This is a genomic window from Bdellovibrio sp. BCCA, from assembly GCF_037996825.1.
Classification (GTDB): domain Bacteria; phylum Bdellovibrionota; class Bdellovibrionia; order Bdellovibrionales; family Bdellovibrionaceae; genus Bdellovibrio.
Genome location: NZ_JBBNAC010000001.1, coordinates 1605185 through 1659296, shown reverse-complemented (window position 1 = coordinate 1659296; position 54112 = coordinate 1605185). Strand labels below are relative to the sequence as shown.

The following is a 54112-nucleotide window of genomic DNA, read 5'->3' as shown; positions in this document are numbered from 1 at the left end:
TTTTCTAAATCGTCGTACGTGACTCCCCAATCTTGAATGCGCAATTCCGGATCGATAAATTTTTTCCCGTATTTTTGTTCATGATAGGATCTAGAAATAAAATCGGCGACCTGAAAACGAAATGTTTGTCCATTCCAGTGAACGGAAGCTCCACCGACACCCGTTCCCGGGAGAAAACTATCCCAGCGGCGCATAGGAAGAGCCGTCTCGTTCACGTTGTTACGGGCTGTGATGGCTTCTTTTACATTGTCTTGCATAAGGCCTTTACGAACAGCAAAACGAAGTTCATCGTGCATATTCGGTGATTGAAAGTCGGGAACTGTGTCGCGCATAGAACCACGTTCGAGGCCTACGACTTTTAATCCTGAAGCTGCAAGTTCTTTTCCTAAGATGGAGCCCGCAAGACCGACTCCGATTGTAACGACATTGACTGATTTTAATTTCGTGGCCATAGGAACTCCTTATCTTGCCGGAATATTTGGATTGGCGTGCACATGCCCCATGGAGTCTTCTGCAAGACTGATTGGAGCACGAGAGATCTTAATGCCGTGTTTATCGACGATATCGTAGTAGCTTCCGTAAGCGCCAGGGAAACCAATCATGCGCCAGGAAATCATGTTTTGATTCCCTCCATAAACTGGGTCGCTGAAAAAGCCTTCCATCGTGATCTGCAAGAGGGAGGAGAAAAAAACTTTGGAAGGAACTCCATCAAGATCGCGGTCTTCACTCTCTAGTTTTTTTAAAAATTCGTCTTGTTGTTGCGCTGTCATTTTGGCGAACGGTGTTTTTTTAGAAAAATCTTTTTCAAGGGCTTTCAGAGCTGTTCTGAAAAGCTCTGCGGGAGTGTAAGGAAGTTGATAACCCTGGCTTTTCGTTCCTGGTAACCAGGGGCCACTGCGATAGAGGCGTTCTCCGGCACCCCAACTGCCGCCGAGTTGCTTATCAATGTAGTTTGAGACGCCAGCTTCCAAGGCTCCACCCCAGCTTTCATCTGCAGGGATAAGACGAGAGATAGCCGCTTCGATAAAGGCCGCTTCGTTGCGATTTAAAAATGTATAGGTGATTTTTGGTTTTTTAATTTTGGGAGGTGCTTTTGTTTTTTCAACAACGGCTTCAGCTTTTGCTACGGCTGTTGTTAGAGGGAGAGCTGCTAAAAATCCTGTCGCGGCGATTTTTATTGCGTCCCTTCTGGAAAATTCGGCGTCTTTGTCTTCAACATTGCTCACGGTCATCCTCCAATGAGGATCAGTACCGTTCATTCACATACGATTGTCTAACTTTGATCCTGAAGACTGCAAACAAACAAGAGAACTTTATTCGCGTGTGACTTCCTTGATAATTTCAAATGAACGCAGACGATCTTGATGATCGTAGGCATCGGAAACAATGATGAGTTCATCAGCCTCGGTTTTATTGATAAGTTTTTGCAAGCCTTCACGAACTTTTTGTGGGTTTCCGATCACGGAGGTGCGAAGACGCGAAAGCACGAGATCTTTTTCGGCAGGCCCCCATAAGCCATCCATACTTTTCACGGGAGGTTGCAAGGAGACTCTTTGATTGCGGATGATGCCTAAGAATCTTTGATAGACTGTGGTTGCTAACAAATTGGCTTTCTCATCCGTGTCAGCTGCCAAAACCTGAACGCCAACCATGACTTTGGGTTTTTCTAAAACACTGGAAGGTCTAAAGCCTACACGATAAATGTCTATTGCTTGCATCATCAGTTCCGGCGCGAAATGGCCTGCGAAAGCATAAGGTAAGCCGAGTTCCGCCGCCAATTGTGCACTATAAAGACTGGAACCTAAAAGCCACAAGGGCACAGCAATCCCGGCGCCTGGAATGGCGCGAACTTTTTGACCTTCGTGAACGGGCGCAAAATAATATTGAAGTTCTTTAACGAGATCTGAAAACTCTGCTTCCCTGCCCGTCATTTCTCTTCGCAAGGCGCGCATTGTGAGACCGTCTGTTCCTGGCGCTCTTCCTAAACCTAAATCAATGCGATCAGGATAAAGAGTTGCTAACGTTCCAAATTGTTCTGCGATAACTAAAGGCGCATGATTAGGAAGCATAATGCCACCTGAGCCCACGCGAATTTTTGAAGTTCCACCTGCGACGTAACCGATAAGAACCGATGTTGCGGCACTAGCGATTCCTTCTAAGTTGTGATGTTCAGCCAACCAAAAGCGATGATACCCCAAGCGCTCCACATATTGGGCTAAATTCAGAGTGTTTTTGAAGGAATCAGAAATGGTTTTGTCTTGAGCCACAGGAGCTAAATCTAGAACCGAAAGCTGAACGTCAGAGAGTTTTTTCATAAGATCACCTTTAAAACGATCTTATTGTAACAATTTTGGATACATTTATCCACGAAAATATATTATTGTCGCCAAACGAAAATTTTAGTTTGAATCATATTTAGGTTAAAGCCGTGCGAGCTTTTAAATCAAACACTTCAGGTTCAGATAAAACGTGCAGTTTTACGTCGTGAATAGACATGGTTTGATCTGCGGAGGCTTCAGAAATATTTGTATAAGTGACTTCCCGTCCATCTAGAACGTAGACGGCGTTGTCTCCTAAGATTTTAAATTTGTTTTCTTCGATCACGATCGCCGTGCCTTCATCGATGCCGATTCCCAGGATGCCCGGATTCAAGGCAACCGCTCCTAATAATCTTCCAATCCGTCCTCTTTGCGCGAAATGCTGATCGATGATCATGTTCTCCACAAAACGAAGACCGGGAGCCATCATCCAGTTTCCTACTTTATGAGACTCGCCATTTTCACCTCCGACAAGCATGGTTTCCCCCATGACTGCGGCCCCGGCAGAAGTTCCTGCCAACACTCCTCCGGCACGAAAAACTTCAATGATATAATCCATGACCACGGTGCCGCCAAGTTTGCTTGTGAGTTTCAGCTGATCTCCGCCGGTAAAGAAAATTCCCTTGGCATTATGAAAAACTTTTTCCAAATTCACCTTTTCGACGTCGTCAGGCTGATTGACGTGAAGATGTTCAAGGTTATGGACTTTTAACTTTTTAAAAACTTTTTCGTAGTCATTCCAGACTTCCGACGGAATTTCACTGGCGGCAGTGATAATCACAAGCTTTCCGTTTTCCAAACGGCGAGCAATTTCTTTGAGAATTTTCATCTCGCCGGATTTATCTTCTTTACCGCCGATAATGATCAAAGTTCCATGAGGATGAGCAACCTTGGCGTGAGTTCTAGCTGCTTTTTTTGTCGTTTTCTTCACCGATTCCATAAATGTCTAGACCTCTTCGTGAGAAATCCATCCTGTTACTGAATACAAATTTTCCGTCTTCGAGGAACACTTGTCCTCGAGAAATTACATGTTTAATTTCAAAATTTTTTGCATCAATCACTGTCAAATCAGCGTCGTGCTCGACCAGAATTCGCCCCTTTCGACTGAGTCCCAAAGCTCGCGCCGTATTCACGGTAAAGTGAGGAAGAAGTTCTTCCAAGGTATAGCCATGATTTAAAACGGCGTCTCGAAGTTCCCACCACAACTCTGACGGAGATCCAATACCGGCGTCTGATGACACAGTTAATTGATCCAAAGGACCGCCGAGGTCGCGGTACACTTTGTACCAATACACAAAGTCCCTGTCCCAAAGATCAAGGTCGACAAAACAACCACGCTTCGCCATCTCGATGGCTTCCTCCACCAGAGCCTTGCTTCTGCCAATATGTGTGATGTGAATTTTATGCGGAACAATAACATGAACTTCCATGAGATCACGCAAGGTTTGCAAACGACGGTCGCCCCCGCCGGCGTGGATATGTGAAATACCAGGTTTGTTGCTTAGCATTCCGCCGACATAAGCATCAACCATGGAGCGCGCAAGATCATGAAGTGTGGGCTCTGGAGCACGGCGATCTGCGATGGCGATTTCTCCAACGCCAATGATCTCCGGAATATAAATCACGTCGTGACGAACGGAATCTGTGATCGTTCGCGGGGGGCAGTCGTAGCCTCCGGTGTAGCAGTAAGCAGTCAGTCCTACATCGTTGAAGGCCCTCGCTCTGGCAACAAGCTCGGGCATTGTTTTTGTTGTGGTATCTACACCCAAAGTTCCAACAAGCGTTGTGACTCCGCCTCGAACACATTCGGCAATTGTGATGGCGGCACTTTGCGAGGAGAAGCCGCCTTTTTCTCCGCTTCCTCCGGCAAGATGCAAATGCGGATCCAGAATTCCTGGAATAACAAAACATCCCGTACAGTCATAAACTTTAACATCCAGATCCCGCAAAGTATGGTAATCGACCGCTTGAATTTTTTTAATTCTTTCCCCGGCCGTAAAAATATGAGCCTTTATAAAACGGCCTTCCTGGAATATTTCAGCGTTCTCCAAGTATATCATCTTAAACTCAACTCGTCGGAAGCTTGTGGCTTGTATCGGATCGTTTGCCCTTCGATTTTATCAACGGGTTTAGGGTCGAATTCTCTTAAAATTTGTAAAAGAGGTTTGAGATTTTCAAAAAAGATAACGAAGATGTCTCCTTTTTTGAGATTGCTTAAAATGTTGTGAAGCTCCGTTTTGTAATCTTGCACAACGTGATGTTTTAAATTTGGAAAACTAACGTTAAAAATATTTTGCAGATAATGAGGCACCTCTAAAGGCTGCCTTCCCCGAAGGTCTTCGTCGTCACGCACGTAGACTTCATCAAAGACCTTTCCCATCTGATGAGCTGTCAAAGAGAGCAAGTCATCCGAACGATCTCCTGGAAGACCAAACATCGCAATCTTATGAGCTTCGGGGTGCTTGTAAAGAATTTCACCAATATTTGAAATTGCATCCGCATTGTGGCCGTAATCAATAATGATATGAGCATCGTGAATTCGATAGATATTAAAGCGACCCTGGTTTTCTGCCGTCGGATTAAAGTTACGCAAAGCCTCCATGACGTGCACAGGTGATTCCCCGAGGGAAACTGCCGTAGCCATCGCAGCTAAAATATTTGAAACCTGAAACGACGCGCCCGAGACACAGGTCAGGGGATAATCAACACAATGACCTAAACTGATGCGGTGACCGTTCACAACTCCCAGGAACTCTTCGTTCTCGCACCAAAAAGCGTCGTGCCCCATGGAGAGATGGGCTGAAAGAATGGAGTTGTATTCGCGTGTTGAATATAAAACGATTTTGCGATCCACTTTTTGAACTCTCTCATTATTAATTAAAGACACTGAATTCATGTCGTCAGCATTTAAGACGAGAACACCGCCTTCTTTTACTCTTTCTGCCACTAAAGACTTAATCCAGATAAGATCATCAATGGTACGGATGCCATCTTGACCTAAATGGTCTGCGCGAATGTTTGTGATGACGGCCGCATCAGACCAATCATAAGGGAGTCCCCCGCGCAATAAACCGCCGCGTGCAATCTCCAAAACGGCGCACTCTACGGCCGGGTCCATTAAAATCATTTCTGCAGACTGGGGTCCGGAAGAGTCGCCATCGGCAATTTGCTTATTGCCAATAAAAATACCGTCCGTGCTTGTCATTCCGACAGTGATCTCACTATCTCGGGACATGATCTTATTTAAAAGACGAACCACCGTGGTTTTTCCGTTAGTTCCGGTGACACCGATGACAGGAATACGTCCATGTTCACCTTTAGGCATTAGCATTTCAACGATCTCATCGCCAACCGTGCGCTCGCCTTTTTCCACATGGCCCAAATGCATACGAAGCCCCGGACCGGCATTAACCTCGATCACCTTGAACGATTCGTCTAAAGGTTTTGTAAGATCTGCGGAAATGATATCGATGCCACAAATATCAAGCCCCACTAAACGCGCAATTCTTTCGCAAAGAGCTTTGGTTTCGTCAGGGACCTGCTTGGTGACATCCGTCGCCGTTCCTCCAGAAGAAAGATTGGCATTTCCACGCAAAGTCACGACCCGGTCTTTTTCCAAAACGGTTTCGAGGCGAAGAGAATTTTTGTTTAAATGCTGAATCATGATTTCATCGATCACAATGGTCGTAAGAAATCCGGCATGACCCGGTTTTCTTAAAGGATCCTTATTTAGCTCTGCAATAAGCTGTGTGATTGTTGAGACGCCGTCGCCTTTCACCTCAGGTGCTCGTCTTTCGGCCGCGGCGATGAATTTTCCGCCAATGACAAGAGTACGGTAGTCATTACCTGAGCACATTTCTTCAAGTAGAAAAGCATTCGATAAATGGCGGATATTCTTGAAAGCCTCTTTAATTTCATCAAGACTTTGTAAATTAAGAACGACTCCTTCTCCATGATGGCCGTCCACAGGTTTTAAAACGTATGGTGGATGAATTTGAGTTGTGGCGAATTCGATTTCCTCCTCGGAGTGAATAAGAACTCCGTCAGGCACGGGAATCAAAGACTGGCTTAGAAATTTTTTTGTCACTTCTTTGTCTTGAACGAGATCGGAGGCGATTAGATTAGTTTTGTCCGTGACTGCGGCTTGAACGCGGCGGATTTTCTTTCCCCAACCCAATTGCAAAAGACTTCCGTCACCTATTCTCTTTACGGGAATGTCTCTTCTTTTTGCTGCATCATAAATACACTGTCCGCTAGGGCCGAGAGCTTCATTTTCTACCTTTTTTATTTTTTCTATGATGGCTGGGAGATCGACTTCTTTGTCACTCAAAAGGTTGTTGACGATTTCGAGACTTTGTTCGCAACAGGCCTGCATTGTCGGCGCGTTTTTAAAGCGCGTGATAATATCGTATTGACCAGGAATTCCAGCAAAACGAGCTTTGCCGTAATTGACTTCGACTCCGGCAAGCTGACTGAGCTCGAGAGCTACGTGTTCAAGGAGATGCGCAAAGTAAGTTCCTTCATGAAGACGTTCGACAAAACCGCCTCTTTTTTCAGCCGAACAAGTGTGTTCATGTAAATTGGGCAATAAACTTAAAATCTTCTCGTTAAATCCGACAATGGATTTTGTTTCGATGTCGACGAGATCTTCAAGATCAACTCTCATGATGAAGACAGGTTTATAATGATAAACATTTGGACCTAAAACTTTCCGAAAGCTGATAATTTTCATAAAACCACCTTGGGGACATAAAAATCATATTGTCAGATAGAATCACGCACAAAAGACATTGTTTTGGGATTTTAATTTATTACGCTCGGGATGTACTTTTAAAACTCTGTCATTTTGTATTTCCTCTGCCACAGTGTACTTTCATACATCCGCACTCTTAAAATTTCATTTTTCTTAAAGGAGGACCTTATGGATATTTATCAAGCACTGAAGAAGGATCACGTCGTTGTACGAGAGCTTTTAAATGACTTAGTCAATTTACCTGAAGGAGATAAAGAAGGAAAATCGCAGCTTATTAACGAAATCAGAGATGAACTGATTCCTCATGCACGAGCTGAAGAATCTGTTTTTTACAATTCTTTGCGCTCCTTAAATCTGACAAAAGACATTGCAATGGAAGGTTACAAAGAGCACATGGAGGCAGAAACTCTTTTGCGCATGCTGCAGCTTCAAGACAAGACTAATATGGACTGGAAGAACACTGCGCAAAAATTGCGACAAGCTTTAGAGCACCATATCGCCGAAGAAGAGGGCCGTATGTTCGAGGCAGCCATGAATAACTTTACGGAAGAAGAAGCTCAGATGTTTGGCGAAGCTTTTGAAAAACTGAAGCCTCAAATCAAAGAACAAACTATCGTCGGCACAACTTTGGATATGGTCGCCAATTTGATGCCTCCGCGTTTTTCGGAACTTTTTAGAAATAGTCCAAATCCTTAGTGTGAAATCTCTGGAAGGGGGCGATGGCTGCCGTCGCTCCTAGTCACCTCACTCATTCTTAATGATGCTGATTTTGCCGTTCGTCTCTAGAACTCCAAGACGCACTTTACTGATGTCTTCGATGCCTTTTTCCCTGAGGGAACTTTGAATTTCTCCGAGGGTGATGTTTTCTTTTTCACAGAGTTTTTTATCGATTTCGCCTTGTTTGATAATAATCCGCGGCTGTCCCTCTAAAATGTCCTCTAATTTTTTTGATTTATAGAGAGCCACATCAAAAAAATAATTCATGAGAACAAAGGTTGAAACTGCAATAAGTCCGGCCGCCAATGAAGTGTCACCTCCCGTGATACCGGCACTGACGGATTCACTTATGATCAGCAAAAGGACAAAATCAAAAGGGCTCATTTCGCCAATCTGCTTTTTACCGACGATGCGCAAAAGTAGATAGACGACAGCGTAAACAACGGCCGAGCGAAGAATGTATTCCCACCAGGGATGCAGAAGATTCCACATATCCGTCCCTCCGTGAGATTTAAAAATGCCGAACTTTAGTTGAATTCGATAGAAGTATTCCGACAGATTCTTTCAACAAATCTGTCGGAATGAAGATGTAAATTTACATTGGATTTATATTAGCGAGCTTCGTCAAACTTGCGACGCAGTTCCGCCTTCACCTCGTCTACCCTTGCAGCCAAAGTGACTTCAAAAAGATCATCAGCAGAGATTTTGTAGAGCTGACCGAGTTTTTTGAGCGTATTAATCGGAGGCATTGATACGCCACGCTCCCAGTTTGAAATAAATTGCGGTGTTGAATAGCCCAGCTTGTCTGCGACGTCTCCTTGAGAGAGACCGGCCTTCATGCGTTTTTCTTTAAGAAATTCTCCAAGAATATTCTTTTTAAGCCTCACGCTGCCTCCAAATTTACAGGTTTCAAACAACATAACGCGAAAATTATTCGTTTATAAAGTTTTTTTTGTTTCCAACCCCAAAAAAGTATCTGGAAGGTTAAGTTTTGAATTTACACGGGTTGGCAAAATGACTCAAATGAAGTTCACACCAGCAGAAACAGTGTCTTTGAGTACTTTCTTTGCGGACTCTTCTCTTTCAGCATTGGTCTTATCGCTGTTCTTTATAAAGTTAAATAAGCTGCTTGCCCACGTCCAATTCCCGTTATCAATTTCGTAGATTTCAAGGGTTGGATTGTTGGGCCTTTTAATTCTTACTAAATAATGCTCACCGCTTGCCGCGCCCACCGGCAACATCCCCAAGGTCGCTAGCGATAAAAGCCCCCATGGCAGGTACCACATTGGAATATCGGCGGAAACATTGCGACGAATCTTAAAAAAAGAAATGTATAACAGCGAAGAGTTATAATCTTCTGGTTCAAATCTTGATTTGATTTCATCGTCATCAAAATCGCCCCTATATGTATGTCCGATGACCTGTTGAAACTCAATACTTTTGCAATTTTGTCTCTTTGAGAGACTGCGGGAGATTTGTTCAATGAGTTCATCCTTATAGTTCTCAACAGGATCATATCCACTAAAGGAGACCTCTCTACCTCGAACTATGACAGCTCCGACTTCCACCTTACAGCGGTCATATATTTTTTGAGCTGGCGCTAAATCCACTTTTGCATACTTGTGTTGAGTGGAAACAGTCGCGCAAGATATTTGAAGGGAAAGACAAACAACAAGACTCAGTCTTTTTAATCTCTTTAGCATTCAATAACTATGGCATTAAAACCCTGAAAAATAAAATATCAGAACGTCGTTTGCGGCGCCTTAACAAGAATTTGTTTTTGCGAATAAATCGCGGTCACAGGCCAATGATAAAATCATCCATGAGGTGAATCTGTTCTCGCGTATCGTGAATGGCCGCGAGGATGATATTCTTTAATGCCTTTGCTTCTGAAGCGTTTAGGACTGCTTGCTCGATGTTATCAAGATGTTCTTTGATGACGTCGTGCCGTTCTGGTGACTCTTGAAGGGTGTCCTTGAAAACTTGCTGGCGGATTTTTAGAACTTCAGCCCACAGGGGAGCAAGAGTTGAATTTTCTAATTTATTTCTTAAAGCTTTCCAGTCGCATCGAAAATACGATGGAAAGAGCGAGTGCCGTTCACACATCGCGCGTTTTCTTTCGTCTAAAAAAGAGGCTGCACAGATCTTTCCTTGAGGAGTTCTAATTTGTTGAAGATACCACTGAATGTTTTCTGTCATTGCAACAATGGATGCGGCTTCTTCTTTTTTAAATCCCATTTTTGCGAAGACTTGCCCTTCTCCCATGTACAAAATGGCGTGCTCCCAACGGTCGCCTCCTTTTGCAGGACTGCCTCCTAAAAGAACGAAATCGCCAGCAATAAGTTCAGTAGAAGTCTTGAGAGTCTGACAATAGGGTGTCTCTAGAGCGGCTTGAAAAAGGCCTGAGTCAACATAGGCAGCGTCGTCGATAAAGCCACTTGCATAGGCCACCGAGGCAAAGCAATTAGGACCGTCTTGCTTAAAAGAGCCTGAAAGATTTAGAAGATCTTCCACACGCCCCTGCTCTATCTGCCCGGTTTTTCCGGCAGCGCTCAAACTTATGAAAAATAAGAATAATAATAGAATTCGGCCCATCAGCCTTTTTTATGCAAGGAATGCCAATGAGTTTTGGGGTGATTTATTGACCAGAAATTCGGCAGTGATGACAGAATCTGTCGGTGGCGTTTCGGGAGATTTTTGGAACACTCCCGCTTATGCTAGAGGCCGACTTCTTCGTCTTTTTCGGGAGTCCACTCTAAAAGGGACATTTCAGAGGTCTTCGTCCAATCGACTTTCACTTTGCTGATAATGCGAATGGTGACTTCATTGCCGCTGATGGCCCAGAGAAGCGTATCCCCTTTGGAGATACCTAGGGCTCTTCGGACGCGAGCTGGAATTGTGGTCTGATTCTTCTTAGATGCTTTGGAAGTCGCAGATGATTTGCTCATGCTTAAAGAATAAAATGCTAAAGGCTTGTTGTCGAATCACTACTTTAAGGCCTTCCACAAACAAGGCTTTGTTCTAGGTGCTTTCTTATTAATTGAGCTTCAAATCGGGGCTATGCTTCTATTGAATTATGAAAGTAAAACGCATCGTCGCCAATATTCAAACGAAGAAAATTTCAGCAGCAAAAAGATTCTATGAACGCATTTTGGGCCTGGAACTTTTGATGGACCATGGCTGGCTTGCCACCTATGGAAATTCAGCGAAGATGATGGTGCAAATTAGTTTTGCGTCTCAGGGTGGATCTAATACTCCAGTCCCCGATCTTTCCATTGAAGTAGACGATGTTGATGAGGCCTATCGCCGCATGAAAAAAGGTCGCTTTAAAATTGAGTACGCACTCACCCAAGAGCCTTGGGGAGTGCGCCGCTTTTTCGTCCGCGATCCTTTTGGTAGAATTGTGAATATCTTAGAGCATCTATAAAAGGCTACATATTCGAATAATCAAGAACGCCTACTTGATGGATCATCTTCCAGCCTTCATTGGTCAGCGAATATGTTTTGCACGTTCGGCCTTTCCAATTCATCTCTTCACCCGTTTTTTTGTTTTTCCAGAGCGTATCAATATCTACAACTGCAAAAGCACCGTCTTGCTGGTCAGACACCTGGATTCGTTTGATGGTTCGATGATTGTGAATTAAATCGTGAGTGTCGAAAAGTTGCTGCCAACCTTGCTTCCATCTTTCAGCGTTGAATTTTCCCTGAACCAGACCCCAATCGATCGGATTATGGTGTTTTTCAGTCGGAGGCCAAGGCCAAACCATATCGTTATGAAAGATAGAAATCAGTTGATTGACGTTCTTGGAATTCCAAGCTTCAGTTTCTCTATTGACGATCTCTTTAATGTCATCCGTGACGGACATAGTGCCTCCTTATAACCTTCATACCACGAAAATCAGGGAAAGACGTGATTAAGAAGTTCCGTTAGCGCTTTTTCGTATCTTTGCGACTGACTTTGAATAAAAGCGCGGTTGGATTTTTTCTTTATATGATGTGTTGCGGTTGCAATCGAACTTCCGTGAGTGAAATCGACTAAGATTTCAAGCCAGAGTTTTCTTTTTGCCAGGGATAAACCTGCGTCCTTCAACAAGGCTTCTAGGTAATTCGTGATTCGTTCAGCCTCAACTGAAAATGCATCCGGTGTCTCGAAAATGCTCAGAGATAGGTTTGGATGCTTTAACACTGCTGCGTAGTAGCTTATCAGCAGAAACTCGGTACGTTTTCGCGGGCTTCCTGTGCTTTGTTCAAACTTTTGCGAGACATCTCGGTACACGTAATCAGAAAGAGCGCGCAATAATGAGACGCGATCTTCGACGTGATTATAGAGCGCCATTGGCGTAACACTTAAAACATCCGCAAGAGTTCTCATCGAAAGTCCTTTAGGACCCGATTCATCCAGAATTTGAAGAGCTGCGATACAAATGTCTTCTATCGTTAGAAGAACTTTTCCTTTAGGACGTCCTCGTTTTTTCATTTATTGACTCGATAGTGAGATTGAACCAAACCGGATGGAAACGCTTTTGTGCTTACATGACTCAAAGAAATATCGCCGTTTACTTCGCCAAAGAGAGAACGACCCGTTCCAATTAACACTGGCACTTGCGTGATCACCATGTCATCAATCAGTTGATCGCGAAGAAATGACTGAATCATTTGTCCGCCATCGACATAGACTCGCTTAATACCTTCTTTAGATAGCGAGGCCATGATCTCTTTAGGAGATTGAATCATGAAACGCACTCGGCCTTCTAATTCTTTTGGCACGGGTTTACCGGCAAGCGTTTTTGAGAGAACGATGACAGGCTTTGTGTAGCCCCAAGGTCCTAGCGTTAAAACTTTCTCATAGGAGTTTCTGCCCATAAGAATGACGTCGATGTCTTTGATAAAATCGTTGTAGCCGTGGTCTTCATTTGGATTGTCGCGACTTAAAAGCCAATCGATATCGCCGTCTTGTCGAGCAATGAATCCGTCGAGACTGGTGGCGATAAATACGTGAGCTGTGATCATGGCCGGTCCTTTTTTTAAATTAATATACACTGTATATTAATACGCCGGACGCAAAAGAGCAAGCTGTGCAAATGCACGAAGACTCGTCATGAGGTCACTTGTTTAAATTTTCAGGGGATTTATAAAAGAAAAAAAATGGGGTGAACTTCGGCATCACCCTGATTTCAGCTATTTAGATCTGATTTGCCTCTCTAGTTGCACCTATGATTTACGGAGTCATACCCAGCTTTTTTTGATACTCACCAAGCTCTGGCTCTTTTAAACGGGTTTGAAACTTCATTATCAGGTTCCGAAGCCGCTTTTCGAGAGCGTTCCGATAAGTCTCTGCCAACTCATCCTTAAATTTAAATTCTGCATCTTCCTCGCGTCCAAAACGCTCCGTATTAACAATGCATTCTAGGTATATATTGGTAACTGCAGAGGCCTTGACAGCGATAGTAATTTTCCCGGCGTTTCCAACTCTTGCAAGCTCAGGTGGCCCCATTGGAAAAGACGCCTGCACTAACTTTAAAAGCTTTTCTGAATCAAACATGTCGTCAGAAAACTCCTTATGTGCAAGCTTATTACGAACAGTATTTAACTCTTTCAATAGTTTGAATAATGGAATTTTATCGAAATCTGCAGTGACACTCTCTAGAAGTAACAGCTTTTCACTGAAGTTCATTTTGTTCTTTGATTCCATATAATGCTTTACTTGAGGGCATAAGCTTAGAATTAATCGCTCCATGAGAATTTCAATTCTATTTTGATAGAAAAGAAATTGACCCATCGCTCTACTTAGATCATCAGAGGGCCCCGGCCTTTCAACCACGTCCTTAAGCTGATCCCAGATCTTCTGCGACATCTCATTCTGATTGTCCATTTACCCCTCCGCTAATCGAAATCAGTTCGTTATATATTTACCCCTAAATAGATTCGAGCTTTTTTATTGGCAAAACCTTGGAATCAACTTCAATTGGGATTAAATCTAGTACGTCCGTCGCTCCACGAATATCAACCCCCGCCAGGCGAACATAGTGTTGAAAGCTTTTAACATTCTTCCAGCCCCCGAGTTTCATTGTAGTCACAATGTCTAACCCACCGACTAGACACTGAACTGCAAAACAAGCTCGGGTCGCATGAAATGTAATCTCTGGAAGCCCCAGAGCCTGACAAAAGTTCCTAGACACCTTAGACGCCTCTCCACGCCTCCATGATGTGATTCTGGGAAGAACGTAACCCGTCGATGCAGTCCTCAATTTTAACTCCTTTAAGAGCGTTTCGAGGGCTATATTGATAGGGATCTGCCGAGACTCTTTGGTTTTGGTAGATTTGTCGCATCCCAGCCTACTTGAGAATGACTTCGTGATGGAAATCATTCTCGTCTCGAATGAAACATCCGTCCATCTCAACGCCCACAACTCCCCGGATCGGCATCCTGTACTTACGGCCACAGCCCACAAATAATAATACTCGTGACCGATTTCTCGTGCCTTTCTTAAAAAGAGTTTAATTTCGTCCCGATTGAGAATAGGTTGTATTTTTGTTTCAACCTTGGGTATTGCGGCCCCTCGGCCGGGACTCTCGATATGGGCGGGAATAATACGTTCTAAACGGGCCCAGTCAAAAATGGTATTTACAGCACTTCGCACTGACTTCATGCGACCTTTCGATAATTCCTTTCTCTCCATTTCATTAAAGATCAATCTCATCGAAATTGGGCGCAGTTGCTCAACGGGCGTTAACATCCAAGCCTTTGTATGCATTTGAAGAGCGCTGTAATTGTCTCGCTTGCTCGTACTGTCTTCATAGGGCCCATTCAAGACGACATCTTTGTACCAACGCGACAAAAGATCGCGCCAGACAAACCCATTTCGTTCTTTTTCGATTCGCTTGATCTCAGCTTCCTTTTTTATCTTTTCATGTTCGCGCTTCGCTTCAGCATGAGTAACTACGCCAAGATCTCGTTGAATACGCACAATAATCCCCGCGATACGACTTCGAGATGTAAATTGGATCTTAAAGCAAGTATGCCCGTCTTTTTGATATGTTTTAATTGCCATATCTTCCTCCCATTTGAGGAAGACTGGGGTTCATCCAGCTTTTTGAATGTCAAAGAGCTGGACCGGACTTCCCATAGATTGCCGCAATTGGTAACTATTTTTTTTGGAAGTTACTTTTTTCTTTTTCTATAACTAGGCATTCTTTTGCTACTTGGTCGCGGAAAATTTGGTGACAATGGCTTAAAATCGACTTTACCGCCAAGATCTTCATAAGAATCACCGAAATGCTGGAATCTTCTCAATTCATTTATGGGCAAAGACTGCACAAGCACCGTCTTATTTTCCCCACCCTTCACTCTTAACATGTCTCTTTGAACTGATGGTAACGGGCCAGTTATGCGACTATCCCCAAACTTCGAATTATTAACCTGAACAACATAACAGTGGAGATCGCGAGCAGTTGATTCCACTATACTAGAAAAATAGCTTGTATCTGAGTTGTTCTCAATAGCTACTAAGCAATCAATCACACCTCTCATCCAAGATCGTTTTCGAATATCAGACAATTCAAGGCAATTTAACAGGCTAAGCTGTGCCCCATTCCATTCAAAAACAATTTTCTGATAGTTCACTTTACCTTGAACCATGCCAATATTTTTAATTAACTTTGACTCGTCCTTATTCAAATCAGCCTTTGGAATCAAACCCGTCATGACATTTCGGATACCATTCATACTAAATGGCATTATCACAACCATGTAGTTATAAACTTCCCCACCAGCTAGAACATGCTCGAGCCCAGCTACTACCGAAATGTTATTCACTTTGCAAAAGGATGCGACATAGTCAATCCACTCAAACGGAATAAAAACTTCAGGAAAAACTAACAAATCAACCTTTTCGCGTTCCCTCACCGCAATATTCAAAACCCTGTTCAACTCAATCAACCTCGAATGCGATAAGTCTGGTTTCATGGCAAATCGCTGTTCAATATAGGTCAGAGGTATATCTACATTAGCAACTCCCACTCGAAGTACATCGGAGTGCTTCTTATCAATACGAATTGTTATCTGAGAAAGGTCATCAACAGATGCTCCGTCTTCTTTGGATTCTCCATAAACCTTAGGAAGCCCTTCCAACAAATCAGCTTCGGGAATCAAATTGAATTCTCGATATGACACATTTACCTGATTAACTAAGTCCGGAAGTGCAATTGAATTTCCCGATTTTAAACTTTGTATTATATGAAGCTCAGAAATCTCACTATAATTTATAAATCTAGGAGATAACTTAATTTTCAAATTTGCTGTTTCCCATTGAAAGCTTCCTTCGAAACCTTTACCCAAGTTATCTCTCAAGGTATTAAAATCAAGATCATCATTGTCTTTACAAAAAGCAACCATTGGCACCGGACAAAAATTATGCCTAAACATCGCGGACTTTCTTAACTGCTTAATCTCAAGCTCCGCTTCTGCAAAATCACTGGATAGCCTAGTTCGATATGCTTTTCTTTCCGACTCAAAAACTGTCGCACGCGTAGACTCCAATACGCTGTGAAATCTCTTTAAATCCTTATATCCACCAGCTGCTGAAAAGGAGAGTATGATAACCCGCGCGAGGTATGAAAACCAAGATGATCGAATCTGCGAATCGCTCAATGATGGAATATGTACTGACTTTGGCGTAAAACTATTCACATCCGAGGAAATATCAAGCTTATGAATTCCTCCCATAATTTCGATTACAAACTCTTCGAGTTCTTTAATTCGATTGTGGGAAACATAAATGCTTACTAACTTTTCCCATAGTCGATAGGTCAAAATTGCATCTTGACCCGTAACTATCGATATTATCTGAGCATGAATATACTGAAAATCATCCTCTTGAATTTTGGTAGTCACTCTCGAAGTTTGAATCAAACTACTTAGAAACCTTGAAAACCCAAGTCTATTGAGATCAAATTTCTCTATAGATCTCAATTTAAAAATACTGTCAGAGTATGAAATTTTTCGAGATTCAGAATTAAATCTTTCAAGTACATCCATATCTTCAGCAAGCAACCGTCCCTCACTTGAGAATCTTTCAATCTCCCTTTCAAATTCTTCCAAAAGAGAAATCGGGGCATCCTTGTGAAAATCAAAAATCTTTAACTTATCCATCTGAGCACAATGAGCGCCATAAGAAGTTTTAAAGTTAATATTCGTTCGTTCCTTTATACATTTCGGATTCGATTCGTCAGTATACTTCTCCAGTTTTATACGCTTCGTCTTCTTAAATAGAGCATCAAGAACTTGAAAAAACTTATGGTCGTCAATCGCAAGATTTTGAACCACCATTATTATGTCATCAACATATCTTCCATAGTAAATTGGGTTAATACTCTCTTTGATGTCAGAATCAACTTCATGTAACGCGTAGTTACCCAATACACCTGAAGAGGGCAACCCAATAGGAAGTAATTTTTTTGAGGCCCCAATTTTCTTATGAAAGATCTCGTGCACCTGATGTAATGCGCGATTCAAGATCTTCTGCTGGTCAGTCTTGAGTTCGATATCTATTTTTATTGGATCATGAACGATCGCCTCTAAATCAAGATCTACATTGTAGTAGTAGTCTTTAATATCGAGCGAGATTATTGTCGCGTTATTTTTCAACTCATGTGCGGACTTAACTTGCTCTATTGAACCGTTTCTCCAACTCGCATAGTCCTTGTAGTATGGACGAAAGAGCCTGGTAGAATATTTTAACATATCCTTGTCTTCATCAGAATTAAGACGATTGCTGTACACACTGTCGCTCAATAACTCATCGAAGACCACTCCTACGAACATCGTCCATAGAATCGATACAAAATGTACTTCAACGCCAGCTTGAATCTGCAAAAGAGTACGACATAATTTAAAATCGCTACTTTTTTCCAGACTCTTTATAAAAGTCTGAACTTCAGGTTGACTGATCGGCTCAAGCTTCTTGGGAAATATCTGAAACGAGATTTGCTCCATCCATGATGGAACTAAGCCCTCACTCCAAAAAAGCTCTAAATCCCTCACAATTGACGCCAACTTAATATTAAGCGCGTCTTCATCCTTAAATTCGTATTCAAATTCCGCTATTTTTTTTCGAAGAAAAAGGTCTGCTCCGTCTCGATAGCAAAATGATTTCAATCTTTTATAGGCAACTAGAAGTTCTTTGCGATCAAACAATGATGGTTTACTCATTAATAAACTATGATGTGTTTTCTTGCAATCAATCAAGAAAGTAGAGTTCCAGATCCAAAGGACCCACACTTAGTCGAGTCCAGACTCTTATATGACCCACCGCCCCCTCGGGACTCAGCACGCTTATAAGACCAAATCAAATCTCATGAGTTGACAAAATGGCCGAGTACATCGTTTTGTTCCTAAAGAGGTTTTTCCATGCCCCCAGCTATAGAAACAGCATTAACAAAGATTTTTTCATACATCTTGATACGCGTGACCCACTTTTTTGATTACTTCTTCGGAAAAGTCAGCCTCCGGATTCAATTCACTCAGAGAGCTCCACATCAGTACACAAATTATAATATTACCGAAGTGACAGTCCTAGCTTCTAATAACACCAAACGACTTCAATCCGTCACGTCAGCCTGGCTCAAATTTCCTAACGAAGAAATAGAAGTGACTATGATGCACTCTATATTAGAATCTCATGACTTTCTTGGAGTAAAAATGTCGCTGCCGATTCCCATTGATCTTGCTCCCGGCCAAGCCAAACTTATCTCAATGCACTTTTCTGACTCTCTCCCCATTGCGACTACTCCGACCCTACTTGAGATCGAATTAACAGGCGTTCAACGAAAGAGTGTCAAGCTGGGAAGCCAACTATCGAACTTGAAGACAGTTGTCCGCGAAGTAGAGAACAAGGATAGACAAAATGTCTAATACCAAGAAAAAACATCATTACGTTCCCAGATTCCTACTTCGTCAATTTTCAGAGAATAAAACTCATCTATGGGCCTACGACAAAACAACGGGTAAATCTCATGGTTCGCCGATAATGGATCTTGGCTCAGAAAATCGATTTTATTCCATTCCAGATAAGTTTCTCACTAAACCAGGAAATAATGAGTTTGTAGAAGATATCTATGAAGATATAGACACTCGATCCAGTAAAAGCCTTTTTGAGTTTCTCCAAAATATCAAATCCGCAGCATTACTCTCTCCTTCTGGATTTCCCAAATATTTCATACCAGATCACTTAATGCATGAACTCGGGTGGTTAGCTGTAATTCAAACTGTTAGAACCAAAGAGTTTAGGGAGTTCAGTACTCAAACAAAAATGCTTTTTCAGAAAGCAATCTTCGACTGGTTTCTTGACTCAGATCAGATAAAGAAAATATCAGGAAAATCCAAACCCGAATTAAAAATTACCATTGAAGAAGGAGGAGAAGCTCTTGAGCATAGTCGCGCCGCCTTTGACGAACAATTACTAAACAAGCTCCATGATCATTGTTTAAACAAAATATGGACCATCGGAATTAATAATACAAATAAACCTCTTCTCATTTCAGACAACCCAGTAGTAATGACTTCACATCTAGGAAAACCTTTAGCTTGGGGCGCGAAGGGAACCGAAGTCGCTTTGCCGGTCAGTCCAAATCATTTATTGATCTGGACCTGTCCATTGGCTTTAACCCAAGAAGTTGCCGATAACTATGATAGACGCCCCTTTGAACTACATTCAGACCACATCGATTACTATAACTCGTTACAAACCTTGCAATCGACTCGATACATTTATTCCGCTAGAGATGACTTTTCCTTCTGTTCCGATCTATTGCATGACAACGAGAGTGCATTTCGCGACCCACTTCGATCCAGAGCTCAAATCAACATTGGCGGCGATGAATATACAGTCCCCCGCAATTACAAGAATGGAATATGATGGTTCTCATTAAATACGACCTGACAAAACTCCATCAACTTATAATCGGAAGAATATTAAAGTCGTCAGTAATACCCCTGATCTCAGTGCCAACCAATCGAGTATAATGCTGAACACTACTAAGACGGCTCCAGCCCCCTACAGCCATCAACTTCGTTAACGGCACCCCTCTATTCAAACATAAAGTAGCAAAGCACGCGCGTGTCCCGTGAAACGGAATTTCTGGCACTCCAATCTCTCGACAGAAATGCCTCAAAATCATCGCGGCTTTTCCATTCTTCAATGAGGAGATTCTGGGCAGAATATATCCTGATGATCCTGTAGTTTCTTTAAGATATGACAAGAAAACCTTAAACTCCCTACTCATCGGCACAACCCTTGTTTTATTATTTTTGGGAGGCTTAACGATGCCCGATCGAAAGTTGTGCGACTTTGAAATCGTAATTATATTTTGATCAAAATCCACGTCGTTCCACTTAAGAGCCCAGAGTTCACCAGCTCTACACCCCGTCTCAAAAGCAACTGCCCAAACAGGAAAATACTGATGTTTATCTTCCAAAGCTTTCGCAAGAAGATATTCGATCTCTTTACTGTTCAGCACAGGTTTCTCTTTTTTTACTGCTTTCGGCAAACGAGCCCCCTTTGTCGGACAAAGTGTTGTTGGCGGAATCAGTTTATTCAAAATAGCCCACTCGAAGACCACGCTGACCGCGCACTTCACTGCGCGAATCCGACCTCTGGATAAACCGACATTTTCCATTTCGTTAATCACCATTTGAAAAGACAGCGTTGTGATCTTATCGACCGGCACATTGAACCAATTTTTCGTATGCAGCCTCAAAGCTTGATAAGTATCTTGCTTTGAGAAAGTACCCCTCGGGGACGCCATAACAACGTCATGGCACCACGATTCAAGAATATGCCCCCAAGACACCTCCCCGCGCTCACGCATAAGCAGGGCCCTCCTAACCTCGCCATACAGCTGTCTATACTCGAGCTGCGCGTCCCTCTCAGAAACGCGCCCCAAATATCGTTGCTTTCGGATGACAACTTCCGGACGAATCATGCTTTTTGCAACACAGGTTATAAAATATCCAGGCTTTTGGCCTTCTTCAGAATAACGAACTCCCATTGCTACCCCCCCGCCATAATAAGCTGATCGATCTCTTCACGATTGAAGTACCAGCGCCCCATAAACTTCTTTGGAAATAACTTGAGGCGATACACCATATTTCGAATGTTGTTAGGCGATGTGCCCAAGTAGATGGCCACTTGATCTGTCTTCATCCAACCCTGCCCAGTCAGGCGTCCATCGAAGCCTCTGCTATTAAATTTCATACTGCCCCCAATACAACACCTGGAAAGTATCGTTCGATAACATTCAGAGATTCGTGATAAAGCAATGTCATCAATTGGATCTTCCCCCATAGCCTTTTTCTTTCCTGAGTGGATAGACGCCCAAAGTCTTCAGAAAGGTCATGCTTTCTCGGCAAGCCGACATTTCTAAAAACCTGCTCATTTGTAAATCGCCATAATTGAATATTCAGGTCAGAAAGACTTTTTTCTTTATGCGCATCTTTCTTCATTTTTAATTCAGAGTTATGAATTGCTCCATCAATCTCAATGGCCACACCCTTTTCAAGAAACCCTCTTCGGTAATCCGGAGGTCTGCGCCCCAAAGCAGGAGTAAAAAGATCTACGCATAAATTTCCAATCCACGCTTGAGGGTAAAGCTGAATTTTCCAATTACCCTTAAAGCGAGCGATAAACTTATCTTCTGCCGGAGTTCGACAGAATTCTGCTGACCGACTTCGATTGAGTCGCGTACAAAGATCTTCATACTGCCACGACAGTCCATTCCGATCTTTAATACGACGATAAAGCCTGCCTAAAGCCTCCCAGTCGTTTAGCTTCACCAATCCATACTCATACTTTAGTTGCTTCATACGGCGCATATATCTAGCTCTCGCGCTTTCCTCTTGTTTAACTTCAATCATTAAGTTACTCATACTAACTCCAGCGTTTGGACCATACGAAACCATTGGCTTAAAAGGTTTGCGACGCCTAAGCCTTGGTATTTGTTTGGTTTTATTTTTTGATTTTAAAGAATTATCTCACGATGCTTTTTCCAGCTTCAATTATAGCTGAGCTTCGGAAATCCAATTTTGAACATCACTTAAACGATATCGAACTACACGGGCCGATAACTTCAAAAATTTGGGTCCGCGTTCGGTCAGTCTCCATTGTTGGAGAGTGCGTTGCTTAATACCCAAGATTATCGACACTTCAGCTTCCGTTAGTAGCTTTTCATCTGTTTTGATCATTTATCCTCCTTTCTGTACGTCGTGGCCATTTTATTAGCCAAAAGGAGGAGTAAAGAAAATATCTATTGTCTCACGATTTTGATTATGTGAGATGCCTTGCGTTCAGAGTTTAACCTCTAAGGCATTTCATCTTCGAATTTATACCACGCAGAAGCTGTTCTGGCCCTGGAGATGATGTTCTTTAAGTTGCGCTCTTCAAAGACGCCTGTTGATCCCTTTGAATCTCTATAGAAAAGTATCTCAGAAGAACTCTTACCCCAATCAATCTCAAGCTCGATAGTACCTTCATTAAACTCACGCTGAAGATCTTCAAACAGACTTTCAGTTGTCATGATTCTATATAAGTCCCTATTCTCTGCGTCGGGACGAGTTTTAAAATATAGAATAGATAAGTTTCGCATAAACTGCGTAGCCGTATTCTTTTTGCCTAACCTCGGTGAAGCATGATGGGCCTTCGTCGATGGTGGGGTATGATGAAGATTTACGAGTGCTTCAATAAGGAGTTCCGTGACTTCCAATATCTGAGGAACATCGAATGTCTTGAAGTGCAAAGAATCTACTCCACCTCGAATACTAAGAAGAAAATCGAGCTTATCCCTCTCTGCTTTCGGAATATCTTTAGGTATTAAGCCGAAAATATTCTCTTCGGCGTATTGATCAACAGCCACTCCCAAAGGAAGACTCTCAGTTATACCCATTTTCTTTTGAATTTCCGAATAGTCGAAACCGTACTTATTTGCGTACATTTGAATATACCGATCAAAATAGTCGGCTATGTTATTCATTTTTTCGGAATAAGGTCTCTTCATTGATCAGACTCCCAATTGGAGAAGTCTTTATCAGTTAGGGTCGCTCAGAGCCATTGTTCATCAAGAATAAGTGCAAAAAAAGCATGGATCGACATCAAGAATGCACCATCCCAAAGGAGTAGCCAATCGCGGATCGAGGTCAAGAATGCAGAGCATCGAGCATTAGTCCTCGTCTAGATCCACAATTTGCCCCTCATCCTCCCACCAAAGAAGACTTAATACCTTATCTTCACCGCAGGCAAATGCGCTCTCTTTTATCGTATAGTCGGATGCATTTGAATGATCGATCCACATATCAGCAGAAACGTCCCGAGAATCGACGTCTTTTATCGCGCCGGAAAGAACACGATAAGTATTAGAAGACTTATCGAGCAACTTCACATACTGCAACTCGTATGGGACCAACTTATTACGCAGTCCCCATTTTACAACATTTCCTTCCGTCATGAGAACCATCGAAGGAAAACTTCCTTGTTCAATCAGACGTATTGCCGTTGCCGTAAGACTGGTCTCAAATGAAGTCGCCAACTTTCTAACTGTCGACAGAGTAATTGGTAGGTTCTTAGCATATTTTTGAAACATAGCTTTCGGCATCAAAAGATCAGCAGCATATCTATTAGCTCGATATTCCGGATCATTTAACGACCACTTTGAAGTCATATCACCAAGGGAGCACGTGAAGTTTGTCCCTCTGTCTCGCATCCAATGACCTATTTCATGAGCAGCTGAGAATCTCTGTCGAGCTTTGGGCGACGATGAATTAACAGTGATAATAGCTCGATCAGCATAGCCGATTATTCGACCTTCCGCTCCCGAAAGAGGTTCATACTCTATGGGTGCATGAAGATAAGCCGCAATCGCATCAATATCTATATCTCCAGGCTCTTCTATCCCCAACTCATACAAAAGCTTCTCAGCAGGCTTGTACGTCATTTGTCATTCCCATCTTCAAACTTCTTAAGAACACCCAATTGGTCAAGTTGGCGTAGGATCACATCGACATCACCTTCCGTAAGCTCTTTGAAATCTCTATTCTGAAAAGTAAGCCCCCCGATTGATATACCGGAGTTCATCAGGTCACTGAGAAGGCGTTTTTTCTCCTCAAACGTCTTTTTAATCTCCGCCGCTGCAGATACCCTTACCCTTTGCCCAACCATTCCTCTTGCCGTCACCAACCGTTGTTTTCTAACTCGGCGATCTGCCTCTGCAAATGATCTTGTGGTCATTTCCGCCAAAGCATCTATATTAAAACCCAGCTCGGCAATAAACGCCGAAAACTCAGCGCTATCCATTTTAAACAAGGACTCTTCAATATGACGCTCTAATCCCTTAACTGGCTTCTTATCATTCATAATTCAGTTTTCCTTGTTCTCTCAGCTTGATAATGCCCCTAGAAATTCTCTTTCGGACGGCCTCGAAGTCATTTTCTTGAATTTTTAATGTTCGGCAGATCTCTTCCTTAGAAAATCCCTCCCCCATCATTGTTATCACTCCTAAGACGTCTCCCTGGCCCACAAAGATCTCCTTTAAGGCCCTAAGGTCTTCTAGGATATACAATCGATCTTCAGGGCTGCCATTCGTAGGTTCAGACTCTTCAAAAACACTAAAATCAACTCGTTCCATTATGGCTTCAGCAGGTCCCGTGCCTTCCTTCAAAGCTCTTCGCCAATGCGAAGATATACTCCTCATGGTCTGAGTAAGGTGCATAAGCACGTCAACTGACTTTCTCCATTTCCTGGTTCCTTCTAGAGTTCTAACAACAGCCTCTGACATCAAACTCTCAGGACCCATGACATCTCCCGCTTTTTTCTCTAGTCCTCTTGTTCGATAACGCGCGTAAAGTGCCAGTTTTGCCAACTCCTCTTTATTAAGGCTCTTCAAAGCCAAAGAAAACTCCTCTGGGCTAGCGTATTCATCCAATTTGCCCATACCCCTCCATAAATAGACTTCTGTTTCTATTCGGCAAAGATGGCATTTTTTTTAGAAAAAACGCGAGGCAATGTCCGAACTGTCTCAAAGCGGGGCATTTATATGTTGAAGGGCAATTTCGCCCGCAAAATATGGAGTACGTATGGCTAGAAAGAAATGGAAGTCCGGATGGCGCAAGGTTCCCGGCAAAATCACAAACCGCATTGAGGAAATCCAAGAAAACGGACTTATCGTTGCGTGTACCCTTAAAATCACTGCTACGGAAGCAACAACTGGAAAGTTCGCACACGTAGGAATCGACTATCGTGGCGGCGACTTCAATATTCCTCAAAGTGTGATCCCTCCCGAAGAAAATGGAAGAGCTTCGAAGGTCAACCTTCACGGTAAAGAGATCATCCGAAAAGATCTTCCTAAAGAACTGAAGGAGTTTGGGTTTTATGCTCCGTCATGGGGGGACTGGAGCAAAGGTTCACATTGGGTTGGTCAAATGAGAGAGGTCTATCAAAGAGATCAAATTGCCCCTAAAGAAGCTGAAATTTCTTTCGAAATTTTACGAAACGGCACCGACACCGAACCTTTCGTAGTTGTTAAATGTGTAGTTGAATTCCTTCTCTTGAAAAACAGTCCCGTTTTTAAAAGAGATCTTCTTTTTTGCCTCAACTTGTTGCAAGAAAACGTCGGCCATGCGGATCTCTGGGCATCAACTACATCCAATGAGGAATTTGCAAATACACTCTATGTAGATTGGGAAATTTTGCCCCCAGGAAACAAAGAAGAAGTTTTGCAGAAACTTATGTCAGGAGCCCGCTCAAAACATCCGGATCTCCTTCAAAAGAAAATTGCTGACCGGTATGAAACACTAAGCAAGCTTCAACCAACCGCCTACCTAAGAGGTCGCAATGGGTTTCGCCACTATTTTGGAGCTAAGTTTTCAGATGATGTGGTTGTATTCGAAAATCTCGACTATGGAAACGCGGCCTATGTGATGGGCGAATCCTGGGAGACTCTTTCAAAAATGAGTCGTATCGATCTGATGAAGAGTGCCACTGAAGACTTTGAAAGAATTGTCCACAAAGAGGGATGGAAGGACAGCCTTCGTGAAGTTGTAAGAAAAAAGTTAAAAAAATAGCTACCGCGGGCGATTTAGACTATCTAAATCGCCCCATGAATTCATTTACATGAAGCTTCTTTAAATGCTTTTCCGGTTATCTTCCTAAGTTCAGCTATCAATTCCTTTCGCTGCTCTTCAAGATCAACAATCCTAGCACCGGCAAGGTTTAAAACACTCATATCAACCGTTCCCGAAACCTTACCGATCTTCCGCTGCCGGTCGATCTTAGCCTTAGCCTCAGCGATACTTTCATCAATCTCACAGATTTGCGCAGCAATGCCCTCGGGCGAGCCCAAATACTTATCTTCAGCTTCTTGCTTAGCGATGTTTTTCTTCGCAGCCTCGGCCCGAGTAGACACGTTAGAAGCCGTCTCATCGAACGCGGCACGAGCCAAACACTCTTTGGAAGTCTTCGTACGATCAGGACACTTTTCCATCACAAACTTTTCAAACGACATCTGAATCGGGTCCCACGTATCCAATGCATCTTCGGCGCCAACTAAGCCCTGCTCTTTATCGCGAATGACTTGCCCAACCTTCTTCCCATAAAACTTGAAAAAGTCCATTGCACTTTGAGCCGTCAACGCAGAGTCTTTCGTATCGATGAGATATTGAACGGATTTAGGACAACCACTTTCAGACGCCTTCTTGAACAACTCGTAAGTTTGCATGACGGCGCCGCTCTGAAGAAGTATCAGCGCGATCTCATCCTTACAGGGATGCGCGATGAACGCCTTATCCAAAAAGTATTCACTGCTATATTCAGCAAACACACCCGACTCGCCACCAAAAAGTCCACGAGCCTTTTTAAACGGATCTTTCAATCCAGCAAAGGCTTCACGCACCCATTCGACATTGCCTTGCTCAACGCCCTTCTGAAGCTTTTCAACGCGTTGATCATTCGTGATTTCCGCATGAGACGTTAATGCAAATCCCAAAACCAATGGAAAAATCCAATGCTTCATCTTCGGCCCTTTCGTTCAATACGATGCAAAGTCACACGCACATCACCAGAAAAGATCTCACGCAAGATTACTTCAGACGGCGCCTCAAACGGATCATTCTCCCCGTACAACAAATAATGAACGGAGACTTCGAGCACCTGCGACACTTTCTTCAGTTGATCAGGATTGATCGAACGACGTCCGATCGTCCAATTATGCAGAGTCTGTTTGGGAATAGCCGTGCGACGAGATAACTCAGCAAGAGTCAGCCCCTTTGATTTACAAAGTGATGTGAGAGTTTTGTTCAATTTCATCCAAACCCCATTCTTCAAGAAAAAGAGAGGTTCTTTGACAACAATCCCTAAACAGGGATCGAAGTCCCCAAAGCATGACGAAAACAGAGGCTTAAAGCCCTGTCGCGTCCGCGTTTAGGGACGATTCAAAAAAAGTTGGATGAATAAGCCCCAGCCTTCCGGGTTAAATTAGTTACACCTGGTTACACCTAAATTTGTACCTTAGTTGCACCAAGCGCTGTGTTTCATTGTGTTGTTTTGTGTTGCACGAATTTTTAAACGAAATTAAACGCGCAACGAGACTCGTTAATGATTTCGGTTACTTAGATTATTCAGGGATAAAAAGAGAAGAAAATTGGGGTGAGTAACGGGGCTTGAACCCGCGACACTCGGAATCACAATCCGATGCTCTACCAACTGAGCTATACCCACCACAAAGGAAGACCAGTTATAGGGCTTTGGGGATAAAAGTGCAAGAGGGAATTTAACCCAATTTATCGTAAAATTGAAAATTCTTAGTAATCACAGGGAGCTACGACGGGTTGCGCCTTACAAATACTGCTGGCTTTTTCAGCATCCAACAGCGTCTTTTCCGCCCAATCGCCATTCGCGTTACAGCGTTGACGCTCACAAGTCGCCCCCGCCGATACCAAACACGCCTTTTTCTCTTTTTTAGGATTATTCGTGCAGACCCATGAGCACTCGTTAAATTTACCCGGAGGATTTGTGCAAATCACACCGTCGCGCTTTAGCTGAGCCAAAGCAGCTTTGCTTTTTTCCTGCTGACGAGCCAAATCTTTCAGACGTCTTTTTTCTGCATCCGCAGCACGACTCATGTCCTTGGCATCAACCGCAGTGACCGCCGTCAGATGTCCTTTGGGGATTTTCTTACCTTTTAAAAGAACGTCGTAAGCAATCTCACCACCCTCAAGAACTCCTTGAAAAGCGACTTGCTGACCGGACTTTACGACCACGGATTCTTCGCCGTTAAGAGCAGAAAATTCCATAGAGCCATCGAGCATTTTCACGCTTGAAAAAGCTTTTCCGGGATTGATGGAAAGAATGTATTTTCCGGGAGGAGCGAGAAACTCAAAAAGATCCGAGCGTAAGGCCACGTTGAAAGGACCTTTTTCTTTCGGATTTTGCTCCCAATAAATATCGCCAGATTTTAAAATGACAACCGGAGCTTCTCCACTTTCCCAAGAAATCACGGGCATTGAAACTTCACCCGACCCCAACAAAGTAAAACTGCGCTTTTCATCCAATTGTATTTTTACAGAGCCCGAAGCTGATGTTTCTAGAAGAGCTTTTTCGCGCAAGACTTGTTTAGACTTTACTTGAAGTCTTTTGCCATCTTTCCCCGTCAACCACACCTGCCCTTGCCATTCACGCAAAGCAGGATACTTGGGAGCTTCAGCTGAAACTTTCACTGAGAGAATGAACGGAACAAATAAAAGAAATGCTTTAACCAGAGGACTTTTTCGCACGTTCGATCTCCCAAAGCTTGGCAAATTTAAGGAACAACGAATACGCCGCTCCCATAGAAATAATAAAACCGGGAAGGCCATCTAAAAATCCGCATTTTACAAAATACGTTTCAACGAATTTTCCAAACGGCTTAAAGATCATCTTGAAATAGGAAAACGTCTTTCCCTCTTCGGCCAACTGCTTAGCTCCCAAGGTGGAGTAACGGTCGTTTGTCACTACCTGATCGCTCAGATTATCAAACACCCAATGTAGGAGATCGCGCTTCATTTTAAGTGTTTTCTTTACTTCCACTTTTTCATGTAAAGCTGCGGAATTCCACTGCGATTTAGTTTTATTATAAAGTCTGAGTTGATAGTCAGGATACCATCCACCGTGCTCAATCCAACGACCTAAGTGATAGGACTTTCGCGGAAAAAGATAGCCCGCTTCGGGATCTAAATCGGAAAAGCTCTCAACTATTTCTGCGCAAAGCTCGGGACTTAAAGCCTCGTCGGCATCCAAAGCCAAAACCCAAGGATGTTTTGCTTGTTCGGTCGCGAAGGCTTTTTGCGGACCGAAACCTCTCCATTTTTCCTTAAAAACCCGAGCGCCGCAGCTTTCAGCGATTTCAACGGTGCGATCCGTCGAAAAGCTATCAACAACAACAACATCGTCAGCGAAGGCGGCCGAACGGATGCAACGCTCGATATGAGCTTCTTCATTAAGGGTGATGATCACAACGGATATTGGCAGTTTCGTCACACTTTCAAGATTCTCTTTGGATCAAGGTCTTGTCAAATGATTCGCGACTCGATACCATTTTTGAGTCGAAAGGTTTTTATTCATGAAATTTGCTAAATACTTCGTTTTAGGTCTTTTTTTAAGCTCCTCTGCCCATGCTTATTTGAGCATCGCTGAATCTGGCGAAATTGTTCCTGCAGGCATGTATCAAGTGGGAGTTGAACCGCAACTTTTGATGAACAAAGGTGGCGGCGCAAACTTTGACGTTTTCTTTGATACACACATCAATGATGCAACAAGTGCCCGCATCACGATGGGTGCCGGAGCTGTGGACTTCAACGCTTTTGTAAGTGCTAAGTGGATGCCGTTTCCAGATGTTGAGAACCAGCCCGCGATGGGTCTTCGTGTTGGTGCGGGACTTGCGCGCGATGAAGATGAAAACCTACTGCAATTGCAAGTGGCGCCGCTTGTAAGCAAAAAATTTGATACAGAGTACGGCTTGGCCGTTCCTTATTTGGCAGTGCCGTTTACATTCCTCAACACAAAAGAGGAAAATACCGTGGCGTCGAATTTGACTGTTGGCAGTGAGTTTCACTATGCCGACTGGAATCAAGTCACATTGGGCGGAGAAGTGGGACTTGATTTGAATAAGTCTTACTCTTACATCTCAATCTTTGCTACATTCCCTTTTGAAAGCCAAAAAGGATTTGGGAAATAATATGCTATCATGGTTCTTTAAGGACGACGCCGGAACAGCAGCGGATCTTTATGTGGATCTTGGCACTGCGAACACTTTGATTGCGGCTCGCGGAAAAGGGATTGTTCTCAACGAACCGTCTTTGATCGCCTACCAACAGACAAGTCCTGGCAAAAAAAGAGTGATTGCTGTCGGAAACGACGCCAAAGAAAAATTGGCAAACAATCCCGGGAGTATTTTTGCACAAAAGCCTATTCGTGATGGCGTGATTGCAGATTTTGAAACATCGGAAGTGATGCTTCAGCATTTCTTAAGTCAGCCGGGAGTGAAGTCTGCGTTTTCTCGCCCACGCGTTGTGGTCTCTTTGCCTTATGGCGTGACTGAAGTTGAGAAAAAAGCCGTTATTCAATCTTGTAAAGCTGCGGGCGCAAAAGAAGTTTTCTTAATTGATGAACCGATGGCAGCAGCTATTGGCTCGGGTCTAAATATTCGTTCAGCAGAAGGTAACATGATTATCGACATCGGTGGTGGCACAACAGAAGTCGCTGTGATCGCCTTAGCTGACATCGTATATTGTGAAGCAGCTCGAGTCGGTGGACACAAAATTGACGATGCGATTATTGATTACTTCCGTCGCTATAAAAAGCTCATTATTTCTGAAACGACGGCGGAGTATTTAAAAGTTTCCATTGGAACTGCAGTTCCCAAAAAAGATATTCGTACCGCAACGATCTCAGGACGTGATGCCGACACAGGAATGAATAAAACTATTGAAGCCAGTTCTGAAGATGTGGGACTTGCTATGAATGGTTGTATTCAAGAGGTTATCAATGCGATTCACAGAGCTTTGGAGCACACTCCACCAGAACTTGTTTCTGACATTATCGAAAGAGGAGTTGTTCTTGCCGGAGGTGGCGCTTTGATTCGCGATTTTGATTTGCGAATTCAAAATGAAGTGCGCTTGCCTGTGAGAATCGCGGAAAGCCCTCTCACAGCCATCGCCAAGGGTGGCGAAGCTGTGTTGAGCGATCCGGAGCTTTTGGATAAAATTCAGTTGGAAATTTAAACGTAGAGAGGGGTCGATTTCGGCCCCTTTTTAATATCTTCGCGAAGAAGTTTTAAAAGTTTTGCCGAAACTTCACCTTGCTTCCCCTCACCGATTTTTGTGCCTTCGTACTCAGTCACAGGCAATACATCCAGCGTCGTCCCGATCATCATCACTTCACGGGCTTCTAGAAGATCTTTTTCTGAAATGTCTTTTTCTTGAATAGAAGAAAGAAGGCCTTCATCTAAAAGAGCACCGGCTAGTTCAAAACTGCGCATCATCGTTGTGCCTTTAAGAATTTGACGCAGTTTCGGGCGAAGAAGATTTTTATTTTTATCTACCAGCACGATATTTTCAGTGCTGCCCTCAGTGAGGAATCCTTGAGGATCAATGCCGATGGTGAAGTCAATTTTGCGATCCACACTTTCTTTTTTCATCATCACGTTCGGAAGGTAATTGCAGCTTTTGATCGTTGCAAACCACGGCTCTTTCGGTGCAACCTTGCTTTTTCCGACTTTGACACCGTTTTGGTATTTTTCTTCTGAGATCGGCGCATAAGATGTCACAACCAAATAAAGTTGCGACGCGATGGAATCATAGGGATTCGTCGTGAAACCACCGGGACCACGGGAAATATACAGACGCAAGATGGCGTTTCTGGCCCCTGTGGCAATGGTTGTCTTTGCGATCACGTCTTTGATTTCACTAAGGGACATCGGAAGCGCGATTCCCAATTGCGACGCCGAACTTTGCAAGCGCTCAAGGTGTTCTTGCAAAAGAAAAGCACTGCCATCAACGACCTTAATTGCTTCAAAGACGCCGTCCCCGCGGTGCACAAGATGATCATCAATGGGAACCATCATGAACCCCGGGTCCGTTACAATTCCTCCCCACCAAGTGCTGTACATCGCTAAATAAGACTTTTGCGCCGGATACGAGCGCTCTTGAAGTTTGGCTTGGATTTCAGAGGGGGATAAAATTGAAACAGGCATTGGTAACTCCTCAATTGATTTTTCTATCTTAGTTGCACCCCAATAGGGGTAAAAGTTTTTTTGTTTTTAATTTGACGTCCCTCGATGGAGGTCCTGAGAATAAAGAACAGCATCAGGGAGGATCAAATGTTAAAACTTTTCACAATGTGTTTTGTTATCGTTTCACTGGCTGGCTGCTCGTCCATGCAAAGACACCGCACGCCAACTCAAGATGACACGAAAGTTCTTTTAAAGGATCAGCAAGGAAAATCGAAAGAAGCTCCTGGTCAGGCAACGACAAACGGTCCTAAAGAAATCACTCGCATCACCCCTGAGGATACTGAGGCCGAGGCACAAAGCCAAGCAACTGAAATGAAAGAAGCTGTGGCCGCTGCCGCTCAACATATTCAAACATCCCACGGTGCTGAAAAATCAGTTCGTGAAGCTGGCCCTGTTCCTGCAGAAAAAGCTCAAGGCTGGTTAAAAAACGGCAACACTCGTTATGTGAAAGGGTTCTTCCGTAATGATGGGGCTTCTTCCAAAGATCGTCTTCCTTTGGCAGCAGGACAAAAACCTCACTCTGTGATTTTGTCTTGCAGTGACTCTCGCGTTCCACCGGAAATCGTTTTTGACCAAAAATTGGGCGAAGTTTTTGTTATTAGAACTGCTGGTGAATCTTTGGATGACAATGTGATTGGCAGCATCGAATACGCAGTGGCTCACTTGGGTTCTAACTTGGTTGTTGTGATGGGCCATGAGTCTTGTGGCGCTGTAAATGCCGCCCTGGCGTCCTTAAAGGGATCTTCCTTGGGAAGTCCTGCGCTTGAAGGTCTTGTGAATGATATTAAACCTCGCGTGCAAAAATATGCGAACTCGACTCCGTCCCAAGGGCTTTTAGAGGAAACTTGGAGTAACGTAGATGGCGTGGCGAAAGATCTCCTAGAACGCTCTGCAATCCTGCGTGACGCTGTAGGTTCGGGTGATGTAAAGATAGTGAAGGCTATGTACCACTTTGACTCTGGTCTGGTGGAATGGCGCTAAACTGAAAGGTCCCGCAAAGATGAATCAAAACCGTAAAATCCTCATGACTTGTGCTCTCCCCTACGCCAATGGATACATCCATTTGGGTCACTTGGTGGAATATCTTCAAGCTGACTTTTGGGCACGCTTTCAACGCATGAGAGGCCATGAGTGCACATACATCTGTGCTGATGACACGCATGGAACACCGATCATGGTGAAAGCTCGTGAGATGGGTATTACTCCAGAAGCTTTGATCGCAAAAAGCTATGAGGAGCACACAAAGGATTTTGCGGATTTCCAAGTTGAGTTTTCTTTGTACGGCTCTACGAACTCGCAAGAGAACAAAGCTCTTTGTGAATTCTTCTATCAAAAAATGGTAGAAGGCGGCCATACACGCACACAAAAAATTCAGCAGCTTTACTGTAACCACGACAAAATGTTCCTTCCTGATCGTTTTGTGAAAGGCACGTGCCCTAAGTGTGGAGCGAAAGAACAGTATGGCGACTCTTGTGACGTGTGCGGTTCGACTTATTCACCCAGTGATATGAAAGACGTTCACTGTTCTTTGTGCGGAACAACTCCGGTTCTTAAAGACAGTGAGAGTATTTTCTTTAAACTGAATGACTTTAAAAAATATCTTGAAGAGTGGATTCCTCAGCATTGTTCTTCTGAAATTTCCAAGAAGATGCTGGAGTGGTTTAACGAAGATCTTCATGATTTGGATATCTCTCGTGATGAGCCTTACTTTGGCTTTGCGATTCCAGGCACAAACAATAAAAAATTCTTCTATGTTTGGGTGGATGCTCCGATGGGATATATGTCCACGACTGAACAGTGGGCAAAAAAGAATGGCAAGTCCTTGAAAGACGTATGGCAAGACCCTAGCCGTGAAGTTTATCACTTTATCGGTAAAGATATTGCGCGCTTCCATACGATCTTTTGGCCTGCTTTCTTAAAAGCGGCGGACTTCAGATCTCCGAATCAAGTGTTCGTTCACGGTCACTTGATGGTGAATGGCGAGAAGATGTCTAAGTCTAAAGGGACATTCATCGCGGCTCGTACTTATTTAAATCACCTCAATCCTGAATATCTGCGCTACTACTATTCAACGAAACTGAATAGCTCTGTGGATGATATCGATTTGAATCTTGAGGATTTCGTGAATCGCGTAAATTCCGAGCTTGTGGGTAAGATCACAAACTTGGGTTCTCGTGGCGGCCAAATGCTTAAGAAGAAAATGGACGGCATGATGAGTGAGCCTGATGCAGAAGGTGCAAAACTGATTGCTCACGGTCAGAAAACGGCGGAAAGCATTACTGCTCACTATGAAGCTCGTGATTTTGCGAAAGCGATCAATGAGATTCGCTCTTTGGCTGATGATGCAAATAAATACTTTGATGAAAAGGCTCCATGGAAAACATTGGAGTCTGATCCTGCAGGCACTAAGCAAGTTATCACAACGACTTTGAATATGTTTAGACTGCTTGCGATTTATTTGAAGCCAGTTCTGCCTTTCTATACAGAGAAAGTGTCAAAACTTTTGGGTGAAAAAGATTATCAGTGGTCTGATATTCAAACGGTTCTTAAGAATCGTCCTATCAACGACTACGAACATCTTGCCACTCGCGTAGAGGCTGACAAAGTCAAAGCGATGGTTGAAGAAAGTCGTAAGATCAACGAAGAGATTCAAGCAGCTAAGGCCGCACTTGCGGGCAGTGCCGGAGCGCCGAAGAGCGCGCAGGCTGGAGCAGCTCCAAAGACAGCAGCTACTTCCGATAAGCCTGCTGAAATTGAATTCCCTGATTTTGAAAAAGTCGATTTGCGTATTGGTCAAGTTGTCGAAGCTGAAGAAATCAAAGAAGCAGATAAACTTCTTCGTTTGAAAGTCGATATTGGCCAAGGCGAAATTCGTCAGATCATTTCTGGTATCAAGGCGGCTTATACGCCTGAACAGCTTTTAGGACGTAAAGTTTTGGTTTGCGTGAATTTAAAACCGCGCAAAATGAAATTCGGAATGTCTGAAGGTATGATCTTGGCAGCGGGCTCTGGCGGCAGTGATTTGTTTGTTCTTTCTGCAGACGAAGGGGCTCAAGTCGGCCAACGAGTGAAGTAATGAGTCTTTCACCGCAGGAGAAAAAATCGCTTGAAGAAATTCATAGGCTCTTTTTAGAGCTTGAAAAGTCGAGTGATTTTTCGTCTCCTGCCCTACAAAGTCTAAAAGATAAAATCAAAGATCTTAAAAATTTTGAAAATCCTGATGTGTCTCGTCTTGCGGAGTTGGAAAAACATCTGACTCCCGAGATGACGCTGAAACATTTTGTAAGCTTTGCGATTCCTTTTGAACGTCTTCTTCATAAAAATCTGCAAGATGATGATTTTCTGATTATTGAAAATGATAAAAACGAAACGGCGGAAGAGCGTCTTCCGTTGGTTTTTGTTTTAGATAATATCCGCTCCGCATTTAACGTTGGCTCTATTTTTAGAACAGCAGAATGCCTGGGTGCTGAGAAAATTTATCTTTGCGGTTACACTCCTAATCCCACTCAGTGGAAAGTTGAAAAGACCGCCATGGGAACACAGGAGTATCTTTCCTGGGAAGAAGCTCCGAAGCTTTTAGAATGTCTTGAAGAGCTTAAGGATGAAGGATACCGCATTGTTGCGCTTGAGACTGCGGCAAGTGCTGTGGATCTTTATGAGCCTTTTGAAACGGAAGCCACGGCTTTTGTTTTAGGCAATGAGCGCTTTGGCCTTGATCCTGAAATTTTAAAAGTGATTGATGAAGTTCGTATTGTGCCTTTGCGGGGGCGCAAGAACTCTTTGAATGTGGGTGTGACCGCCGCGATTGCTGGATTTGAATGGATGCGACAATGGCGCCAAAAGAAATAACTTTCGCACCTATTGGTTTTTTTCATAGCAATCAAGTGCAACCCTATGAAGCTGGAAGACAGCCTGACGAGTTTCATTCTGAAGGCCTTATTGAACTTGAAGCGGGTCACAACTTTGAACAGGCTCTTACGGGGCTTGATGGTTGCGAACGCATTTGGGTGATATTTAGTTTCCATCATAATCCGCATTGGAATCCTATGGTGCTGCCTCCGCGCGGACGTGACACCAAGATCGGTGTATTTGCGACTCGCTCCCCCTACCGTCCCAACTCTATTGGTATGAGTTGTGTGAAGGTTCTGCGTATTGAAAAATTAAAAATCCATGTGGCCGGAGCCGATCTTCTAGATGGCAGTCCGATTTTAGATATTAAGCCTTATGTGGCTTATGCGGATTCGTTTCCAGGTGTGGAACCTCTTTGGTTGCAAGACTCAACCAAGCACTCTGTGAGTTTTTCTGAAAAAGCTCTTGAGCAATTGGATTTCTTGGAATCTTTGGGCGTTTCTCAACTTAAAAGTTTTTTGCAGCATCAGTTAGAATATGAACCGAAAAATTCAAAGAAGAAACGCGTTAAGGCTGAGGGTGATGGTTTCGTCATTGCCTATCGCACTTGGCGAGCCGTGTTTTCTTTAAATGACACGCACGTTGCTGTAGAAAAGATTTTTTCTGGATACAGTGAAGAGGATCTGCAGAATCAAGACGATCCTTATTCAGATAAAGACATTCATCGAAAGTTTAAGACGCTTTTTCCGTCTCTTGCGTAGAAGTCTCCGAAAGAGTTCCCACGAGCTGTGTTTTTACGTAAAGATACAAAGGCAAGAACCCTGCAAATCTCGCAACTGATCCTAAGATAAAGACCATGTAGTAACTTGTGATTTTTTCTCCGAAGAACCACAAGAATTTACCGCCGATATAAGTTCCTAGAATGATCGCCAAAGAATTCAGAAGATTGTAAACCGTTAAAACAGGAACTTTTTCTTCTTGTTTTAAATCTTTAAAGAAGATCAAAGAAAGACCGACTTCCACAAACGCCCAGGCAAAACCACTTACGAACTGCAAAGCAAAAATAAAAACCGAATTGCTGCTAACAGCCCACATGGCCGGAAGTGGAACAATGGCGCCAGCACCCAGCACTAATAAACTAAATCCCGAAGCATTCCCGCGGAAGCGATCAATCAGACTTAGCGCTAAGATTTTTCCGACGAAAAGAATTCCAATTGCTGTCATGTAAGTGCCATAGTCCATCTTCACTTGCGCCAGCATATAAGGCGTCACAAAGGGAGAAGAAACAAACACGGCCGCCTGAAATGGCGCTAAGAAAAAGAAAAATTGGCGTTTTGAAGTATTCGCCCAAAACACTTTCCACGAAGCTCTGAAGCCAAGCTTCGGTTCACGAGTCCACTTGGGATCAAAATACTGCGACGATAAAATAAATGAAGAAATCAACCGGCAGCCGAAAGCAAAAATAAAAAGCATCGTGAAAACAGACGAGAAAGGTCCGATTTCCACTTTATTGTGAAGGGCCACACCTCCACCGATAAGACCGATTAAAATACCAAATTGCGAAACTCGCGAGCGCTTGGAAAAGTAACGGTTCCCCTCTTCGACTTGCACCAAGCGGCCCATCCAGTAATTCCATGCAGGACCTGCCGCAAACCCCGATCCCCAGTACAAAGTTAAAATAAAAAACAAAGTCCAAAAATTGGGAGCACGCGTAGCTGAAAAATAAATTAGCGGAATAAAGGTCAATGCTTGAAGAGTTGTCGAAGCGACAACCCAATGCTTGTGAGATTGCACTCTTTGTAAGCCGCGCGGAGTGAGAAGTTGTAAGAAGGCGCCGCTCACAATCGGAAGGGTCGATAGAACTCCTGCAAAGATCTCCCCCATGCCGATAGATAAAGAATAAGCCGGCAAGTAGGTCTCGCCGGCTCCAATCATGAGAGAGCAAAGAAAGGCGTCAAATAGACTTAAGCGTAAACTCTTTTCTCTCATGAAAACGATCAGTGTCCTTTTCTAGCTTTCTTGCGCATTTCTTTTGCGCTTGCCACTTCTTCTTTGCATGAAGCAGAAAGTTCTTCTTTATGTTCTTTCATGCATTTCATGATGCGACCTTTTCCTGGTTGCACTTCACCGCAGAATTTTTCTACGTCGTCATGACAAGCTTCTTTCATTTCCTTCATGTGCCCTTTCATTTTGTCCATGTGGGCTTTACATTCGCCAGACACTTTGTCTTTGTTTTCTTTCATGCATTTCGCAATGGCGCCACCGCCATGCTCAACACCGGCACACAATGTCTCACGATCTTTCGCGCATGGCCCCTCTTCGTGAGCCATCGACAAGGAACCAAAACCTAAAACCAACGCACAAACTACAATCAGTCTTCCCATGTTGTTTTCCTCCTAGGAGACTTTATTGTAGTCATAGATTTTTTTAAGAAACAAAGTCCTCGAGGTCCTGCTTCAGCTTACACGCCCTTCGGCGTTCCAGCTCTGCCGGCGTCCGCCGCCGGACCTAAGTTTATGTAAGGTGAATCGCTCCCATGGTTAAAGTTGCAAAGAAGGACGCAACTATAAGACACCAGAGGTAGCTAAAAAGGATAAAAACTCCGTCCTTTTCCATATAGCCAATAGCACTTAAAACTATAGCAATCACAGGAACAGTATTGGAAAAAGGTATAGGTAACGGCAACGCTAAAAGGAATGCATTCACCACGACCACGATCAGATTCAAAATACGAAAGAACCAATGGTCGTGCAGGAAAATCATGCGCTGTTTTATTATTTTGGAAGCATGTTTCCAGATCTTCTCTGCCACTTCAGAAATCTTTAAAAGAACTTCAGATGAAATCTTGAGATTTTCAAATTTCTTGGGAAGCCATGGCGGGCGATTGAGATACAGAAAAAACGCCACGATAGCCACCAGAAGCCCTAGCGGGGTGGAGAGTCCTGGAATCGGAATCGGCTGCATGAATGGCAGACAAAGGAAAAGCATAAGCATGGCGTGCCCCTCTTCTCCGAGGAGCTGAAAAATCCGGTGCAAAGTGAGATCCCCTCGCGAGGCCTCTTCTTGCAAAAGATCCATGGCGGCAATAAATCGACTTTTCAATTTGCCTTCCTTCGTCGCAAACTTTATCAATAGACATTCAATTGACAGTACTATTCTAAAGGACCGCGTATGGATTGGAAGATTTTTGCGAGCACTTTTATCACTATTTTTTTAGCAGAGATGGGAGACAAGACACAGTTTGCAGCTCTCGCTGCTTCTTCACAGTCTAAATCGACTTTAACAGTGATGATTGCCGTTGTTTTGGCATTGGGTCTAGCGGGTGCGTTAGGTGTTATCTTTGGTCGCTTCTTGGGAACTCTGCTGAATCCACAAATCATGAAATACGTTTCTGGAACGTTGTTCATTCTTGTGGGTATTTGGGTTTTAACAGCGAAGGGTTAGTTAATAATTGCAGTACTGAGATCTATCGGTATTGAAACCGCGAAGAGCATCCCTTAAGCGAAAGCGGATTCTCTTTCCGCTTAAGTTTGTTGAGTTGATATTCACGGAATATGTGAAGTCCAAATAGTATCGACCTTGTCTTGTAATCACATGGCCTGATCCTAAATTTTCAAATGAAATTTCGCCCGTTGCTGAATCAACTTGGTAGCTGCCTGAAAACTCCGTATCAAATACTGTCGTAGCGTCTGTATTTGCAAACTCGCGATAACGAACATCGTAAGTGCCGTTTTTATTGAGATAAAGTTCGGACTGCCCTACTAGAACATTTTGCGGGTCCGTCCAAAGCATAATGCCCGATGCTTGAAGAACTTTGAAAACCAAATCCCCATTTTCGCACGTGCCGTCTGTTTGGTAGTACATCTCTTCAGGAATCCAGATTTGTTCAGAAGGAGAGAGACTGTAAGAAAGGTCTCCGCATGAAGTTAGAATAAGAGAAAAAAATATTCCTGAAAGTGCCTGATGTGTTCTTCTCATGAAGTCATTTAAAGATACATGAGTGTGACTTGTCATAGAGAATTAAACACTTTGGTCTCTCGTCTTGGTCTTGTTTATTACAGATGTTGAAGGAATACCAAGTTAAGAGAGTAAAAAATAAAAAACCCATAGCCGAGGCTATGGGTTTTATTATGTTTGGTTCGCTGACGGACTAAATAGTCGCGATCAACTGAGCGATCAACAAAGATACGACAGACATAACTTTGATCAAGATCGCGATACCAGGACCTGAAGTATCTTTGAACGGGTCACCGACAGTGTCACCAACGACAGCTGCTTTGTGAGCGTCAGAACCTTTTGGATGACCTGGCAATCCACCTTTTTCGATGAATTTCTTAGCGTTGTCCCATGCTCCACCGGCATTCGCCATGTAAAGAGACAATGTCGCACCAACAGCCAAACCACCAGCAAGAAGACCTGCAAGAGCTTGAGGGCCCAAGATGAAGCCAACTGCTACTGGAGCAAGGATAGCGATCATACCTGGCAAGATCATTTCAAACAAAGCCGCTTGAGTTGCGATGTCTACGATCTTAGCTGGTTGTGGTTCCGCTTTACCCTCACGAAGACCTGGGATTTCTTTGAATTGACGAGCGATTTCAACAACGATTTTTTGAGCCGCTTTACCAACTGCAGTCATAGTTGTTGAACCAACTAGGAACGGAAGGATCGAACCGATCAAGATACCGATCAAAACGCCAGAAGAAGTTAGATCCAAAGACATTGCTGCCAAACCTGCTTGCGTACGAACATGGTTTACTTCCATGTTGAATGCAGAGAAGAGAGCAAGAACAGTCAAGATCGCAGAACCGATCGCAAAACCCTTACCGATAGCTGCTGTTGTGTTACCAACGGCATCTAGTTCGTCAGTGATGTCACGAACGTTTTTACCAAGACCTGACATTTCAGAGATACCACCCGCGTTGTCAGCGATTGGACCGTAAGCATCTACAGTCATAACAACTGCAGTACCTGCCAACATACCAACGGCAGCAATAGCAATACCGTAAAGACCCAAAGCTTGGTCTGCAATATAAGCTGCAGCAACAACGATGATCATTGGGATTGCCGTTGATTCCATACCTACTGCCAAACCACGGATCACACCAGTACCCGCACCAGTCAATGCTGCTTCAGCAACAAGACGGATTGGACGAGCCGCTGTGTAGTACTCAGTGATAAGACCGATCAATGCTCCACCAAATGCACCCGCTGCCAAAGCAACAGTCACAGATTGGCTGATACCGAACATTGGCATCACGATGAAAGACGCGATTGTCAAAAGAATCGGTGGAACGATCAAAGCGTTACGAAGAACTGTCGCAGGTTTTCCGTTTTTGAAAACACGAGCTGCGAAGATCACGATGATAGAGATCACAAGACCCAAAGTTGAAAGCAACAATGGCAAAGTGACACCCGCTGTGCGAGCTGCTTCTGCGTCTCCACCAGTTACTAGTGAAGTCAATTTCTCTGCTGGGATTGTCAAAGCAATCGCCATTGCAGAAACGATCGCTGCAACCATGGATTCATAAATGTCTGCGCCCATACCTGCAACGTCACCCACGTTATCACCTACGTTATCTGCGATAACGCCTGGATTGCGTGGATCGTCTTCAGGAATGTTCTCTACAACTTTACCCGCGATATCCGCACCAACGTCAGCGGCTTTAGTATAGATACCACCACCGATACGAGCGAAAAGAGCGATAGAAGAAGCACCCACTGCGAAGGAGTGAAGAATAGTTCCAACGTGCTCAGTGCCTTTGAAGCACATGTAAAGCGCGCCAAGACCGATCAAGCCAAGACCTGCAACGGACAAACCCATCACAGCTCCACCATCAAGAGCGACAAGCAAAGCCGCTGCTTTAGAACCAGTCGTTGCTGCTTGAGATGTACGAACGTTTGCATATGTAGCGGCTTTCATACCGAAGAAGCCCGCTAGCAAAGACAAGAATGCGCCGAGGATGAAAGATCCCGCTGCGATTCCGCCTAGAGCGTACCAAAGAGCCAAGCCTACGACGATTGCGTAGACAGTCAAAACCTTGTACTCACGCACAAGGAAAGCCATTGCGCCTTCACGAACGTAGCCCGCGATGCGATTCATTGTCTCGTTACCAGATGGTTGCGCCTTCACGCGAAGGTACAAAGCCAAAGCAACGATCAAACCAACCACCCCAGCAATCGCCGGAGAAATTAGCAAAGATTCACTAAACATTGTTGCACTCCATGTTTGATTTCTCGTTTAAATTACGAAGGCTTAGAGATACCCGTCTTCATTGCAATTAGTCAATCTGGAGTACGAGGCACTTCAATCGAAGTGCGCCGCATTAAAAGATTTTAGGAGCGATGAACGCGAAGAAAAATCCGATGAGGAAAACAAGAACTGATAGAATATAGACGCGAGAAGAGAACTTTCTGCCCGAAATACAGGCATCTCGGAGTTCCGGATCAATGGGACACGGAGCGTTGCGGTTTTTCCAAAGAAGAAATCCGTTAAATGCCAACATTACTCCGGCGAACACGAAAACTGTGAGCTTATTTTCGGAAATCCAAATAAGTCCCGGGACATTTCCAGCAAGGCCCGCAAGGACAGCTCCCATGCCAAGGCTTACTAGTAACGCAGGCAAAGCGCAGCAGATCAGTGTGCCCGTTGAACTAAACAGCGTAAGAAACGTAAAAAACTTATTTGTTGAAGCTAGCTTCATATCCTGCTTCTTTCAAAAGAGTTTGGATTTTTTCGTGAGTCATCTTCTGCCCGTCTTTGTAGGTGAGCTTTACGAATTTGTTTTCAAGACTGACATCGACGTTGGCAACTTCAGGTTGTTCTTTAAACTTTTTCGTGATGCCTTGAGCGCAGAAAGAGCACACCATACCTTTAACGCCAACGGTTTCAACTTCTCCTGCGAAAGAGGTTGCTGTTGCGAAAAGGATCGTTAGAGAGAGAATGAGTTTTTTCATAGTTACTCCTTAAAAATGAACCATATAATTAAAAGCCCAACCGCCGCCGATGGTGGCACCCAGTTCAATCATCGCGTTCTTGTAAAACAGACGAATGAATTGTGTCGTTTCTATGGCCTTGTCGTTTTCTTTATCGAACTGAACAATCAGCCACGTATTGAGTTCACTGAATTCTGCTAAGTAAGGAGCGACGCCGAGTCGTCCTTTAATGTGTTCATAGTCTGTGCGATCTGCTTTGTCAGAATCCTGACGGAAAAATTTATTATACTGAACAGAGGTGTAGTACTTGCGTGACTCCCAGTCAGCTTCGATGGAACCCAGCGCGACTCCCTTAGTTTCATCATAAGATCTATCGCTTCCGTAGCCTGCACTTAAATAAATATTTCCCTGCGAATCGTCGTTGTTCCAGCGCTTTGCGAGAAAGTTTATTCGCGGAATCGTAAATTCAAAATTTTCCATTTTAAAATAATTAAGACCGAGCGCCCATTGACGGTCAAAAGAGTACGTCAGTAAAACTTCGTTCTCTTTTTCTTTATTATAAGACATGAGGGACACAGCTCCTTGAAAAGAAACCGGATGTGCGTGAGCTGTGACGGCGCCACTTAATAGTACAAAAATTCCAAGTATCAATTTATTCATGTTCTCATTTCCTTGTTGTGCGCGCCTTCAACTATCATTAGGATGAAGCCAACTTGGTTGTGACAAACGGATGAAAAAAAATCTGCAAGAACTAACAGACGAAGAGTTACTCATTAAATTGTCCGAGGGCGAATATAAGGCCTTGGACCATCTTTATTTGAGACACTCTGGTCGTATTCTAAGCTATGCCCACCGCCGCGGTCTTCCGACAGAACGCGCGGAAGATTTATTGCAGATTGTATTTATGCAGCTTCATCGCAAAAAACATCTCTATGACCCTCGCCATTCGGCCTTAGCCTGGATTTACGTCATTACGCGAAGTGAGCTTAAAGATTATAGAAACCGCGAAATTAAGGACTTTGCCGAGTGGGATGATTCCTTGTCACAAACCGACGGGGCCGCTCCTATATTAGAGACGAAGGATGAAGCTCAAGCCTTGCTCAATGAGCTTAAACCCCGCGAGCAAGAAGTGATGAAGCTTCGTTATTTGGATGAACTTGAGTACAACGAAATTGCAGAAATATTGAAAGAATCGGAAAGCAATATTCGTCAAATCGTGAGTCGCAGTTTGCGTTTGTTGCGCAACCGACTTCAGGCTCGTAAGCTGAAGCAGAAGGAGGAATAATATGAAAGACGTTAAAAAAGATTTTGAGTCTTTTGTGAATGATCCGGCAGAGACTGCTGGTTCCTCTTTTGTTCTTTCTAAGATTCATGAACAATTACAAAAAGAGCTTCCTTCCGCTTGGGCTGTCGCAACGAAGTTGGGCTTTGCACATCTATTAGGTTCGTTTGTCACTTTGATGAGTTGTTCGCAGTTTGGCGTGCAGCTCTTTTTCGATGGCGGCGGACTCATGCACTACTTTATGAAGATCAGTCCGCAATTCTGTAACGTCTTCTGTGGCGCTCTTTATCTTTCGATTTCATTCTTAATGGCGCGTGTGATTTTAAAACGTGACGAATGGTTGATGATTTTGCGCTCCCGCGTTTTAAGTATTTCAACTTTGGCTTTGGTCTCTTTGGGCGGCTTAGCTCTTGTGAGCCACGAAGTAACTTTTGAGGCGGGCCTTTTGTGGCTCTTTGGAGCGGCTTTAGGAGGAGAACTCGTGACTCTTGTAAAATCTCCTACCCTTTGGCTTGCGCAGAAGACTTCTAAAAAATAACCCTGTGCTATTTCTTGCCTTCATAGACCTTTAAAAGTATGCCATGGGGTATGAAAACATGGCTTTCTTTTGCACTTCTTTTTATCTCTTTAAGCTCCCCGGCTTTTGCAAAATCGCGCATCGCTTTTTTAGAGCTTTATGATCGCAACGGCGAGCTTGTTCAATACGAACCCGGCGGAAGATTTTCTCACACGGCCATTCAGTTTGATGAGATTGGTGACAAGTGGCTCAACGCTTATCCGGGTGAAGGTGTCGCGATTATTTCTTGGGAAGAGCTTCAACATCGTGGCGTCGTCGCTGACATTGTTGAGATCCCGGTGGATGTGCATGTATCGCAAGTAAAACCCTACATGGGCCGTCCTTTTGATTTCTGGTATTCATGGAGTGATGATGCTTTTTACTGCACGGAGCTGATTGGAAAACTTTTGGGAGTTCCAACGCATCCAATGAAGTTTAACAAAAAAGTTTGGCCGAAGCATTATTGGCAGCTGGAAGGCACTCCAGGTTTGTCGCCTGATGAGCTTTGGAAGTGGGCGCGGGAACTCAATAACACTTCAAAGAATTAACCAACCCTTGTTGCGAATAACTTAATATTAGTTCGTCCTGAGTAACCAAGGTAAATCTATTCTTCCTCGCGGTAGCAACTATGAGTCTATCCGCTGGGTCCCCATGAAAGCCTCCCGGCAAGCGAGTTGATTCAACCGCGACCTCAGGCGAAATTGGAACTATTTCGAGTTTTAATTTTTCAACAGAGTGCTGAATCCAATCAAGACAAGGCTCAGTCAAAGCAATCTTCCCTTTAGCTTCAAGCATAGCTATTTCCCATGTAGAAATGGCCGAGATCGCCAAAGTTCCATCCTGGAAAGCCTTATCGATGATTTTACGAGAAGATCCCTTGGCCATTTTTTCAAAACCTGTAGCGATCCAAATCCAAGCATGAGTATCAAGAAGAAGAACACTACTTTTCATCGGCATTCCACTTTTCGCCTGTAGACTTAACTATGTCGCCTTTTATTTCCGCTGTTCCATCCATAACTCCAAAGGGGCTTTGGATCGTCTCATCAACTTCGTCTTGCGCAGGAACCAACTTAGCTACGGGCTTTCCGTGCTTCGTAATCGTGACCGCTTGTCCGTATTTTTTTACACGATCCATAAGCATAAGACATTGAGCCTTAAACTCTCCGGCAGGTATTTTTTTTGCCATAGCGATCTCCTTAAAAGACTATGGTCATAATATCATGGTCATATTTATTTTGCCACTGAAAAATCCAGTCTACAGAAAGCAGCTAAGCCTACGGACTTGTTTGCAATTTAAGTTTTATTTCTAAAGGAAAATGGTCGGAGCTTACAACTGTGTGATGCACTCGGGCCTTAACCACGTCGAAACCTCTGACGAAGACATGATCCAGCTTAAGCACTCGGCCGTCGTCGTCGAGATCTAGGTGTTCTAGATTTAAATCTCTGAAAATACTTTTCATGATCATGTAGCGTTTGAAATTCCAAGTGTTGAAATCTCCGGCCAAAACTATAGGTCCTTTGAATTCAGAAATTTTTTCTGCGATTTCATAAAGGGAATTTGTGAAGGCTCCCAATGTTACGAAATTTAAAACGTGTGTGCACACGAATAAAACTTTCGTACCTGCGAAATCATATTCATTAAAAAGTGTGAGCTTTGGGGTGAGCCAAAAGAATTCTCTCGTTTTTGCGCGAATAAAATCCACCGCTTGCGGGCGAAGTCTTGAACCGATGGCTACGCCAGTGCTTGAAAGATCTTTTTTATAGTGAAAGCTCTGCGCAAGATGCCACTCGTAAGAGGAGAAATTCTCTTTCCAAAGTTTGGGCATGCGCTGATCTAAAATCGCCTCTTGCAGAAGAATAAAATCCTTTCCTTCTCCAAGACGTCGAAAATCATTTTCAAAAATATGCGCTTTTTGTCCCTTATAGACATTCCATACGAAGATATCAAACTCTGACGGAGCCACGGGAGGCGTGACAAGCTCTCCGTCGCCGATCTTGAGTAAGACTTTTTCTTTCGCTGGTACGATATAAGGAACCATTTTTCTTACTTCACCTTGCTTAAATAAGTTTCGTCCACTGTCGCTACTTGCAAACCTTGTGCTTCTTGGCGCTCTTGTTCTGCAAGCAACGTAGAAAGATAACGTTCTGTTGTACTTGGAATAATCACAACGATCCACTTGCCGCGATTTTCTTCGCGCGAGGCTTGTCTTAAACCTGCGGCAATCGCGGCTCCCGAAGAAATCCCCACAGGAATGCCTTCGGTCTTAATCACTTCCCGAGCCATTTTCATAGACTCTTCCGAAGAAACTTGCTCTACGCCATCAACGACAGAGCGATCCATCACGCTTGGAATAAATCCCGCACCGAGTCCTTGAATTTTGTGAGGACCCGGTTTTCCTCCAGAGAGCACAGGGCTTTCTGTAGGCTCGACCGCGATCATTTTTACACTGGGTTTTTTCGCTTTTAGAATTTGTCCGACGCCGGTGATGGTCCCTGAAGTACCGACTCCACTGATGACCATATCTACTTTGCCGTCGGTGTCGTTCCAAATTTCCATCGCCGTCGTTTCTTTGTGAATCGCGGGATTGGCGGCATTATCGAACTGTCCTGCCATCCAGGCGTTCGGAGTTTTATCCATGAGTTCCATCGCCTTTGCGATCGCCCCCTTCATTCCCAAAGGTCCCGGCGTGAGGATGATTTTTGCTCCCAACATTAAGAGCAAAGTTCTGCGCTCTTGTGACATTGTTTCTGGCATCGTCAAAGTGATTTGATAACCTTTAGCTGCGGCCACAAATGCCAACGCAATCCCCGTGTTGCCGCTTGTGGGTTCGATGATTTGCATACCGGGTTTTAGTTTGCCTGAGCGCTCCGCATCTTCAATCATCGCAAGACCGATGCGATCTTTGACGGACGCTAAAGGATTAAAAAATTCAAGCTTAAGAAGTAATTTTCCTGGCAACCCCTTCCCGATTCTTTGCATTTCGACCAAGGGGGTTTGACCAATCGTCTTCGTGATATCAGAATATACTTTCATAAATGTGCCCATTCTGGTGAGAGGTAGCCGTTCATCTATGATACTCCTCTCTGTCAGAGGAGCAAAGCAAACTGTGTTCGATTTCTGTCAATAAAAAGGGGTTTTCTTATGGCGACTCAACCTTATACTAGCTCTGTGACAAGCCACTGTTTCCGTTTGAGACCGGGCCAAGACCTCAAAAAAGAGCTTCTTTATTATTGCCAGTTGCACCACCTCCACGCGGCCTGCGTCGTGAGTTCCGTCGGAAGCCTTACTAAAGCGCACATTCGCCTGTCGGGAGGCAAAGACGTCGTCGAATTCCAAGGACCATTTGAGATCGTTTCTTTAACCGGCACGGTGGGCACGAGCGGTGTGCATTTGCATATCTCTGTCGCGAACTTTGAAGGTGACGTGATTGGTGGACACTTGATGGATGGCTCTGAGATTCACACGACCGCTGAGATTATGTTGTTGGAGAATCAGGATTTGATGTTCACCCGTGAGCAGGATGGGCATACGGGGTATAGGGAGTTGATTATTAAGCAGAGATAAATGGCTTCCACTCTTTGAGCCAATCGTTTTTAAACAAATCTTTTGGGTCGCATTTGTAAAAAGATTTTCTGTCTTTTAAATTTGAGAATTTATTTTTTGCTTTGGGAGTTTTCTTTTTTATCGATGCCTCGCAGATCTATATTCTTCGCCTTTCTCTTCTTCTAAAACTACTGCTTTCACAATAACCTCAGAAATACTGGCCATTAAATCTGCCTTTGATGACAATTCATAAAATTGACCATCAATCATAATAACAACATTTTTGGATGGTAATTTACTAATAAAAAACTCTTTTAGAACACGTGAGTTACGACTCTCTAAAACTCCGTGCTGTTTTCGCCATTTACTAACGGTGCTTTCATCAACCTCTAACGCATTGGCAATTTCACTCTGAGTAACTTGAAAATACCTTCTCAAGAGCTCTAACTCTTCATAGAGAAGAGGTTTTGTTATATCTGATAAAATCTCTTTACACACAATTGCATATAAACGTTTATACTCAGTTGCTGAAATCGTTCTACCTTTATCGAAAGGACTTATAGTGAAGACAACTGTCGGCAAAACTCGTTCTCTGCCAGCAATAAGCATTTTGTAGTCATGTTCGATTTCTGTACTTAATTTTTTTCTTTTAAGTTCCATGCTTTCCATCACTCGCAAGGTTTATGACACATATTCGCGCGCTGATATCTTTCCGTCAGCGGAACGTGACTCACGAGAACATTATTCGGCTCAACCTCATAAAGCTCTTTCAGAGCCTGATGATATTTTTCGCAATTCACATATCCCTCATTAGTATCGGCCAAAAACATGAAAAATTCAAGATTATTGATTTTTTCATTATTATAAGCATTTTATGCCAAATCAGACGCCTCAGGATGAAAGCTACACCTGATAGTCATTTTTTAGTTTATATGTAAATTATGTGTAAATTTCAAGGTTTTATTTCAGAGAGAAAAGAGGTATTTACGAAACGTGAACCTTATAGTTCAAACCCGCCTGAGTTAATTGATCTTGAAGAGCTAGCTGAATAAATCTGTCTTCAGCAAATCCCAGGATTTGTGCAAATCGAGCTGCACGCTCTGGACTGACGGACTTTCTTAATCTTGTGTATTTTGACTAAGCTTTCGACAACAGAACTCGGTTTGAAACATGCCAACAAGAAAATCTGGCATCATTAATAGGCCTTGGCATAATCAAACAGCGGAGGGACTTCATGACGAAGCTTTTCTTTATATTCATTCTATTAATTTCTCTTCTTGGAATTCAACACGCTCACGCTGAGGCCGCATTAGGAGCTGTGATCGGAGACCCAACAGGTATCTCCGGAAGACTGGGCATGGATGGCCAGCACTCTTTAGAAGGTGCTCTTGCCTATTCAACGGGACACTATGAAGGTTTGCATGTGCACGCCACCTATCTTTGGGATCATGCGCGTTCATTTGCGACTTCCGAGGGGCCGATTGAATTGTATTATGGTCTTGGCGTTCGATTGATTAGCATCAACGGTGGCAAGCACGATGGCGAGATTGCTTTGGGACCTCGTGCTCCTCTTGGACTTCTTTATAATTTTCATAATCCCAATGTAGAGATTTTTGGAGAGGTGTCTTTGGCGATGGATTTAGTGCCGAAGACCGATGTTGATTTGGATGTGGGGATTGGGGTGCGGGTGAGGTTTTGAGCGTCACCCGGCTTTTTTCTTTAACTTTAGCCCTGGGATTACTTTGCGGATTTCTTCGACGTCTACCAAATGCCCATTGATATATCCATGGATGACCGAGCTCAAAAGCGTTTGATACGGAATGCCTTTTTTTTCTGCGACACTTTTAAAGCCGTCAAAATCTTCCAGTGTCAATCTTGCCGTAAACTTAGCTTCCTTCTTAGATTTTTCCTGACGAAGCAGTTCATTTCGAGCACGAACTGCCGCTATCTTCTCACGACCAGCACTTTTCCATTGTTCAAAATTTTCTTCTATCTCTTTTTTGGTAGGAACTTTGTTTTTCTTCATAGTCCGTATTCCTTCTTCAATTTTCTACTACGGTACATGGTTATATAACGATCCGGATTGCTTCCCGAAATTACTGCCCAGACATAATCTTTGAAGTAGTAGACTTCTATATACTGCTCTGGATAACTTGGATTCTCGCGGACATCCAAAAGAACGCCCTCGATCACTACTTCCTCAATAAGATAACCACGGAGCTTCTGTATCTTCCTGCTTTTCGTGGGGTTAACCTTCTTCATGCATTATACCTTTTTGTATGGCTATTAGCCATACATTTATAAATATTCATTTTTAAAGGTATTTTGCATACTTGGTACCAACCTCACGCTCTCACCGCTTTCAATATTCGGAATACGCTATCCGAAGAACGGAGCATCTTTGACACACCACAAGCACTAAAAATCTGGAATATTCCCCTTTAAACACCTAAACTACTTCATGTATGTTCACAAAAAAATTTAGCCTCGCGGCTACTTTCTGTTTTTGCATGTCAGCCCTGCTTTTCATCTTAAGCCTTTGGGGAAGAACCATTCATATTGATGATGTATGGCTTGCTGAATATTCGTTCTGGCTGAACAAACTGGGTTACGTAAAATCGGAAGCCATGCGCGGTTTTTATACCGCAGAAAAACAACTGTTCGTCTATCACAAGCTTTTTCATATCCAAGGAGCTTGGCTTATTCACTGGTTTGGCTTTAAACCCTATGTTTTAAAAGCACTAAGTCTTTTATATATCTTAGCAAGCCTCCCGCTACTTTCGATGATTTACAATAAAGGTTCTCAGTCTAAAAAATATGTTTTGCTTTTGTTTGCACTCTTTTTAGCATTCTTCCACACCATGAATTTGGGTTTCGTGTTTCGCCCCGAAGCCCATCTGGTTTTCTGGGGGCTCTTAAGCTACCTGCTCTTAGATGCTTACTTTGATTTGCAAAAAAAATGGCTTCTTATTGCATCTGCATTTGTTTCCGGAGTTGGAATTGCAACTCATCTAAATGGCGTCGTATTCACGGGAGCCGCCGTCTTGCTACTATGGATATACCGTAAATGGTGGGCGGGATTTTTCTATGGCGTCATTGCAACTTGGGGACTTCTTTTCTTCTTTACTTATGACGTAAGGTCTTTTGATGACCTCCACCAACTTTATCTGCAGCTTACAAACTGGAGAGATGTCGCTACTGGAAAATATGGATGGGAATCGCTCCTCAGAGTGTTCTCAGAAACCGCTCGCTATTTTCACAGTCCTCCGGAAATGATTTACTCGCTGATGCTGCTGTTGCTTTTGATACCGGCAAGAAAGCATCTTATTCAATCCCATAAACGAGTTTTATATTATACGGGTCTTCTTTCTTTGTGCGTGGCCCAAGTTACCCACGGAAACAATACTAACTATTTGATGTACGCTTTACCGTTCTTATTACTGTTAGCGGTATGGTCTTTCGAAAGTCTTTTGAGAGAGAGACGATCCACCCTCGCATGGGCAGCAGTTGCAATTTTCTTAATTGGATCCTGGGGATATGATATTTCGAAATTCTGGGGAAAAGATATAGAGATTGCTCACGCTGATTTTGCAGAGCTTGAACGTGTTGCACAGCTACTTCCGACAAATGCCAATGTTCTTTCTCCACACGAATTAATTTTTCCTGGCGTCGAAAAGTTCCGAATTCAATCTTTTATCAATTATCGAGACAACGTCGAAAAACAGCTTCTTCCCGCAACGGCAGAAGCGCTCTTTTCAGAGGCTCAAAAATTCGATATCGAGTATGTTGTGGTTAATGAAAGCAATAAAGATTTTTTCCATATCTCCGAAACAAGCTATGGTCCATACAGTTTATTGCCCGAGCAGCCTTTTAAAAAGCACTGGATCTACAAAAGGACTCATCAAGAGACTAAAAATTAATTCGACGATCCTCAACAACCAAAGGTCCTTTTCTAACCTGATTGTGAATAGAAGCGACGTACTCGCCAACTAAAGCGATAAAAAAGAGTTGGATTCCGCTTAGCAAAAACAAACCAATCATCAAACTTGCCATACCGGGATTCACGTGCGAACGACCATTCACAAAGAATAGAATCACCAAAAAAGCAGCATAACCAAGGCTTAACAACGACATCAAAAAACCAAAAATAAGACCAACACGGATAGGTACGGTCGTTGAAGATACGATTCCATTCAAGGCAAGATCAAAGAGCAACCCTAAACGCCCTTTCGCCTCCCCTTTTTCACGCGCCTTCATAAAGTACTTAACACCGATTGACTTGAAACCACACTGAGCAATCAAACCGCGCAAGTAAGGCTCGTAATCATCAAAAAGCTTTAAAGCCTCAACAACTTTACGATCAATAAGTTGAAACTCCCCTGCATCCAAAGGAATTTTGGCCTTGGAAAAACGGTTTACAAATTTGTAGTAAAGCTTTCTTGCGCTTTCGATAAGAAACGACTCATCCCTTTTATCGCGCTGACCATAGACAACTTTGTAGCCCTTTTCCCAATACTCGATAAATGTAGGAATCAACTCAGGAGGATCTTGCAAATCCGCTGGCATCATTGGAATTACGGCGTCTCCACGAGAGCTAATAACGCCATTAAACATAGATCTTAGGAAACCAAAATTGTTTGCATTCACAATGACTTTCACTCGTGAATCTTGCGCGGCAATTTTTTCCAGTTCCTCGACTGTTTTATCTCCCGACGCGTTGTCGCAGAAAATATGCTCATAGTCATAATCTTTCAATTTCGTCTCGAAAAGACTTTTGATCGCCTCATAGCAATCCTGAACGTTTTCTTGTTCATTAAAGCAAGGAGTAACAACGCTAACTAGTTTTCTGTTTGACATGATTAAAAGCCTAACTATAGATTTTCAATGCGAAACTTATAAAAGTTTATTTAGTTCTAACAGAGAAAAGGACGACATGAAAGCAGTTATTTTGGCTGGTGGTCTCGGAACACGCCTTAGCGAAGAAACCTCCCTTCGCCCAAAGCCTATGGTTGAAATCGGCGGAAGACCCATTCTATGGCACATAATGAAAATGTATTCTCATTATGGCATCAACGATTTCATTATTTGTCTTGGATATAAAGGCTACATGATCAAAGACTTCTTTTTGAACTACAGTGCTCACATGAGCGATCTCACGGTTGACCTTTCGACAAATGAAGCTTCTTTTCATAACAACAGAAGCGAGCCTTGGAAAGTCACACTCGTCGACACAGGCGAAAACACAATGACTGGTGGACGTCTTAAAAGACTTCGAGAACATTTGAAAAACGAAGAAACATTCTGCATGACCTATGGTGACGGAGTTTGTGACGTCAACATCACAGAGCTGATTGAAGCGCATAAAAAGCACGGCAAGATGGCAACGCTGACGGCCGTTCAGCCCGCCGAACGTTACGGTGTTTTAGAGTTTGATGATCACAATCGAATCTCATCATTCAAAGAGAAGCCAGCCAACACTCACACTTACATCAACGGTGGGTTCTTTGTTCTTTCCAATCAAGTTTTTGAGCACATCGCTGGCGATTCGATTATGTGGGAAAGAGAACCGCTTGAAACAATTGCTCGCAAGGAAAATCTCTACGCCTATAAACACTCTGGATTCTGGCAGTGCATGGATACTCTTCGCGACAAAATGTTACTTGAAGACCTTATCAGAACAGGAAAAGCACCTTGGATAAAATGGACTTAAGATCTTTCTATAATGGAAAAAAGGTTCTCGTCACTGGACATACCGGCTTTAAAGGCTCGTGGTTAAGTTGGTTGCTTTTAGATCTTGGGGCAAAAGTTGTCGGCTACTCAAAAGCACCGATTGATTACCGCGGAAATCATTTTA

The 54112-nt window shown here is 43.4% G+C and carries 66 protein-coding genes and 1 tRNA gene (2 of these 67 cut by a window edge); 20 read left to right on the top strand and 47 right to left on the bottom strand.

Translation table 11 applies throughout. The features are described 5' to 3' along the window. The 6 genes from AAAA78_RS08215 to cphA form a co-directional block, all read right to left on the bottom strand. Window positions 1-452, bottom strand: the beginning of a protein-coding gene (locus AAAA78_RS08215) for a GMC family oxidoreductase (RefSeq protein ID WP_340591357.1). The gene continues 1312 nt to the left of window position 1, outside the view; the window shows 452 of its 1764 coding nt (coding positions 1-452); the start codon lies at window positions 450-452; the stop codon falls past the left edge of the window. 9 nt (window positions 453-461) lie between these two features. After that, window positions 462-1226, bottom strand: a complete 765-nt coding sequence (locus tag AAAA78_RS08210; protein ID WP_340591356.1) for a gluconate 2-dehydrogenase subunit 3 family protein — start codon at window positions 1224-1226, stop codon at window positions 462-464. An 87-nt stretch (window positions 1227-1313) separates the two neighbouring features. Further along, the gene (locus AAAA78_RS08205) at window positions 1314-2315 is read right to left on the bottom strand and encodes an LLM class flavin-dependent oxidoreductase (protein WP_340591354.1); all 1002 of its coding nucleotides are present in this window, start codon (window positions 2313-2315) and stop codon (window positions 1314-1316) included. A gap of 100 nt (window positions 2316-2415) precedes the next feature. Continuing rightward, entirely contained in the window at window positions 2416-3258 is an 843-nt protein-coding gene (locus tag AAAA78_RS08200; RefSeq protein ID WP_295905873.1) for a cyanophycinase, read from the bottom strand. Beyond that, entirely contained in the window at window positions 3221-4378 is a 1158-nt protein-coding gene (locus tag AAAA78_RS08195) for an amidohydrolase family protein (protein ID WP_340591352.1), read from the bottom strand. The genes AAAA78_RS08200 and AAAA78_RS08195 overlap by 38 nt, the downstream gene beginning before the upstream one ends. Next, window positions 4375-7050, bottom strand: coding sequence for a cyanophycin synthetase (gene cphA, locus AAAA78_RS08190; protein WP_340591350.1), 2676 nt, complete (start codon window positions 7048-7050; stop codon window positions 4375-4377). The genes AAAA78_RS08195 and cphA overlap by 4 nt, the downstream gene beginning before the upstream one ends. 189 nt (window positions 7051-7239) lie before the next feature. Here cphA and AAAA78_RS08185 point away from each other — a divergent pair, with 189 nt between their 5' ends. Next, window positions 7240-7767: a hemerythrin domain-containing protein gene (locus tag AAAA78_RS08185; RefSeq protein ID WP_340591348.1), complete on the top strand. Its 528-nt coding sequence runs from the start codon at window positions 7240-7242 to the stop codon at window positions 7765-7767. A 48-nt stretch (window positions 7768-7815) separates the two neighbouring features. On the opposite strand, the gene AAAA78_RS08180 is transcribed toward AAAA78_RS08185, so the two are convergent. The 5 genes from AAAA78_RS08180 to AAAA78_RS08160 all read right to left on the bottom strand — a co-directional run bounded on the left by AAAA78_RS08180 (window position 7816) and on the right by AAAA78_RS08160 (window position 10736). Further along, entirely contained in the window at window positions 7816-8280 is a 465-nt protein-coding gene (locus AAAA78_RS08180; protein WP_340591347.1) for a DUF421 domain-containing protein, read from the bottom strand. 119 nt (window positions 8281-8399) lie between these two features. Continuing rightward, window positions 8400-8675: a helix-turn-helix domain-containing protein gene (locus AAAA78_RS08175; RefSeq protein WP_340591346.1), complete on the bottom strand. Its 276-nt coding sequence runs from the start codon at window positions 8673-8675 to the stop codon at window positions 8400-8402. A gap of 132 nt (window positions 8676-8807) precedes the next feature. After that, window positions 8808-9491 carry a hypothetical protein gene (locus tag AAAA78_RS08170; RefSeq protein ID WP_340591345.1) on the bottom strand — a complete coding sequence of 228 codons (684 nt, stop codon included), beginning with the start codon at window positions 9489-9491 and terminating at the stop codon, window positions 8808-8810. 94 nt (window positions 9492-9585) lie between these two features. Next, entirely contained in the window at window positions 9586-10302 is a 717-nt protein-coding gene (locus tag AAAA78_RS08165) for a hypothetical protein (RefSeq protein WP_340591344.1), read from the bottom strand. A 203-nt stretch (window positions 10303-10505) separates the two neighbouring features. Further along, window positions 10506-10736 carry an AbrB/MazE/SpoVT family DNA-binding domain-containing protein gene (locus AAAA78_RS08160; protein ID WP_340591343.1) on the bottom strand — a complete coding sequence of 77 codons (231 nt, stop codon included), beginning with the start codon at window positions 10734-10736 and terminating at the stop codon, window positions 10506-10508. A 128-nt stretch (window positions 10737-10864) separates the two neighbouring features. Here AAAA78_RS08160 and AAAA78_RS08155 point away from each other — a divergent pair, with 128 nt between their 5' ends. Further along, entirely contained in the window at window positions 10865-11215 is a 351-nt protein-coding gene (locus tag AAAA78_RS08155) for a VOC family protein (RefSeq protein WP_340591341.1), read from the top strand. Window positions 11216-11219: 4 nt separating this feature from the next. Here the strand turns inward: AAAA78_RS08155 and AAAA78_RS08150 are convergent, their stop codons facing one another. The 6 genes from AAAA78_RS08150 to AAAA78_RS08125 form a co-directional block, all read right to left on the bottom strand. Next, entirely contained in the window at window positions 11220-11654 is a 435-nt protein-coding gene (locus AAAA78_RS08150) for a nuclear transport factor 2 family protein (protein ID WP_340591339.1), read from the bottom strand. A gap of 32 nt (window positions 11655-11686) precedes the next feature. Continuing rightward, a complete protein-coding gene (locus tag AAAA78_RS08145; protein ID WP_340591337.1) occupies window positions 11687-12265 on the bottom strand; it encodes a TetR/AcrR family transcriptional regulator in 579 nt (192 codons plus the stop codon). After that, window positions 12262-12798, bottom strand: a complete 537-nt coding sequence (locus AAAA78_RS08140) for a dihydrofolate reductase family protein (RefSeq protein ID WP_340591335.1) — start codon at window positions 12796-12798, stop codon at window positions 12262-12264. The genes AAAA78_RS08145 and AAAA78_RS08140 overlap by 4 nt, the downstream gene beginning before the upstream one ends. A gap of 208 nt (window positions 12799-13006) precedes the next feature. Next, window positions 13007-13660 carry a hypothetical protein gene (locus tag AAAA78_RS08135; protein WP_340591333.1) on the bottom strand — a complete coding sequence of 218 codons (654 nt, stop codon included), beginning with the start codon at window positions 13658-13660 and terminating at the stop codon, window positions 13007-13009. Window positions 13661-13703: 43 nt separating this feature from the next. Next, a complete protein-coding gene (locus AAAA78_RS08130) occupies window positions 13704-14840 on the bottom strand; it encodes a tyrosine-type recombinase/integrase (protein ID WP_340591331.1) in 1137 nt (378 codons plus the stop codon). A gap of 110 nt (window positions 14841-14950) precedes the next feature. Then, window positions 14951-17998 (bottom strand): reverse transcriptase domain-containing protein, encoded by a 3048-nt coding sequence (locus AAAA78_RS08125; protein ID WP_340591330.1) that lies wholly within the window; start codon window positions 17996-17998, stop codon window positions 14951-14953. A 198-nt stretch (window positions 17999-18196) separates the two neighbouring features. On the opposite strand from AAAA78_RS08125, the gene AAAA78_RS08120 reads away from it, so the two are divergent. After that, window positions 18197-18700: a hypothetical protein gene (locus AAAA78_RS08120; protein WP_340591328.1), complete on the top strand. Its 504-nt coding sequence runs from the start codon at window positions 18197-18199 to the stop codon at window positions 18698-18700. Then, complete coding sequence (locus AAAA78_RS08115) at window positions 18693-19703, top strand: DUF4238 domain-containing protein (RefSeq protein ID WP_340591326.1); 1011 nt, start codon at window positions 18693-18695, stop codon at window positions 19701-19703. The genes AAAA78_RS08120 and AAAA78_RS08115 overlap by 8 nt, the downstream gene beginning before the upstream one ends. Window positions 19704-19737: 34 nt before the next feature. Here the strand turns inward: AAAA78_RS08115 and AAAA78_RS08110 are convergent, their stop codons facing one another. The 8 genes from AAAA78_RS08110 to AAAA78_RS08075 form a co-directional block, all read right to left on the bottom strand. Beyond that, window positions 19738-20835: a tyrosine-type recombinase/integrase gene (locus AAAA78_RS08110; protein ID WP_340591325.1), complete on the bottom strand. Its 1098-nt coding sequence runs from the start codon at window positions 20833-20835 to the stop codon at window positions 19738-19740. A 2-nt stretch (window positions 20836-20837) separates the two neighbouring features. Further along, window positions 20838-21041: a helix-turn-helix domain-containing protein gene (locus tag AAAA78_RS08105; protein WP_340591323.1), complete on the bottom strand. Its 204-nt coding sequence runs from the start codon at window positions 21039-21041 to the stop codon at window positions 20838-20840. Then, window positions 21038-21712 carry a DUF559 domain-containing protein gene (locus AAAA78_RS08100; RefSeq protein WP_340591321.1) on the bottom strand — a complete coding sequence of 225 codons (675 nt, stop codon included), beginning with the start codon at window positions 21710-21712 and terminating at the stop codon, window positions 21038-21040. The genes AAAA78_RS08105 and AAAA78_RS08100 overlap by 4 nt, the downstream gene beginning before the upstream one ends. A 129-nt stretch (window positions 21713-21841) precedes the next feature. Continuing rightward, window positions 21842-22027 carry a helix-turn-helix transcriptional regulator gene (locus tag AAAA78_RS08095; protein WP_340591320.1) on the bottom strand — a complete coding sequence of 62 codons (186 nt, stop codon included), beginning with the start codon at window positions 22025-22027 and terminating at the stop codon, window positions 21842-21844. Window positions 22028-22143: 116 nt separating this feature from the next. Then, window positions 22144-22812 carry a hypothetical protein gene (locus AAAA78_RS08090; protein ID WP_340591318.1) on the bottom strand — a complete coding sequence of 223 codons (669 nt, stop codon included), beginning with the start codon at window positions 22810-22812 and terminating at the stop codon, window positions 22144-22146. Window positions 22813-22998: 186 nt separating this feature from the next. Further along, a complete protein-coding gene (locus AAAA78_RS08085) occupies window positions 22999-23769 on the bottom strand; it encodes an ImmA/IrrE family metallo-endopeptidase (RefSeq protein ID WP_340591317.1) in 771 nt (256 codons plus the stop codon). Continuing rightward, window positions 23766-24188: a hypothetical protein gene (locus AAAA78_RS08080; protein ID WP_340591316.1), complete on the bottom strand. Its 423-nt coding sequence runs from the start codon at window positions 24186-24188 to the stop codon at window positions 23766-23768. The genes AAAA78_RS08085 and AAAA78_RS08080 overlap by 4 nt, the downstream gene beginning before the upstream one ends. Beyond that, the gene (locus tag AAAA78_RS08075; RefSeq protein ID WP_340591315.1) at window positions 24181-24765 is read right to left on the bottom strand and encodes an RNA polymerase sigma factor; all 585 of its coding nucleotides are present in this window, start codon (window positions 24763-24765) and stop codon (window positions 24181-24183) included. Before AAAA78_RS08075 ends, AAAA78_RS08080 begins: the two co-directional genes overlap by 8 nt. A gap of 142 nt (window positions 24766-24907) precedes the next feature. On the opposite strand from AAAA78_RS08075, the gene AAAA78_RS08070 reads away from it, so the two are divergent. Continuing rightward, the gene (locus AAAA78_RS08070; RefSeq protein WP_340591313.1) at window positions 24908-25894 is read left to right on the top strand and encodes a hypothetical protein; all 987 of its coding nucleotides are present in this window, start codon (window positions 24908-24910) and stop codon (window positions 25892-25894) included. Between the two features lie 41 nt (window positions 25895-25935). On the opposite strand, the gene AAAA78_RS08065 is transcribed toward AAAA78_RS08070, so the two are convergent. The 5 genes from AAAA78_RS08065 to AAAA78_RS08045 all read right to left on the bottom strand — a co-directional run bounded on the left by AAAA78_RS08065 (window position 25936) and on the right by AAAA78_RS08045 (window position 29342). After that, window positions 25936-26841 (bottom strand): hypothetical protein, encoded by a 906-nt coding sequence (locus AAAA78_RS08065; RefSeq protein ID WP_340591312.1) that lies wholly within the window; start codon window positions 26839-26841, stop codon window positions 25936-25938. Further along, complete coding sequence (locus AAAA78_RS08060; RefSeq protein WP_340591311.1) at window positions 26838-27134, bottom strand: helix-turn-helix domain-containing protein; 297 nt, start codon at window positions 27132-27134, stop codon at window positions 26838-26840. The genes AAAA78_RS08065 and AAAA78_RS08060 overlap by 4 nt, the downstream gene beginning before the upstream one ends. 335 nt (window positions 27135-27469) lie before the next feature. Next, window positions 27470-27545, bottom strand: a tRNA-His gene (locus tag AAAA78_RS08055). Between the two features lie 83 nt (window positions 27546-27628). After that, window positions 27629-28600 (bottom strand): hypothetical protein, encoded by a 972-nt coding sequence (locus tag AAAA78_RS08050; protein WP_340591309.1) that lies wholly within the window; start codon window positions 28598-28600, stop codon window positions 27629-27631. Continuing rightward, a complete protein-coding gene (locus tag AAAA78_RS08045) occupies window positions 28578-29342 on the bottom strand; it encodes a glycosyltransferase family 2 protein (protein ID WP_340591307.1) in 765 nt (254 codons plus the stop codon). Before AAAA78_RS08045 ends, AAAA78_RS08050 begins: the two co-directional genes overlap by 23 nt. An 82-nt stretch (window positions 29343-29424) precedes the next feature. On the opposite strand from AAAA78_RS08045, the gene AAAA78_RS08040 reads away from it, so the two are divergent. Then, window positions 29425-30039, top strand: a complete 615-nt coding sequence (locus tag AAAA78_RS08040; protein WP_340591305.1) for a hypothetical protein — start codon at window positions 29425-29427, stop codon at window positions 30037-30039. A gap of 1 nt (window position 30040) precedes the next feature. Further along, window positions 30041-31084 carry a rod shape-determining protein gene (locus AAAA78_RS08035; RefSeq protein ID WP_340591303.1) on the top strand — a complete coding sequence of 348 codons (1044 nt, stop codon included), beginning with the start codon at window positions 30041-30043 and terminating at the stop codon, window positions 31082-31084. Here AAAA78_RS08035 and AAAA78_RS08030 read toward each other — a convergent pair. Further along, on the bottom strand, window positions 31081-32055 hold the full coding sequence (locus tag AAAA78_RS08030) for an aminotransferase class IV (protein WP_340591301.1): 975 nt from the start codon (window positions 32053-32055) through the stop codon (window positions 31081-31083). The two genes, AAAA78_RS08035 and AAAA78_RS08030, sit on opposite strands and share 4 nt — an antisense overlap. 126 nt (window positions 32056-32181) lie before the next feature. On the opposite strand from AAAA78_RS08030, the gene AAAA78_RS08025 reads away from it, so the two are divergent. The 4 genes from AAAA78_RS08025 to tsaA are packed head-to-tail and all read left to right on the top strand — an operon-like array spanning window position 32182 to window position 36704. Next, window positions 32182-33075, top strand: a complete 894-nt coding sequence (locus tag AAAA78_RS08025) for a carbonic anhydrase (protein WP_340591299.1) — start codon at window positions 32182-32184, stop codon at window positions 33073-33075. A gap of 19 nt (window positions 33076-33094) precedes the next feature. Beyond that, the gene (metG, locus tag AAAA78_RS08020) at window positions 33095-35170 is read left to right on the top strand and encodes a methionine--tRNA ligase (RefSeq protein WP_445291999.1); all 2076 of its coding nucleotides are present in this window, start codon (window positions 33095-33097) and stop codon (window positions 35168-35170) included. Next, the gene (locus tag AAAA78_RS08015) at window positions 35170-35943 is read left to right on the top strand and encodes an RNA methyltransferase (protein WP_340591295.1); all 774 of its coding nucleotides are present in this window, start codon (window positions 35170-35172) and stop codon (window positions 35941-35943) included. Before metG ends, AAAA78_RS08015 begins: the two co-directional genes overlap by 1 nt. Beyond that, the gene (gene tsaA, locus AAAA78_RS08010) at window positions 35925-36704 is read left to right on the top strand and encodes a tRNA (N6-threonylcarbamoyladenosine(37)-N6)-methyltransferase TrmO (protein WP_340591294.1); all 780 of its coding nucleotides are present in this window, start codon (window positions 35925-35927) and stop codon (window positions 36702-36704) included. Before AAAA78_RS08015 ends, tsaA begins: the two co-directional genes overlap by 19 nt. Here tsaA and AAAA78_RS08005 read toward each other — a convergent pair. From AAAA78_RS08005 to AAAA78_RS07995, 3 genes are all read right to left on the bottom strand, one after another. After that, window positions 36676-37932, bottom strand: coding sequence for an MFS transporter (locus tag AAAA78_RS08005; RefSeq protein ID WP_340591292.1), 1257 nt, complete (start codon window positions 37930-37932; stop codon window positions 36676-36678). The genes tsaA and AAAA78_RS08005 overlap by 29 nt on opposite strands. An 8-nt stretch (window positions 37933-37940) precedes the next feature. Beyond that, window positions 37941-38327, bottom strand: coding sequence for a cysteine rich repeat-containing protein (locus tag AAAA78_RS08000; protein WP_340591290.1), 387 nt, complete (start codon window positions 38325-38327; stop codon window positions 37941-37943). A 130-nt stretch (window positions 38328-38457) separates the two neighbouring features. Then, window positions 38458-39021, bottom strand: coding sequence for an exopolysaccharide biosynthesis protein (locus AAAA78_RS07995; RefSeq protein WP_340591288.1), 564 nt, complete (start codon window positions 39019-39021; stop codon window positions 38458-38460). 93 nt (window positions 39022-39114) lie between these two features. On the opposite strand from AAAA78_RS07995, the gene AAAA78_RS07990 reads away from it, so the two are divergent. Then, the gene (locus AAAA78_RS07990) at window positions 39115-39387 is read left to right on the top strand and encodes a TMEM165/GDT1 family protein (RefSeq protein ID WP_295905328.1); all 273 of its coding nucleotides are present in this window, start codon (window positions 39115-39117) and stop codon (window positions 39385-39387) included. Here AAAA78_RS07990 and AAAA78_RS07985 read toward each other — a convergent pair whose 3' ends face one another. The 5 genes from AAAA78_RS07985 to AAAA78_RS07965 all read right to left on the bottom strand — a co-directional run bounded on the left by AAAA78_RS07985 (window position 39388) and on the right by AAAA78_RS07965 (window position 43536). After that, complete coding sequence (locus tag AAAA78_RS07985) at window positions 39388-39921, bottom strand: hypothetical protein (protein ID WP_340591286.1); 534 nt, start codon at window positions 39919-39921, stop codon at window positions 39388-39390. Between the two features lie 172 nt (window positions 39922-40093). Then, the gene (locus AAAA78_RS07980) at window positions 40094-42154 is read right to left on the bottom strand and encodes a sodium-translocating pyrophosphatase (RefSeq protein WP_340591285.1); all 2061 of its coding nucleotides are present in this window, start codon (window positions 42152-42154) and stop codon (window positions 40094-40096) included. Window positions 42155-42266: 112 nt separating this feature from the next. Further along, a complete protein-coding gene (locus tag AAAA78_RS07975) occupies window positions 42267-42644 on the bottom strand; it encodes a hypothetical protein (protein ID WP_340591283.1) in 378 nt (125 codons plus the stop codon). Then, window positions 42622-42897 (bottom strand): heavy-metal-associated domain-containing protein, encoded by a 276-nt coding sequence (locus AAAA78_RS07970; RefSeq protein ID WP_340591282.1) that lies wholly within the window; start codon window positions 42895-42897, stop codon window positions 42622-42624. Before AAAA78_RS07970 ends, AAAA78_RS07975 begins: the two co-directional genes overlap by 23 nt. Window positions 42898-42906: 9 nt before the next feature. Next, window positions 42907-43536, bottom strand: a complete 630-nt coding sequence (locus tag AAAA78_RS07965; RefSeq protein WP_340591280.1) for a hypothetical protein — start codon at window positions 43534-43536, stop codon at window positions 42907-42909. Between the two features lie 70 nt (window positions 43537-43606). Here AAAA78_RS07965 and AAAA78_RS07960 point away from each other — a divergent pair, with 70 nt between their 5' ends. Genes AAAA78_RS07960 through AAAA78_RS07950 form a run of 3 tightly spaced genes read left to right on the top strand, consistent with a single transcriptional unit; the run spans window position 43607 to window position 45262 of the window. After that, window positions 43607-44161 carry an RNA polymerase sigma factor gene (locus tag AAAA78_RS07960; protein WP_340591278.1) on the top strand — a complete coding sequence of 185 codons (555 nt, stop codon included), beginning with the start codon at window positions 43607-43609 and terminating at the stop codon, window positions 44159-44161. 1 nt (window position 44162) lies between these two features. Next, window positions 44163-44696 (top strand): hypothetical protein, encoded by a 534-nt coding sequence (locus AAAA78_RS07955; RefSeq protein WP_340591277.1) that lies wholly within the window; start codon window positions 44163-44165, stop codon window positions 44694-44696. 50 nt (window positions 44697-44746) lie between these two features. After that, window positions 44747-45262, top strand: a complete 516-nt coding sequence (locus tag AAAA78_RS07950; protein ID WP_340591276.1) for a hypothetical protein — start codon at window positions 44747-44749, stop codon at window positions 45260-45262. Here AAAA78_RS07950 and AAAA78_RS07945 read toward each other — a convergent pair. From AAAA78_RS07945 to cysK, 4 genes are all read right to left on the bottom strand, one after another. Continuing rightward, a complete protein-coding gene (locus AAAA78_RS07945; protein WP_340591274.1) occupies window positions 45240-45665 on the bottom strand; it encodes a type II toxin-antitoxin system VapC family toxin in 426 nt (141 codons plus the stop codon). The genes AAAA78_RS07950 and AAAA78_RS07945 overlap by 23 nt on opposite strands. Beyond that, window positions 45655-45900, bottom strand: a complete 246-nt coding sequence (locus AAAA78_RS07940; protein ID WP_340591272.1) for a type II toxin-antitoxin system Phd/YefM family antitoxin — start codon at window positions 45898-45900, stop codon at window positions 45655-45657. Before AAAA78_RS07940 ends, AAAA78_RS07945 begins: the two co-directional genes overlap by 11 nt. Window positions 45901-45988: 88 nt before the next feature. Beyond that, window positions 45989-46753: an endonuclease/exonuclease/phosphatase family protein gene (locus AAAA78_RS07935; RefSeq protein ID WP_340591270.1), complete on the bottom strand. Its 765-nt coding sequence runs from the start codon at window positions 46751-46753 to the stop codon at window positions 45989-45991. A 5-nt stretch (window positions 46754-46758) separates the two neighbouring features. Continuing rightward, window positions 46759-47748 carry a cysteine synthase A gene (gene cysK, locus AAAA78_RS07930; protein WP_340591269.1) on the bottom strand — a complete coding sequence of 330 codons (990 nt, stop codon included), beginning with the start codon at window positions 47746-47748 and terminating at the stop codon, window positions 46759-46761. Window positions 47749-47856: 108 nt separating this feature from the next. Here cysK and AAAA78_RS07925 point away from each other — a divergent pair, with 108 nt between their 5' ends. Further along, complete coding sequence (locus tag AAAA78_RS07925; RefSeq protein ID WP_340591267.1) at window positions 47857-48279, top strand: PPC domain-containing DNA-binding protein; 423 nt, start codon at window positions 47857-47859, stop codon at window positions 48277-48279. A 117-nt stretch (window positions 48280-48396) separates the two neighbouring features. Here AAAA78_RS07925 and AAAA78_RS07920 read toward each other — a convergent pair whose 3' ends face one another. Next, complete coding sequence (locus AAAA78_RS07920) at window positions 48397-48918, bottom strand: hypothetical protein (protein WP_340591266.1); 522 nt, start codon at window positions 48916-48918, stop codon at window positions 48397-48399. A gap of 574 nt (window positions 48919-49492) precedes the next feature. Here AAAA78_RS07920 and AAAA78_RS07915 point away from each other — a divergent pair. Next, the gene (locus AAAA78_RS07915) at window positions 49493-49957 is read left to right on the top strand and encodes a hypothetical protein (protein WP_340591265.1); all 465 of its coding nucleotides are present in this window, start codon (window positions 49493-49495) and stop codon (window positions 49955-49957) included. Between the two features lie 3 nt (window positions 49958-49960). Here AAAA78_RS07915 and AAAA78_RS07910 read toward each other — a convergent pair whose 3' ends face one another. Together AAAA78_RS07910 and AAAA78_RS07905 are read right to left on the bottom strand one after the other, a co-directional pair. Then, window positions 49961-50284 carry a hypothetical protein gene (locus AAAA78_RS07910; RefSeq protein WP_340591263.1) on the bottom strand — a complete coding sequence of 108 codons (324 nt, stop codon included), beginning with the start codon at window positions 50282-50284 and terminating at the stop codon, window positions 49961-49963. Then, window positions 50281-50520, bottom strand: coding sequence for a hypothetical protein (locus AAAA78_RS07905; protein WP_340591262.1), 240 nt, complete (start codon window positions 50518-50520; stop codon window positions 50281-50283). Before AAAA78_RS07905 ends, AAAA78_RS07910 begins: the two co-directional genes overlap by 4 nt. A gap of 248 nt (window positions 50521-50768) precedes the next feature. Here AAAA78_RS07905 and AAAA78_RS07900 point away from each other — a divergent pair, with 248 nt between their 5' ends. Next, window positions 50769-52178, top strand: coding sequence for a hypothetical protein (locus AAAA78_RS07900; protein ID WP_340591261.1), 1410 nt, complete (start codon window positions 50769-50771; stop codon window positions 52176-52178). Here AAAA78_RS07900 and AAAA78_RS07895 read toward each other — a convergent pair. Continuing rightward, window positions 52168-53115: a glycosyltransferase family 2 protein gene (locus tag AAAA78_RS07895; protein ID WP_340591260.1), complete on the bottom strand. Its 948-nt coding sequence runs from the start codon at window positions 53113-53115 to the stop codon at window positions 52168-52170. The genes AAAA78_RS07900 and AAAA78_RS07895 overlap by 11 nt on opposite strands. A 76-nt stretch (window positions 53116-53191) precedes the next feature. Here AAAA78_RS07895 and rfbF point away from each other — a divergent pair, with 76 nt between their 5' ends. Both rfbF and rfbG read left to right on the top strand, forming a co-directional pair. Continuing rightward, on the top strand, window positions 53192-53968 hold the full coding sequence (gene rfbF / locus AAAA78_RS07890; RefSeq protein WP_340591258.1) for a glucose-1-phosphate cytidylyltransferase: 777 nt from the start codon (window positions 53192-53194) through the stop codon (window positions 53966-53968). After that, window positions 53959-54112: the beginning of a CDP-glucose 4,6-dehydratase gene (rfbG, locus tag AAAA78_RS07885; protein ID WP_340593634.1), read on the top strand. 920 nt of this gene lie beyond the right edge of the window; the window shows 154 of its 1074 coding nt (coding positions 1-154); it begins with the start codon at window positions 53959-53961; its stop codon lies beyond the right edge, outside the window. Before rfbF ends, rfbG begins: the two co-directional genes overlap by 10 nt.

Bases quoted from the DNA above. Each gene is read 5' to 3' on its own strand.
- AAAA78_RS08200 (WP_295905873.1), bottom strand. From the start codon at position 3,258: ATGGAATCGGTGAAGAAAACGACAAAAAAAGCAGCTAGAACTCACGCC.
- AAAA78_RS07990 (WP_295905328.1), top strand. From the start codon at position 39,115: ATGGATTGGAAGATTTTTGCGAGCACTTTTATCACTATTTTTTTAGCA.
- AAAA78_RS07915 (WP_340591265.1), top strand. From the start codon at position 49,493: ATGACGAAGCTTTTCTTTATATTCATTCTATTAATTTCTCTTCTTGGA.
- AAAA78_RS08005 (WP_340591292.1), bottom strand. From the start codon at position 37,932: ATGAGAGAAAAGAGTTTACGCTTAAGTCTATTTGACGCCTTTCTTTGC.
- metG (WP_445291999.1), top strand. From the start codon at position 33,095: ATGAATCAAAACCGTAAAATCCTCATGACTTGTGCTCTCCCCTACGCC.
- AAAA78_RS08070 (WP_340591313.1), top strand. From the start codon at position 24,908: ATGGCTAGAAAGAAATGGAAGTCCGGATGGCGCAAGGTTCCCGGCAAA.
- AAAA78_RS07950 (WP_340591276.1), top strand. From the start codon at position 44,747: ATGAAAACATGGCTTTCTTTTGCACTTCTTTTTATCTCTTTAAGCTCC.
- AAAA78_RS07945 (WP_340591274.1), bottom strand. From the start codon at position 45,665: ATGAAAAGTAGTGTTCTTCTTCTTGATACTCATGCTTGGATTTGGATC.
- AAAA78_RS08090 (WP_340591318.1), bottom strand. From the start codon at position 22,812: ATGAATAACATAGCCGACTATTTTGATCGGTATATTCAAATGTACGCA.
- AAAA78_RS08040 (WP_340591305.1), top strand. From the start codon at position 29,425: ATGAAATTTGCTAAATACTTCGTTTTAGGTCTTTTTTTAAGCTCCTCT.
- AAAA78_RS08130 (WP_340591331.1), bottom strand. From the start codon at position 14,840: ATGGCAATTAAAACATATCAAAAAGACGGGCATACTTGCTTTAAGATC.
- AAAA78_RS08015 (WP_340591295.1), top strand. From the start codon at position 35,170: ATGAGTCTTTCACCGCAGGAGAAAAAATCGCTTGAAGAAATTCATAGG.
- AAAA78_RS08160 (WP_340591343.1), bottom strand. From the start codon at position 10,736: ATGAGCAAATCATCTGCGACTTCCAAAGCATCTAAGAAGAATCAGACC.
- AAAA78_RS08085 (WP_340591317.1), bottom strand. From the start codon at position 23,769: ATGACGTACAAGCCTGCTGAGAAGCTTTTGTATGAGTTGGGGATAGAA.
- cphA (WP_340591350.1), bottom strand. From the start codon at position 7,050: ATGAAAATTATCAGCTTTCGGAAAGTTTTAGGTCCAAATGTTTATCAT.
- AAAA78_RS08115 (WP_340591326.1), top strand. From the start codon at position 18,693: ATGTCTAATACCAAGAAAAAACATCATTACGTTCCCAGATTCCTACTT.
- AAAA78_RS07910 (WP_340591263.1), bottom strand. From the start codon at position 50,284: ATGAAGAAAAACAAAGTTCCTACCAAAAAAGAGATAGAAGAAAATTTT.
- AAAA78_RS07955 (WP_340591277.1), top strand. From the start codon at position 44,163: ATGAAAGACGTTAAAAAAGATTTTGAGTCTTTTGTGAATGATCCGGCA.
- AAAA78_RS08100 (WP_340591321.1), bottom strand. From the start codon at position 21,712: ATGAGTAACTTAATGATTGAAGTTAAACAAGAGGAAAGCGCGAGAGCT.
- AAAA78_RS07900 (WP_340591261.1), top strand. From the start codon at position 50,769: ATGTCAGCCCTGCTTTTCATCTTAAGCCTTTGGGGAAGAACCATTCAT.
- AAAA78_RS08145 (WP_340591337.1), bottom strand. From the start codon at position 12,265: ATGAAAAAACGAGGACGTCCTAAAGGAAAAGTTCTTCTAACGATAGAA.
- AAAA78_RS07975 (WP_340591283.1), bottom strand. From the start codon at position 42,644: ATGAAGCTAGCTTCAACAAATAAGTTTTTTACGTTTCTTACGCTGTTT.
- AAAA78_RS07985 (WP_340591286.1), bottom strand. From the start codon at position 39,921: ATGAGAAGAACACATCAGGCACTTTCAGGAATATTTTTTTCTCTTATT.
- AAAA78_RS07920 (WP_340591266.1), bottom strand. From the start codon at position 48,918: ATGGAACTTAAAAGAAAAAAATTAAGTACAGAAATCGAACATGACTAC.
- AAAA78_RS08080 (WP_340591316.1), bottom strand. From the start codon at position 24,188: ATGAATGATAAGAAGCCAGTTAAGGGATTAGAGCGTCATATTGAAGAG.
- AAAA78_RS08140 (WP_340591335.1), bottom strand. From the start codon at position 12,798: ATGATCACAGCTCACGTATTTATCGCCACCAGTCTCGACGGATTCATT.
- AAAA78_RS07940 (WP_340591272.1), bottom strand. From the start codon at position 45,900: ATGGCAAAAAAAATACCTGCCGGAGAGTTTAAGGCTCAATGTCTTATG.
- AAAA78_RS08150 (WP_340591339.1), bottom strand. From the start codon at position 11,654: ATGTCCGTCACGGATGACATTAAAGAGATCGTCAATAGAGAAACTGAA.
- AAAA78_RS07905 (WP_340591262.1), bottom strand. From the start codon at position 50,520: ATGAAGAAGGTTAACCCCACGAAAAGCAGGAAGATACAGAAGCTCCGT.
- AAAA78_RS08000 (WP_340591290.1), bottom strand. From the start codon at position 38,327: ATGGGAAGACTGATTGTAGTTTGTGCGTTGGTTTTAGGTTTTGGTTCC.
- AAAA78_RS08120 (WP_340591328.1), top strand. From the start codon at position 18,197: ATGCCCCCAGCTATAGAAACAGCATTAACAAAGATTTTTTCATACATC.
- AAAA78_RS08030 (WP_340591301.1), bottom strand. From the start codon at position 32,055: ATGCCTGTTTCAATTTTATCCCCCTCTGAAATCCAAGCCAAACTTCAA.
- AAAA78_RS07995 (WP_340591288.1), bottom strand. From the start codon at position 39,021: ATGGATCTTTTGCAAGAAGAGGCCTCGCGAGGGGATCTCACTTTGCAC.
- AAAA78_RS07960 (WP_340591278.1), top strand. From the start codon at position 43,607: ATGAAAAAAAATCTGCAAGAACTAACAGACGAAGAGTTACTCATTAAA.
- rfbF (WP_340591258.1), top strand. From the start codon at position 53,192: ATGAAAGCAGTTATTTTGGCTGGTGGTCTCGGAACACGCCTTAGCGAA.
- AAAA78_RS07895 (WP_340591260.1), bottom strand. From the start codon at position 53,115: ATGTCAAACAGAAAACTAGTTAGCGTTGTTACTCCTTGCTTTAATGAA.
- AAAA78_RS07970 (WP_340591282.1), bottom strand. From the start codon at position 42,897: ATGAAAAAACTCATTCTCTCTCTAACGATCCTTTTCGCAACAGCAACC.
- AAAA78_RS08095 (WP_340591320.1), bottom strand. From the start codon at position 22,027: ATGATCAAAACAGATGAAAAGCTACTAACGGAAGCTGAAGTGTCGATA.
- AAAA78_RS08170 (WP_340591345.1), bottom strand. From the start codon at position 9,491: ATGCTAAAGAGATTAAAAAGACTGAGTCTTGTTGTTTGTCTTTCCCTT.
- AAAA78_RS08065 (WP_340591312.1), bottom strand. From the start codon at position 26,841: ATGAAGCATTGGATTTTTCCATTGGTTTTGGGATTTGCATTAACGTCT.
- AAAA78_RS08185 (WP_340591348.1), top strand. From the start codon at position 7,240: ATGGATATTTATCAAGCACTGAAGAAGGATCACGTCGTTGTACGAGAG.
- AAAA78_RS07925 (WP_340591267.1), top strand. From the start codon at position 47,857: ATGGCGACTCAACCTTATACTAGCTCTGTGACAAGCCACTGTTTCCGT.
- cysK (WP_340591269.1), bottom strand. From the start codon at position 47,748: ATGAAAGTATATTCTGATATCACGAAGACGATTGGTCAAACCCCCTTG.
- AAAA78_RS08105 (WP_340591323.1), bottom strand. From the start codon at position 21,041: ATGAAATTTAATAGCAGAGGCTTCGATGGACGCCTGACTGGGCAGGGT.
- tsaA (WP_340591294.1), top strand. From the start codon at position 35,925: ATGGCGCCAAAAGAAATAACTTTCGCACCTATTGGTTTTTTTCATAGC.
- AAAA78_RS08025 (WP_340591299.1), top strand. From the start codon at position 32,182: ATGTTAAAACTTTTCACAATGTGTTTTGTTATCGTTTCACTGGCTGGC.
- AAAA78_RS08060 (WP_340591311.1), bottom strand. From the start codon at position 27,134: ATGAAATTGAACAAAACTCTCACATCACTTTGTAAATCAAAGGGGCTG.
- AAAA78_RS08205 (WP_340591354.1), bottom strand. From the start codon at position 2,315: ATGAAAAAACTCTCTGACGTTCAGCTTTCGGTTCTAGATTTAGCTCCT.
- AAAA78_RS08135 (WP_340591333.1), bottom strand. From the start codon at position 13,660: ATGGACAATCAGAATGAGATGTCGCAGAAGATCTGGGATCAGCTTAAG.
- AAAA78_RS07935 (WP_340591270.1), bottom strand. From the start codon at position 46,753: ATGGTTCCTTATATCGTACCAGCGAAAGAAAAAGTCTTACTCAAGATC.
- AAAA78_RS07965 (WP_340591280.1), bottom strand. From the start codon at position 43,536: ATGAATAAATTGATACTTGGAATTTTTGTACTATTAAGTGGCGCCGTC.
- AAAA78_RS08125 (WP_340591330.1), bottom strand. From the start codon at position 17,998: ATGAGTAAACCATCATTGTTTGATCGCAAAGAACTTCTAGTTGCCTAT.
- AAAA78_RS08075 (WP_340591315.1), bottom strand. From the start codon at position 24,765: ATGGGCAAATTGGATGAATACGCTAGCCCAGAGGAGTTTTCTTTGGCT.
- AAAA78_RS08035 (WP_340591303.1), top strand. From the start codon at position 30,041: ATGCTATCATGGTTCTTTAAGGACGACGCCGGAACAGCAGCGGATCTT.
- AAAA78_RS08180 (WP_340591347.1), bottom strand. From the start codon at position 8,280: ATGTGGAATCTTCTGCATCCCTGGTGGGAATACATTCTTCGCTCGGCC.
- AAAA78_RS07980 (WP_340591285.1), bottom strand. From the start codon at position 42,154: ATGTTTAGTGAATCTTTGCTAATTTCTCCGGCGATTGCTGGGGTGGTT.
- AAAA78_RS08195 (WP_340591352.1), bottom strand. From the start codon at position 4,378: ATGATATACTTGGAGAACGCTGAAATATTCCAGGAAGGCCGTTTTATA.
- AAAA78_RS08110 (WP_340591325.1), bottom strand. From the start codon at position 20,835: ATGGGAGTTCGTTATTCTGAAGAAGGCCAAAAGCCTGGATATTTTATA.
- AAAA78_RS08155 (WP_340591341.1), top strand. From the start codon at position 10,865: ATGAAAGTAAAACGCATCGTCGCCAATATTCAAACGAAGAAAATTTCA.